The sequence below is a fragment of the Shewanella dokdonensis genome, from assembly GCF_018394335.1.
Classification (GTDB): Bacteria; Pseudomonadota; Gammaproteobacteria; order Enterobacterales; family Shewanellaceae; genus Shewanella; species Shewanella dokdonensis.
Genome location: NZ_CP074572.1, coordinates 1,210,179 through 1,267,849, shown reverse-complemented (window position 1 = coordinate 1,267,849; position 57,671 = coordinate 1,210,179). Strand labels below are relative to the sequence as shown.

Below are 57,671 nucleotides of genomic sequence, written 5' to 3'. Positions count from 1 at the left end.
CTCGATATGACGTTGGCATCCTTAGCACGGCAAATTCGTCTGTATTTTAAAATGCCGGGAACGGTGATCCTGCTGGATCAGGGCAACAATATCTTGTCTCACAGCGATTTTGATACTTCCAGCATCAATCGCGTGTATCACATTAGCCAACGTATTCCGGCCGAGCTGCATTCGTTACCGGAATCTGAGCTGTTTGATGCCCATGAAGGGATGATCCGCAATGGCTATTACATCTACTCGGTAGCACTGCATAATGCGCCGTGGCGTTTGTTATATCTGCAGAATGTGGACGACATGTTCTCAGATTCTTTTGAAAAGCTGAAAGCCACTTTCTTCTTAGTGGTGCTGGCATTGTCGATTCTAGTCACCATAGTGCACTGGCAGACTCGCCGCTCGTTCGTCAGTCCGGCCTCGCGTTTACTCAACCACCTAGAAGCCTGCTCGCAAACGCCACAGGAACCACCTAGCAAGATCAACCATGACTGGTTGCCTTGGTTTCAGTTAGTGAGCCGAATTTTTGATGAAAACCAGCAGTACACCAAGCACTTGGCCGAGCAGAACAAACGCCTAGATAAATTGGTTGCGCGGCGTACTGAGCGTTTGCGGGAAGCGACAGAACGCCGTGAACAGGAGTTTGCCTTATTGCGTTCTTTGTTGGACTCAATTCCAGAAGCCATTGTCTTTAAAGATAAAGAAGGTAAATATCTGGGTTGCAACAAAGCCGCAGAGCGGGTGCTGGGATATACCGAGAGTGAAATGATCGGTTTGTCCGATCGTGACCTGACACCACCAGAGTTATCACAACGTATCCGCCATGAAGATGCCAAGGTCTTGCGGGAACGGACGCCGTTACGTTATCAGGAAAAAGTAGAACTGGCTGGGCGGCCGATACTGCTCGACACCTTGAAGTTACCTTTTTACAACCGCCGTGGTGAGTTGCAAGGGCTGATTGTGGTTTGGCGTGATGTCACCCGTGAATATGAATCTGCTGAGCAGTTACGCTTATCTGAAGAACGTTACCATTTGGCAATGGACGCGGTAGAAGATGGTTTGTGGGACTGGTATCTGGATTCAGAACAGATTATCTGCAACCCATCTTTCTATACGATGTTGGGCTACAAGGCCAACGAGTTCCCGGCATTGGTATCCACCATTGATGAACTGGCACATCCCGATGATCGGCTGCGAGTCCAAGAAACCCGCGCACAGTATTTGCGGCAACCCGTTGGAACCTATGATGTGGAATTCCGCATGCTGGGTAAGGGCGGCAATTATCATTGGGTACAGTCTCGCGGTCAGGTGGTGGAATTCACCAGCAAGGGTGAGCCTAAACGTATGTTGGGAACCAACAAGGACATTACCCGCCATAAGAATACCGAGCTGGCACTGCTGGAAGCCAAAAAGGATGCGGAGCTGGCTAACCTGTATAAGAGTGAGTTCCTGGCCAATATGAGCCACGAGATCCGCACGCCCATGAATGCCATTATCGGTATGTTACAGCTGGCACAACGTACCAATTTGACGCCGCAGCAACAGGATTATTTAGAGAAAGCCGGTTTCTCGGCGCAGTCATTGCTGCGGATCATCAATGATATTCTCGATTTCTCAAAAATTGAGGCCGGTAAGCTGGAGCTGGAAAAAGTATCCTTCCCGCTGGACAAGGTATTGGAGCATGCCTTGGATCTCAATGCGTTGAAGGCTCAAGAAAAGGGCATCGAGCTGCTGCTGTATGCCCCTGTGACCGCCGGGATGATCCTCAAGGGCGATCCGTTGCGTCTTGGCCAGGTACTGGTCAATCTGTTATCGAATGCAGTGAAGTTTACGACCGATGGCGAGATAGAACTTGGCTGCGAAGATGTGGGCGAGCGTGAACATCGGATGACGTTGAAATTCTGGGTGCGGGATACCGGTATTGGCATTGAAAAGACTAAGCAGGAACAACTGTTTGATGCTTTTGCGCAGGCGGATGGTTCCACTACCCGTAAATATGGCGGTACCGGTCTTGGGTTGTCTATCAGTAAACATTTGGTCTCCATGATGGGCGGCGATCTACAAGTGCAAAGTGAACCGGGTGTCGGCAGTATTTTTACCTTCACCGTCAGTTTTGAAATTGCCGAGGAAGCGCCAGTTGAACCGTTAACTGTACCAGAACGCCTCAATAATCTGCGTACCTTAGTGGTGGATGACAATCCTTCTGCACTACAGATTTACGCCTCGCAGTTACGTGATTTTCACTTCGATGTGGAAACTGCCGCCAGTGGCCCTGAAGCGTTGTTTAAGTTAGCGCAGCAACCTTTTGACCTGTTGCTGATCGACTGGAAAATGCCTGACATGGATGGCCGAGAGGTGCTGGTGGCTATGGATGAAATGGTCAGCAGTGGCAAACTCCACAAACGGCCAGTGGTGATCATGATGACCGCTTATGCGGCCGAGCCAATGGCTCAGGAACTCGGTAGTACCAAGGTGTTTGCCTTGCTGCAAAAACCGTTTAAGTCATCGGCGCTGTTCAACGAAATCGTGGCGGCATTTTGCGAAGCACCCGAACACAATGCCGTGCAAGAGCTGTCGGCAACTGAAAATGGTGAACAACGCGGATTGGTGTTGCTGGTGGAGGATAACCTTATCAACCAGCAGGTTGCCTGTGAACTGCTACGCAGTGGTGGTTACGATGTGGATGTGGCAGAAAACGGCAAGGTTGCGCTGGCAATGGTTGCTGAAAAGCACTATGACGCGGTGCTGATGGATATTCAGATGCCGGTCATGGACGGTTTAACCGCTACTCGGGAACTGCGTAAACAGTATTCTATGGCGCAACTGCCCATTATTGCCATGACGGCTCACGCTATGTCTGGCGATAAAGACAAGAGTCTGGACGCAGGCATGAACGCCCATATTACTAAGCCGATTATGCTCAATGAACTGTTCGAGACACTCAGCCACTGGATACACAAAGCTTGAGATAAGCAGATCAATCCCTTAACTTGGATAGCTTGGAAGCTAAACAACAATGGGGGATAGGTGGCATGAGGTTATTTTCGAGATGGCTGGGGTGTCTGTTATTTCTGGTGCCGTTGACCTTATCGGCCGCAGAGGATAGCGCCAGTGTGCTGCGCAACAGCCATAAAGCCGAAGGTTTTATCAACTTCTATTTCGACAATGACAGCGGCCAGCTGTATCTAGAAGCCAATCATCTCAATCGTCCCATGTTGTTGCTGACCAGTTTGCCACAAGGTGCTGGTTCTAATGATATTGGGCTTGACCGCGGGCAATTGGGCAATACCCGGATGGTACAACTGGAGCGGCAAGGGCCTTATGTGCTGCTGAAACAGCTCAATACCCGTTATCGCGCCGACAGTCACAACCCTTTTGAGCAGCGTGCCGTCGCCGATGCCTTTGCTGATTCGGTATTATGGCAAGGAAAACTCTTGCCAGGAAAGCGCCTGCTGGTACCACTCAACGAGCTGTTGCTGACAGATCTGCATGGCATTAGCCAACAGCTAAGCGCCACTGGGCAGGGGCATTACCATCTGGATCAAAGCCGTTCGGTGATCCTGCCTACCTCCGTTAAATCGTTTGAGCGCAACAGCGATGTGGACGTACAGCTGACATTTAGCGCCGATAAAGCCAGGCGCGCAAGTGGCCGATGTGACGCCAGACGGCCAATTCTTGTCGTTGCTGGTGCGTTTCTCTTTTATTGCCTTACCTGAGCCTGGATACCAACCACGAGCCTATACGCCAATGAGTGGTTATCTTGCTGACGAATATCGTGATTATGCCACGCCTATTGATCAGGTGATGACTAAACGACTATTGCTGCGCCATCGTCTGCAAAAAGTGCATCCTGGCCCAGCGCCAAGCGAAGTGGTCAAACCGATTGTGTATTATCTGGATCCTGGTGTGCCGGAACCGATACGTAGTGCCTTATTAGAAGGCGGGCGCTGGTGGCGTCAGGCCTTTGCCGCAGCGGGATTTCTTAATGCTTTCAAGATGGAAATGCTGCCAGATGATGCCGATCCACAGGATATCCGTTACAACGTGGTGCAGTGGGTACACCGTGCTACTCGTGGCTGGTCATATGGCGCGGTGGTGACTGATCCGCGCAGCGGTGAAATCATCAAAGGACAGGTGACCTTAGGCAGTTTGCGGGTGCGGCAGGATTTACTGATTGCCCGTGGGGTAACGGCGGGTTGGCGTGACCGAACTGCGGCAGATAAGGCGTCAATGGCATTGGCATTAGCGCGCATCCGTCAATTGGCGGCGCATGAGATTGGTCATACGCTCGGTCTTAGCCATAATTTTGCGGCGTCTACCAACGATAATGCCTCGGTGATGGATTATCCGCATCCCTATATTCGCTTGCAGGATGGACAGATAGATATCAGCGAGCCTTATCGGGAAGGCATTGGTGAGTGGGATAAGTTTGCCATCGCTTATGGCTACGGTGATTTTGGCGATCAAGCTGCAACCAGAACGGCGTTAGCAGGATTACTGCAACAAGCACAACAACAGGGATTACGCTATATCTCTGAAGCGGATTCGCGTCAGCCTTCAGCGGCTAATGCTTGGGCCAGTTTATGGGATCGCGGCGACGACCCGGTGGCAGAGCTGGAACGGTTGCAACAGGTGCGTAAATTGGCGTTGCAACAATTTTCAGCGGCGGCATTACTCAATGGACAACCGCTAGGAGAACTGGCCGATGCCTTGGTTCCCGTATATCTGCTAAACCGTTATCAGTTCAGGCCGCTGCCAAGTTTATTGGTGGCATTGATTACAATTATCAGGCTGATATGCACGGTGGTAGCTGGCATTTTATGGCACCAGAGATGCAGCTAAGAGCATTGCAAGCACTGTTGGCGGCGCTGGATAGTGACGCGTTATATCTGCCAACCAGTCTGTACGCCAGACTAGTCCCCAAAGCCGAGGATTATCAACGTAGCCGCGAAAGTTTTGTTTCATCGCTCGGGGTTGCCAACGATCCCCAAGCAATGGTTGAAGCACTCAGCCGCCATGTTGTCGGCTTGCTGTTGCAGAGCGAACGGCTTAACCGAATTGCACAACAGGCCAGCCGCGACAATGAACAGTTGTCGCTCAGCAAGTTACTCGATCAGTTAGCGGCTAAAACGCTGCTGGCAGATTTGCCTTCCGGTGATAAAGAAGCGGTGGCCATGCGGGTGAATGCGGTGGTGCTGGACGCAGTGCTGGATGCCTTGGAAAATCCAGCCACCAACCCAGAGGTGAGAGCGCAACTACGGGCCAAACTCGGCTTTTGGCAGCAACAGTTCAGTCGTAAGGAAAAACGGGTGACAGCCCTCGTGGCCGCGCACTATCAGCAGTTACTGCGGGTGCTTGAGCTACAGCAGCAACATCCCGGCACGCGCATGATCTTAACGCCGATAACCATGCCACCAGGTTCGCCCATTTAAATTAACTGCGCCTGGGATTGCGTGGATAAAAGCGTTCCGGGCGCCGTTGCAGGTGCGAGAATTCGCGGGTGTTCTTGTAAGGGAGTTTCATAAAACCCGAGACGCCTTGCCCTTGAATTTTGTCCACATGTAACAGAATACGGTCAAGGCAAGCACGAAACTGTGCTTGCTTACGTGGATTGAGTAGCCGCAGATAACTATGGATTTTTAAGTGAGTAGGCAGCGCTTCGAAAATAATACAGCCGGTGTGATGGATTAAGTTCAGCCGCTCCAGCTCTGCCATAATTTCCGCTGGCAACTCAAGGTTTTCATCTGGATCTTTCCCGTCCTCGAAATAAGAATGCAGGCGCGACTTATCTTCTAGGATGGGAACATCACCAATTTCAAAGGGTAACTGCTGCGCATCGGTGCAGTAAAACGGCGTGGCCGCGGAGCTGCGTTCCAGATGTAAAGTGTCTTTCGCATTGAAAAAGCAGGCTTTAAAGATGCCGATTTTGCTGATCCCTCGTGCCAGCGTCACCATATTGTTCACTGCTTGTAGCAGTGCCGGTTTAAGCGAAGCATCATACAGCGCCAGATTAGAGTCGATATATACGCCTTGTGCGCGCCAGTGAATGGCTAAGCCGCCGACAATTGGATATTGCCCCAAGCGCCCCACGGCGGCAATAAATCCTTTTTCGGTGTCACCCATTCCTGCCAGAAAATTGCGGTAGTATTTTTCTAACTGCACATCACTGGGAAAGGGTTCGGCAGAACCAATATCGCCTTGATGACTGCGTAAAAACGATTTGCGCGAACTATAGCTGACCGTTTCAACATCGCGCGGATGAGACTGTACCCACACCGGGATTTCTGCCAAAGGTTCAGCCGCAGCTACCGGTGGTAGCAGTAGATAATGGCTGTAGCGCATACTGCGCAGGAAATAATCCCCGCTCGCTGACGTAATTGGGGATCTTCACTGAGCATGCCCTCCAGTGTCCGCGCAAGTTCTTTGGGTAATCCCAGACTGGTCGGTGGAATAACCTTAGAACCAAAACGGCTGGCTTGACCGGAGGCTAATGCATACAGGGTGGCGGCGACCCCTTGCTCATCAAAGCGTGGATTAGATAGCGCGCCGTTCAGTTGTTCTTCACCGATGAAATACACATCACCCATTCTGGCGTTGGTATGCTGCTGATCGCAGGACATCAGTTCCATCACATTGGCACTTGCCGGTTGTCCATCAGCTTCTTGCTGCGCAAAGACTGCCGAGCCCCAATCAATCAGCGACAACTTGTCCTGCTGTGCATCGTATACCAGGTTTGAGGGCTTTATATCACCATGAACCAAAGGTCGACCACGTCGCAGATATAGCAGCAGATCGGCCAGTTGCCGGGCAATGCTGATAATTTCGTGTACTGGCAGTGCCCCTATTTGGCGACAACGTTGATCAAGATCCTGACCCGCGGCACGAGCCATCACCATGATGCCTTGGCGTCCAACCCGCTCAAATTTGATCAGTGCGGGAACATTGGGATGATGCACCTGCGACAAAACAAAGGCTTCTTCTTCCAGACGATCCTGTATGTGCTGTGGCAAGGTGATGCGGGAAAATTTGAACACATGTTCTTCACCGAAACGATTGCGTCCCGCAAAAACAAAACCATAGGCGCCTTTACCTATGAGTTCAGGTTCTTCATAGCCGAGTTTTATTAATTGCTGGCGACACAGGCGGATCCAAGCACGGTGTTTGCGGGCGTCATCTGCCCTCAGCAGGTAAACCGATTGCTCTTCTGAAATATAGAAGTGCTGTAATTCTGGTGCTTGCAACGGCCATCTCCCGCAGCGGTAAAACTGGGATTATCCGCCCATTAAAGCAACAGTCAAACCGTCGAACAAGCCTATATAAGCGAGATCTATATCAGATTTGTGTGTTCCTAACGCATCTGATTATCTGACACTTTGACATATATCAACTATAACGGAAACAGCAGGGGGTAACCTTTGTCCTATAGACATCTCTTTGCGGAGGCATTATGCCCGAGCCTGACAAGCGTGAATTGATTGCGCTTTTTGAATACGCCAGACCTAGAGTGATCCAGTCGATGGAACTGCGTCACTGTCCTCATTCCGGTTTTTATAATGCCGTTGATGAACAGTGTATCTTCTGCCATCAGGGGATGGAGTGTATCTGGATGAACCGTAACGACAGTCTAGTGTCATTGGAAGCAAAGTCAGTGGAGGAGCTGAAGCAACAGTTGCTGGTGGCGGTAGACTTTGTGGACGCCACTCTGACACCACATCATCTGTCACGACGTAAGTGTGAATGTGATAATTGCACTTGGTTGCGTAAGGTGGAAGAAACCCTGGCTAAGTTTTGAGGCATTCTGTTGCCACAGGGTTGAATTAGTGGGGATTGCCATAAAGAAGTCCTCTTTATGTCAACGTATTCCAGGATGGGACAAACAGCTAATAAAAAGGCGACCTGATGGTCGCCTTTTTGCATCCTTAACCAGGATTAGAAGTCGTAACGTACACCTACAGAGAATACGTTGTCGTCGTCTAGGTCAATCTTGGCACCGGCTTGTTTATAATCACCTTCATAGTGAGCATAGTGACCATACAGCAGTGTGGTTTTAGCCACTTTATAATCAGCACCCACGATGATGTTAGAAATGCTTACATCACTTACTGCGCGGGTGGCTTCAGTATCTGCCTTCATGTTAACACCAGAGATGTTTTTGAAGTAAGTACCGAAACCGCCATCATCATAGATGTATTCTGCTTTCAGGTTAACACCATTCAGGTTGTAAGAAACGTTAACCAGGTAAGTGTTACCATCGATATCGCTGTTGAGTACATTCTCAGACTGTTGATACAAAGCACCAACCTTGAATTGATCCAGTTTGACCTGACCAACTATACGGTAGGCATCAATACCGTTGATACCTTTATTATACGCTGCAGCAGCATAATAATTTTGTGCTTTAAAGCCTTTATCACCCAAAGTAGCGCTTACGGCATACTGGCTGCTACCATCACCACTAGTGGTGGTTTCGTTGTTGTCATCAAACTGATAGTTAGCATTGATGGTCAACAGATCAGCAATTTTTGGAGAATAGTAGAACACACCGTCTGCTACACGGCTCTGGGCTTGCAGCATACGGTCCATATCCGCGTTGGTGTTACCAAACAGGTCGATGCCACCTTCAGAGTTTTTGAACACGGTATCTTTACGGCCAAATACCAATGTACCGCCAACTGTTTTCACCCCAAAGAAAGTGTTACGAGAATTGAATACTGAGGAACTAGAAGTACCTTTGTTAGAAGTGTTTTCAAAGCCCCATTCAGCGTTGTACACAATTTCTATGCCATCAGCGATTTTTTCTGAACCTTTAACCCCTAACCAAGAGAAGTTATTTTCCAGATAAGTACCGCTTTCACCATAGTGAACTCCGCTGGTATCGCTTTGCAAAGTTGAGCTGTTTTCAGAGCTAGTTAACATCAGGTCGAAACGACCGTAGAAAGATGGACCATCAGCCAGTGCACCGAAAGAGGCGGCTGCCAGAACAGTAGCTACTGACGCAGAGATAAAACTTTTCTTCATGTATGTGCTCCCTAGAACCTAAGTTCTATTCCATTTAATTATGGTTTTGCTTTTCGTGTTCCTGGGCCAATCTCGGGCTTCCTGCTCAAGATAAAGCTGCGCAGATTTTTACAGTTTTAATTTGTTAATATTGTGGTGTTGATCACACTTTATGCCCTGGCACCATGGAACTTTTTCAAAAAAGTGAAAAAAACAACTGTTAGTGCTTAAAAAACAGCAGTGGTTCTTTTTAGCGTAACCTCCTGTGATGCAGGCAAAAACGTATCGGCCTGTCAGTATATCAGCCTGTATCTGTTTTTACCGTTCAACTAAAGGATGAATTAGTAATAGCCGATGTTTGAAAAAGTAAATTTTTTTAATGAATAAAATCTGAGTGTTAACAACAAGCTTGTGATACAGGCGAGACAAAGGCTACAAATTTATGGAACAATTGCAAAACTTAAGTGAGTTAATCTATTTAAAACGCAGTTTTGCTTTCTCAATTGCAAACTGCAGTCTCTGAGTCCAGGAATTTCATCTTGTCAGCAGCAATGATCGAATCAGATGCTTACCAATTACGGTTTGGTGGCATAGCCAGATTATATGGCGTTAAGGCATTACGGCTATTTTCTGAAGCCCATGTGATGATAATTGGTATTGGTGGGGTTGGTACTTGGGTGGCAGAGGCTCTGGCGCGTAGTGGCATAGGTAATATCAGTTTGATGGATCTGGATGATGTCTGTGTGACCAACAGCAATAGGCAGATCCATGCGCTGACCTCGACGGTTGGACAGTCAAAAATTAAAGTGATGGCGGCACGTATTAAGGAAATTAATCCCTTGTGTCAGGTCACCGAAATCGAAGATTTTATCGGTGCAGATAATCTGGCTGAATATCTGCCGCCGCCGGCACGGTGGATTTTGTGGTGGATTGTATTGATGCGGTAAAACCTAAAGCCGCCTTGATTGCTTGGTGTAAGCGCAACAAGATCGCGTTAGTGACCGTTGGTGGCGCTGGCGGACAACTCGATCCGACACTCGTCTCGGTGACTGATCTGGCCAAAACGATTCAGGATCCGTTACTCGCAAAGGTACGAAATCTACTGCGGCGCGAATATAACTTCAGTAAAAATCCGCAACGACGCTTTGGTGTCGAGGCGGTGTTCTCCAGTGAACAGCTAAAATATCCTCAGCCAGATGGCAGTGTTTGTAACACTAAAGAAGGGGTCAGTGGCAGTATGCGGATGGACTGTTCGGCGGGTTTTGGTGCGGTGACATCTGTGACCGGAACTTTTGGTTTTGTTGCGGCCAGTCGGGTATTGCTGAAGTTGGCGCAAAAGGCCTAACCCGGCTAAATCTAAAAATATGATCCAAATCTAATGTAATCAGATTGGTTGTGCTAGAATGCAGCCACTTTATTGCACTAGGGTTACAAAACTATGCAAGAAGCTCTGCTCTCCCGGTTTTTACGTTATGTGCAGTCGGATACTCAATCCGATCCTAACAATTCCACTATTCCCAGTTCTGTTGGTCAGCAAAGATTTGCCAGCGCATTAAAACAGGAATTGACGGAACTTGGCTTTAGTGATGTTTTTCTCAGTGATAGCTGTTGTCTTTATGCTCGTATCCCGGCAACAGTAGCCGATACCCCGGTAATCGGTTTTCTGGCGCACCTTGATACATCGCCAGATTTTAGTGGCACCGAGGTTAAGCCGCAGATTGTCAGTGATTACCAAGGACAGATTATTCCATTAGGTGCCACTGAGCAGTTATCTCCAGAACAATTCCCTGACTTGCTACATTATCTTGGTAAGACGCTGATCACCGCTGATGGCTCAACATTACTTGGTGCCGATGATAAAGCGGGGATCGCGGAAATTGTCACCGCGCTGCATTATTTATTAGAACACCCAGAAATTCCTCACGGGGAAATAGCTTTGTGCTTTACGCCAGATGAAGAGATTGGTCGTGGCGTGCGGGGCTTTGACGTGGCACGCTTTGCTGCACAGTGGGCTTACACTGTAGATGGTGGGGCGGTTGGCGAATTACAATTTGAGAACTTCAATGCAGCGACTGCCGTCATAACCGCCCACGGCAACACTTGCCACCCAGGCAGTGCTTTTGGGGTGATGGTCAATGCTATGACTATGGCCTGTCGCTTCCATGCCAAGATGCCGTTGAACGACACCCCGGAACATAGCTGTGGTTACGAAGGCTTTTTCCATTTGGTATCGATGGAAGGTACTACGGAACGCGCCAAATTGGTTTACCTGATCCGTGATTTCGACAAACAGCAGTTTGAGCAGCGTAAGCAATGGCTGCAAGATTTGGTTGAAAAATACAATGATGAGTTAACCAGTGGTAGCTTGGAAATTGCAATCACTGACAGCTACTTCAACATGAAAGAAGCAGTAATGCCCACACCGCATATTACCGATATTGCTTGTCGTGCCATGGAAATGGCCGGGGTTACGCCGGATATCAAACCTATACGTGGTGGTACGGATGGTGCGCAGTTGTCCTATCGCGGGTTGCCGTGCCCCAATTTATTTGCTGGCGGACATAATTTTCACGGTAAACATGAATTTGTCTGCTTAGAGTCAATGGTGAAGGCGGTAGAGGTCATCATCAATATCGCCAAGCTCACCACTCAGCGATACGATTAGCCACAACCCACCAGCGAGTCTTTTGCAAAAGCCGATGTGATGTCGGCTTTTTCTACCCTAAAAATCTAACAATGGCATTGGATTTGCTTATCCATCGCCACTGTTATGTTTTTGACACTGGGTATCTTCATGAAGCGATTTAGACTGGCATTGCCGAAAAAATCAGTATGGGTAGCCTACTGCTGAGGCTAGCGCTGTGGGGAATGGTGTTGAGCACCTTGCTACTGTTTATGCCATCACCCTTATTGCAGTTGATGAATCTCGATCAATGGGCGATTAATAATCGGCATTACGTCGGTCTAGGACTGTTATGTTCGTTGGCCTATATCGGGGCGCTGGTCGTCAATTTTCTGTTAGATGAAGCTATCAAATATCTGCAAGGCAAACGGGTGGACGATGCGATTGAAGAGAAAGTCCAGCTACTCGACCCGGCCGAACGGGCCTTATTGCGAGAATTTTTTCTGCAAGGCAGTTCAGTGTTAACCATGCCTAAGGATGATTTAGTGGTACAGAGTTTGTTACAAGCGCACATCCTTGCATGTATGGGTAATGAACGTCATTACGCGATCCAAGGGCCGACTGCTGACTTTAAAATCTCAATGAAAGCTCGCAAATATCTCAATCGCAAAATACTCAGATTACCGGCCGGGGAGCTAAGCAAAGAAGATATGCAGCACTTGATTAAAACCCGGCCACAGTTCATCAATAATTTGGCCCAAGTCCGCAAACACGCAGCTTAAGTTATCTCCGCTAAATATAAAAAGGGCAGCTCAATGCTGCCCAAATCACTTCTTTGTGTGTCACATTAGAAGAAATAAACTAAGTCTTGGCAGACTTTACTATCAGTACCCAAGACAGGTAACTGAGCAGTCCAACTGTGCCGAGCAGCACTAGTGTGGACAGTAAACCTAGGGGAGTTGTGAACATTACATCTATATCAAGTAATAGAGTCACCCACTTGCTCCTCTTATCGTAAAGTCAGCTAAAAAATAGCCAATCTGTGTCAACAGCAAACTGATCGTGATCAATAAATCACCGAAAATGTGGTTGTTAGCTGGACAGGCATGCGCAGTATCAGAGTTGGATCATATTTTTGACGATAGCGGTAATGCTCCTTGAATGTCGGTTTTTACGCTAATCGTCAGCAATAAAAATGCTTAGCGTTGTAAAAATAAGCACTCAGACGGCATTTTATAGTAAGAGGCATGAAAGCTCTTGCGATTGTATAAAGCACAGGTATAATGCCGTCCGTACCGCTGCTTACCTGTGTTCGTGGGTAGCATCGATAGCGACAAAGTTGTGCCAGAGTGGTGAAATCGGTAGACACAGGGGATTCAAAATCCCCCGCCCTTAAAAGCGTGACGGTTCGAGTCCGTCCTCTGGTACCATCTCCTAGCGAGATAATAGGCCGACGATAAGTCGGTTTTTTTGTCTCTGTTTCCAGCACTTATCCTTTCCTTGTTCCACAATATTCTGGGTACAACTGTACGCAGCATTCATCTTCCGATGTGCTGGTCGGCTCCAAACTTTGCAAGGGAATTAAGAATCTGCTATGACGTGCTTTTGAGTGTTTTGCTTGTCTAATTGGGTGTCACTTTAATAGTGAAAACGCCCATCTCCCAGTAGCTCAAAAAGTTGGGTTCCCACATCTCATACATGTCACGTCCTGCCCTGATAGGGAAGTACCCATACAAGGTCTGAAAAGCGGAGTAACTGAAGTCAAAATCAATGGCTTTGGTCAGCTCGGCAAAGTACCCGGTTCCCACGTAACAAAACTCCGTGATGTAACAGAGTCGCCAATGATCTCGGTGGTGCTCCAAACGGATCTCCACCGGATGAAATCCCCGTTTTCGGCACTGTAATCCTCATCACGGAAGTTGATGGTGACGCTGTAGCTATCAATATCTTTCACAAGTTCCGCTAACTTGGTGGCAAAGGTATCGGATACGGGTAAAGGGAGGTCGGTATTAATGGTGAGCATCTTCTTGTCCTTCATAAAAGGTAAGGGGAACGCAATGGTTCCCCCTCTCTATGGTCATGGTCTTGGTGTAGCGATGTGAGTTGTTACTTACCGGGCTTGGCAGTCTGTTTCTCGGTGGTGGTTTTATCTGTACTAGATTTCTCGTTAGCAGCCGTTGTGTCAGCGCTAGCCTTTTTGCCAATCTTGGGGGCTGGGGCGAGTAACTGCTCGTCCAGTTCGCCTTTCTCCACCGCATCAATCACTACCTTGATGACTTCCGGTAGCTTGGCCTTGTCACCGACATCAATAGCCGGACAGCCCTTTTGCAGCTCGACAGGTTTGTTGCTAATCCGCACCTCAAAGTAGTAGTGATTGTCGCTGTCATAGAACCATGGACGGACGATATAACGGCGACGGATTTTCTTGCGTTCACCCGTCTCGGCATCCTTTACTGAACGCTCCTTGTAGGCTTCAAACTCCCGCCCTTCAATCATGCACTCGGCCAGTGATAGTTGCTGCTCCAGCTTGTCGAGTAACTTCATACGTTTACCTAATACGGGTGGCTTAGGGGCAATTTCAGGGCGAGCGATAACCTTGAGCGAACTCAATACAGTAGTCATGGTGTGTTTCCTATGGTTGGGTGTTAACGGATAAATCCGATACGGGGTTTCCCTTGCTTACGACTGTTCTCAGCACCGAGTAAAGCGAGGGCTGTAGCGCGGTGGTCGCGCTTAGGTTCAAAGCGTTGGCGTCTTGCCAAGATGGCGAAGTCACCGGGGGTTAATTGGTTTAGGGTGTTTAGGGTGGAAATCTCAATATGGGTCAGACGCTTAATGCCAAAGACCTGCTTATATAGTGCTTGGCGTTGCTCACTAGTGAGATAGTCACACTCCAACTTGAAATCGAAACGGCGCATCACTGCACTATCAATACTGGCAAGGGCATTGGTGGCAGCAAACACGGGCATGGTATTGCACTCAAGCTGAGACAGTAGCTCGTTCACAAGCTGCACTTCATACTGCGCATGAGCGCTCTCGCGCTTGCTGAGCAGACTGTCGACTTCATCGATGAGCATCAGCTTCTGCTGCTTATCTGCTTCTCTGAACAGTCTAGCGACGTTCTGCTCGCTGTCTCCGACATACTTGCTGAGTACATCAGAGCATTTGATGTGCATCAGTTCATAACCGTGCGTTTCCGCTAAGTGATGTACCCATGCCGTCTTACCTGTACCGGGGGGACCACTGAGCATGACCCGAATGGGCATCGCCTGTTCCACGGCATGGTTAATCGAGGCCAGTATCTCGGCGGTTTGTTCGTTACTGGTTGCTTGCTCTTTTACTATTTTGAAGTTCACCAGACTGTCATCAAACACTAACTCGCCCTGGTACTTGGGTAATGGTGCGTCTTCCCCGCAAGCTTCTAAGGTTGCCTCAATCACTTCATCCAGTATGGCCTCGGCCTTGGTGCCTTTAAGCTTCAGTGTCGTTGCCACATGCACGGCATTGCCTACCATGGCCGGAGTGACATTGGGTTTCTCGGCCAGCAATAATCGATACTCATCCGATACCTTGAGCGATGTCAGCAATTGCTGACTCATGGCATAGGCAAAAGACTCTTCCGGTACTGGCACTTCCATGACCAGCTTAAAGCGGCGGATAAAGCTTGGCTCCAGCAACTCCGCATGGTTGGTTATCCAAATAGCGGGTACTGGGTTTTGCTCCAACACCCGCATCAATCCTTCCTTGGTGTAGTGTTCATCGGCCTGTACAAACAGGCTCTCACATTCATCCACCAGTAGCAGACTGCCACTGCTACCCGAGAGTAACCCTTGCAGCAAGTTCAGATACACCAGACGTTGTGAGGCCGGGTTACGAGAATGAAATGCTCCTACCAGTTTGCCTTCTTCCAAGCGCAGACTTTGCACTTCCAGCAAGCTACGCTGAACTGAATTTGCCAAGGTTCGGGCTAACTCGGTTTTCCCGGTTCCCGCTTTGCCATAGAGCAGGATATTGATACCGACAGTTGGCTGTTTGGTAATGGCAGATAGGTAGTTAGCCAGTAAGTCAGTGTTCACATGCCCAAATTGCGACAGGCTAAATTGGGCTTCCCGGCTCTGACAAATGAGCGGAGCCATCAACTGCTCAGCACTGGTAAGCGGCTGTTTCACCAGTATAGGTATCAGCGGTACGGGTAACTTCATCAGATAAGGGGTGACAAATGACACTTCCTCTATTAACTGACAGTTGGCAAGCTTATCCAGTTGCTTAATGATGTCCTCGCTATCAAGACCACTCTTGGCAACCAATACCCGCTCCAGTACGCCCTCGTCATCATCCAGTAGGACATCAGCAATGCCTTTCAGTCCGAGGTTAGCGTTCATCACAATCACGAATGCCACCACGGGTTGCATCTTTATCGGCAGTCCAAACAACTGACACAGGAACTTGGCATTGTGGGTCACGGTGTTGCTCGCAGTCGGTGCTCGGTCTTCGTTAGGAATAAGGGCTAATACGTCATCCAGTGAGTATTGCTTGTGACGCTCAACCTTCTCCCCGGTCATGGATTCCACCATTGAAGAAGAGAATTTTCCTTCTCTGGTAAAGGCAGCACATATCAGTGCTTCACCATAACGAGAGGCTAGATAGTGGCAGTATTGTGCACGCCATAAACGCGATTTGCTGCGTTTCAGCATGACGACCTCCCGCCACGACGTTTAGGCTCAGGAACATAATCCAGCGTCGTCGCCGCTTCCCGCATGAATGCATCACTGCGCTTGTCATAGATGGTGGTGGTACTGATGTCGGCATGCCCTGCCATCTGGCGCACGGTATTGATATCAACGTTCTGCTCCAGTAGTCGGGTAATAAAGGTGCGGCGCAGGTCATGAGGGGAAGCGCCTAACACACCAATCGCTGATAGCTTGTCTTTGACTAACCGATACAAGGTATCACTGCTGACAGGCTCATCCACTGCGAATTGCCCGGTGACAGTACACTTACAAATGAGATACCCGGCTTGGCGGCCACGCAGCTTGAGCCATGTAAGCACATGCTGCTCAACCCAAGGCAGGTAAAAACAGCACCCGGCTCTTGTTACCTTTCCCGGCCACGACTGTGATGGTTGAGGTGCTACTGTCATAGTCAGCCATGGTCAGTGCTGCTAACTCACTGCGTCTAAGCCCAGTGCCTAAGAACAGCGCAAAGATAGCCAGCGTTCGCAGACCATAGAGACCTCTGCGCTTACCCAATAGCTCAAACAACTGTGTCACCTGTGCAGCACTCAGTGGATTACCTTGATGCTCTCCATGCTTCATGTGCGTAATGCTGGCGATATGGGCAACCTGCTGCATATCGGCTTTACCCATCAATGCCGCGACTTTGACAATGCTCTTAATGGCGGTCATGGCGCGATTAATCGAACGTGCCGACCATTGCTCATGAATGAGTAATGCCCGTATCTGCATCGCTTGTTGATAGTCCACGCTGCTTAGGCGCATACCAATCACAGCGTCAGGCCAGTCCATCAGTCGGCCAATGCTGCGCATCTGCGACTCGATAGACCGCTTGCTGTTGGGCGCAAGGCGGCTCAAATACAGCGCATAAGGGGTCGCTGTAGTCATGTAAATAACTCCAGTAAGAAGATGAGTAAATTTGTTGCTAGATGATTGAAATAGAAGGGAATAGCGATACCACGCTATATAGCCATGGTATCACTATTTTGATGGAGTTTCAGCCAATGATTTTGACACGGTTTTAAGGTCGAAGGAAATTAAAGTATTTGCGCAGTATCAAACTCACTAAATATCCAATGTTGATTTGTGTTTCATTTCAAGTTTGCGGATTTTGGATTTCAGTTTGTCATTCTCACTGGTGAGGAACTCGTTTACTTCTTTTAATTCTTTGTTTACCGTACTGCGAATATTTTTTAGTTTTTCGAAGTTGTTAATTTTATTTCTCTTTAGCTCTTCCAGTATGGCGTGAATTATTTTATTTGTTTCGCCTTGATAGCCTTTTTTCATCTGTTAAGTTGTCTTTTGAATATCGTTCACTAGTGGCTGTATCATACCTTTTTAATTCATCCATTAGATCGTACATTTCTTTAGTATTATTTATGCCGTATGAATTAATGTTTTCAATTAATATTTTGAATACTTCGTTATCACTTATTTCCTTTGTTTTCTTTTCCTCTGGTGTGATGCCAATGAGTTTAAGTATATTTTCAAATGTTGAGTCTTTAATATAGAATTTTGTTCTTTCCGCATCTTTTGGAGTCTGTTTTATCTTTTGCGTCCATTTGCGCCAAATGTCTTTTAGCTCATTCTTGTGACTATTAAGTGCGTGTAAGACTGTTGGTTTGCTAATACTATTTTTATGATCTTTTAGTTTTATTAATAGCCCATCTATTTCTTTGTATAATTTATGTTTTTTCCCCATCATTGTTAATAAGTCATTTCCATATATTGTCCACTCTTCGGCGGTTCTATCTTTACGGTGTTTTCCCATATTATGATTTCCTTATGCATTATTTCGTCGGCTGAACTATTTGTCTTTAATCCGATAAATTACCATATGTCCACGTCAAAAATACTAACTGTCCATGCTAAAAAACACTCAATGTCCATGCTTTTTTAATTAGATGTTCATGCCATTTATTTGATATGTCCATCACCAATATTCTGTATGTCCATGATTAAAATATGATTAGGTTCACGCTGTTTAAATGACATGTCCACGCTATATAAATGGCATGTACACGCCGAAAAAATCAGTAACATATTGAAAATTCTCTACATCTAACTAAGGCGTGATGGATTTTCAGTGGTACATAGTCAAAGATGCGCTTTTGCCTAGGATTTATCAATCCTCAACGCAGAAATTGTTTTGTGTTACCTGCAATCGACTTTATGCTTTTAGCACTGCGAGCAGAGCTAACGTGATCGAGTAGAAGATGTACGATTTGCTAAATCGCAGTATCATTGTGATGCGCCGACAGATGCAAAATCTGTGGTATTAGTAGTCGCAGAGAAGTAATATCAAGACAAGGAAATGAGCTTAAATGTCAGATCAATATTCAATTTTATAGGTATTCAAGGATGAGTGATTCTAAGCTATCTAATAATCATTCCAATAGTTCTACTAGTGGTTTAGATGAAACCAACATTTTCGAAGAATTCGTTCCGAGTAAGATTTTTGATATAACAAGAAATAATAAATACCCATTAGTTCAGCCAGAACTCAACCGTAAAATTGCTAAGCTTACTAATCCTAAAACATTAAACTACACAACTAACATCGCAAAAATTATGAGTGTGCTGCGAGATAGAGAAATTGTTGAGTACCAACAAACTCTCATGGAAGCAGCAATCCATAACATCAGCGAAGATACAGTTGATATAGATTTTATACGTATAGGGTTGAATCTTTCCTCTACAGATATATATAAACTACTTGATGGCGAAAATGGCCTAATTCGGGTGAGAACCCAGAATAGGCAAGACCGCCTAATAGTTAAAAATATGAATATTGGTAATAAGAATGTTGGGTATAAGAAAAGTGATAAAAGACCTTATTTTACTCATAGATTCCAGATGTTCGCCGATCTCGACGAATATCGATATCTTGATATTTATATTGCTGATCCAGAATTCGAGAGAAATAAAGGCAGAGATTTAAAATATAACTGTGAAATAGAATATATCCCTACCCGTGTTTCCCGCGAATTAGCATCTTTTATGCTATACCAGCTTCAATCTGTATTAGAAATCCGCCGTTATAAGCAACTCATCGATAATGCTCTACTATTAGAGTTGCATACGGGGTACATCATGTATGGTGTATCCCAGCTCTTCGGCTTCCTGCTAACCAAGAATAACAAGGTTAAGGTCGGCGAAGTTTTCCCAAAAGAAGGGGACATGGCTGCTGAAACGACCTATGTTGGTAGCCGTGCTAGTGATCACCTAATTGGTTATGACAAAGTCCTTAAGGAAAATAAGAAATTTATCGAGGCAGCTGTATTAGGTTGGGATCTTATCGCTAAGAGATTAGACGGCATTGAAGATTGGTTCCCTAATCAGGTTTGTAGTCTCCGCCTTGAATCTCGCCGCAGATTCGAAAAAGACCCCTTCAAATTGGCTGATATCAGTCTTGTTCGCTCGTTATTAGAAGATGTCCGCCTAATACGGCCTAAACGGCTATTCGACCTTGATGATTCTGAGCTTGAGGCGTTGGTCATTGATAAAACAGTGAGGAATTGCAGAAACACGTTAGAGACCTTGAGACTAAAGAACCAAGAGCGCCGTGAACAAGGGAAAAGGGGGCGTTCTTCTCGATTCTTGTTGGGTAAACGGAAGATTGCAGCATCCGTTAGTCGCCGCTCTGAAATGCTACTAGAGGCAATTCGAACCCCAGTTAAAGAGTTGACTGATGTTACCGGAAACTACAGCGCAGCCAAATGTAAGGTGAGTGAACTCCTTCAGTCACGTATTAATAAGATTGCGAGTAAGAGCCATAAGATTTCAGCCATTATTGACGCTGAGGAAAGGGCTATATACGTAGAAGGATGTCCCGGCTCAGGTAAAACATCGTTAGTTGTAAAGCGTGTTGAGCATCTGTTAGCGGAGGGTATTGATGCAAGTGAAATCAGTGTGCTGGCTTTCACTAATGCTGCCGCTAAGGAGTTTGCGGAACGCTTAGATGAGAAGCTCCCTGATAACAACAGCATGTTCATTGGCACCTTTAGTAGTTGGTGCAATAAGCTGCTTAATTTTGAAAAAGATCAAAAGGTTCTCAGTGCTGAAGCAGCGTTAAAGATCATCGAAGACTTGGTACGGTCTAAAAGCAAGATCGTTAAAAGGCTTGATAGTGGGGAAGTTGCTCGCCGATGCCAGCTTATCTTCAACCACCAAGCTAACTTTGATGAGCCTATTCTAGAGCGCAGCATCAAGAAGGTGGCACCGGAACTAGTCGAGTACGCAGAGGATATTTCTGAGCTTCTGGAGCGCTATAAAGATTACAAAGAGGGAAAATTCAGGGACTTTAATGATCTTCTGGTGCAACTACGGCAACGTCTACGAGATGATGATTTCTGCCTGAGGGTGGCAGAACAGACTAAGCACCTGATCATCGATGAAATCCAAGATACCAATGAGATTCAATGGGATATCATAGAGATGCTATATCATCATGGTATTCAATTCTTCTGTGTGGGCGATCCGGCCCAATCCATGTATGGCTTCAGGGGCGCTAAGCATGAGTACCTCGACCAATTCACTAAGACGTTCAACAATCGTAAACGTTTTCAGTTAACTAAGAACTATCGGTCATCAGCTCCATTGGTCAGCTTGGCTAACGAAATTCGGCGTAAGATCAATTCTAAGTACAGTATTTCAGTTTCAGTCAATAAATCGGAAGAGGCTGATATTCCTCGCCTGAAAAACTGCGATAGACTGAAGGAAGCTGCTCAATGGTTGGTGCGAGACATCAAGGCTAGGCAATCAAGTGGTACCCAGTTCATCTTATGCCGTTATAACAAGCAAGTCTTGAGTGTTGAAAAAGCGCTCAAAAAGGCTGATATTGAGTACGGTGACGGTGAATCAATTCAGGTACTTACTTACCATAAGTGTAAAGGGTTAGAAGCCGAACATTGCTACGTGCTTGATCCGCAGTTTAGCAAAAGCAAGTTATCGAGCTACAAAGAAGAGCTGTGCAATGCTTACGTGGCACTCACTAGGGCTGAGAAAACCTTGACCATTCTGGCCTGTACCAGTGGTTCATCCGTGTATGGAAAGGATGATGAGACTGTTAAGCGCTCTGGCCGCAGCATATTCCTCGACCTGCCAGAGGATAAGTTAGAGTACATAGACTAGTAACGATTAGGGAATAATTGTCATGGGAAGACGATACAGACGCAGAAGCCACTCCAGCCAGATAATAGCTGACTCAGTCACTATCGGCAGCCGATTGCCTTGGTACGGTGCTTTCTTGTTTGGCCTAATCTCCTTCCTCATTTTCTACTACGCATTTCCCTACTGGCTTGAATCAAGGCTTAACGCAGCACAAGGCGCTGTTAGCTATCCGGGGCTGGAAGTAATGTATGGGCGAGGTATCCGTCTATTTCACTATCTTGGAATCGCTACCGGCGCTGTGGGGTTGTTTTTCAGTGTGAGGAACTACTTCCTCATGGGAACGATGGATCGTAGGCACAGAGGTATTGTGGCGCTTTTGGCTAGGCTAGTTGGTCGGCACTTGGATTAGGAGGACGGAGATACATGGCAATTTACTGCGATCCTAACTGCTATTCTTGCTGTGACCACTGTACCCACTTCTGTTGCCTTGTTGACAAAGAAGATCTAGATCTGAACATTGAATATGCGGGTGTTTGCACCTTGCATAGTATGCCTATGGATATCGATGAGCTGTGTGGCGACTTCTTTTGTAGGGCGGCGAAAGATAAGGGCATTGGATACTTCGGCATTGTGGGAGAACAAAGTAAAGGGCCTTATGTATTAGATGCCGAATTCTTTGCTGAGCATGAGCTGGAAGGGTGGATATTTAAGGCATAGGAGGCCAAATGGTGTTAATCAGGTGCAGAAAACGTTGTTGAGATATATTGGTTATCAGTGTTGTACTAAATAATCGATTCTAACTTAAATGAAATAAGGAATTTTCATGTTTGTAAAATCTATAGATATTAAGAATTTTAAAGGATTTTTTGGCGAAAATAACATAGAGTTCAATACTCCAGACGGAATTACTGAAGGTAGCGGACTTAATATATTTGTTGGTCAAAATAATGCGGGGAAGTCCACAGTATTTGAAGCGCTCGATTTCATAAAAGATAGCACCAAGAAAGACCCGGAATCATTAATTAACAAATCAGATTTAACAGCAATAATTGATGATTTTTCTGTAGAGGTTACTTATACTGGAAATATTGAGGATTCTGTTAATTCTCATGTTCAACAAAATAAAATTCAATCATTTTTGGGTTCTATATATGTGAACAACGGCAATAATTATTTAAAAGTCAAACGGAGCTGGCAAAGAGATACTCCAGATAATATTAAGAAAATCTACTTTTTTAACAATGAAGAACAAAATTACTATAATCCATCAGGAATAGATGCACCATTCAAAAAATTTTATGACAACAATTTTATTTGGGCTGACACTAATCCAAATGATGAATCAAAATTCGGTGCATCAACAATCTGCGGCTCACTTTTAAAAGAAATAGCTTCTAGTCATACTGATACTCCAGAATACCAAGCGTTTCAAAATAGTTATCATGGACTTTTTAATAATCCAGAATCTGAACTGAGAATCAAAATATCGGAAATAGAGAGATCAGTTCAAGATGTATTTTCAGAACAGTTTGGTGTAGCAAATATCTCGTTTTCATTTGATGAACTGCAAATAGAGAACTTTTTCAAAACGGCAAGCATTATTATTGATGATGGTGTTTCTGTTCCTATGAGTGAAAAAGGACATGGAATGCAACGAGCTGTAGCATTATCATTGCTTCAAGTTTATGCTGATATTACATCTACAGCTGCAAATGCAATAGTTTCAAAGCCATTTTATTTATTTATAGATGAACCAGAAATATGTTTGCACCCTACTGGTCAGAAAAAACTATTGGATGCACTGATGGTTATTTCAAAAACCAAGCAAGTATTTATTACTACACACTCACCTTTTATGCTTTCTACTCCTAAACTAAGAAATACGGGGCTTTTCATTTTTAAGAAAGTAGATAATCGAAATACTATATCTCAAGCTACTACAGAACCAATGTTTCCATGGAGTCCGTCTTGGGGAGAGATTAGCTATAGAGCATATGATTTACCCACAGTTGATTTACATAATGAACTCTATGGTTATTTACAAGAGAGAAATAGCTTGAACCGCATTCAGGATATGGACCAGTGGCTAAATGCTCAGGGTATGTTATCCAACAAGCTTTGGACGCAGGAACGGAATGGGAATCCACATCAGCCAACGCCCGTAACGTTACAGTCATTCATTCGGAACCACATACACCACCCTGAAAATATAACAATGCAAGCTAATAAGTATACAGAGGCTGAGCTGAAGCTCTCCATCGATCAGATGGTCAATCTTATAAACATTTGATAATACTAAAAATATCAATTCCCATAATGTCGGCCTACCTGAGAGCACTTAACTCTTAAGTAGGCTTGATCTATCAGAGGCATATAATTCAACTTCAAATGCAATGTAAACTAACTGTCTATCGGTAAAAGTAGTTCCGTCAACGCCAAAGTCGTTCAGGCTACTGGTTTCCCCAACTCAGTGACTATCGCGCGCCTAGATGACTCTGACGATCGCAGGACGATATTATGCTGAGATCAGTGATGCAATCTGCTCTATCGAGCAGACATAGCATTTCAATGAATGATCGTTGAAGTGTTGTCGTTCTGACTTAAATGCGTATTACGCTTGATCTAGAACTCAAATCTGACTAGTTATGCAGTTTTATGTGCATAACAGCATCTGAACAGCTGTTTGCAGTCGATTACTGCTGAAACAGCTCAAATATGCGCGTAAACACGCGATTTCTGCATGTTAATACATATTAAAATGCAGAAATAGTTACTTGTTCAAAACTCAGTTGTTATGTCGCTTAGATCTGGTTAAAGCATTGGTTGAGATAATGGTGATTCAGAGCTAGGAACCCGCTGTTGGATATGCTTTTTAAGTTATAATTGGTCAGAAATACCCGACCAATTATAACCCTATGTATAATTAGCTCACATCATGTATTTATTTCTTAATCTAAGTGCTTCTAAGTTAACGTATTTAGGGATTTCAATTTTAGACGGGATATTCTTTGAGTAGTATGGGTCATTACTAAGATACTTTGAAAGTGTGATATTTCCATTTTCATAAATTCTAATGTGACCTTTGTCATATAAAATATGAAGATCTGCTCTCAATATTATGCCATTAGAAAAGTGATCAGTGCCATTATTCTTAACTGGGATGATGTGGCATGCTTGTAATGATTCAGGAGTTTTTACTCCGGATAACAAACAAACACCACCCCTTCGAATATGACGTCTTTTCTGAATTTTGACTGACCCACTCTAGATAATATTTCAACTTGCCTTTTTTCTCTAGATGCATCTATAACTTTGGAAGAATTCTCTATGGAAATAATATCATCAATTAGACTATCTTGATCTTGAATCGATAACGTGTTTGAATGATATTCAGGAAGTGCGATTTTTAATAATGAATGAATACTATCTGCTTGTTCCTCATAAAGATAAAACTCTTGTGTAAAATTTTCTTTTTCTTCCTATCATCAGTTGAATCTCTTACTCCGAGATAACCATAATTATGAAGGAAAAGTAAAAATTCTCTCGCAATTCTATGATCATTATCTTTATCTAATGCTTTCCATGATTTACTAAATTTTTCTGGATGCTTTCTGTAGGTTATGATTCCTGTAGAAATATCTTCTGGAACGAATTTGTTTCCAGACATTGGAATCAAAACATTAACTAATTCCTCTGTCGTTATATAACCGTGTTCTTTTTTATTACAATAAAGTAAGTATATTGTTTCTAATATTATTTCAAGAGGTTTTATTTTTAGAGTATGTTTTTCCCAATCACTATAGACAGACTGTTTGTCAATATCTTTGTTAGGGAATTCTACACTTTTTATTACATACGATGAAAACTCATCTCGTGTAATTTTACCAGATGCATAAGCGTTCCCGAATTCTGAAAGCTTGATTCCTCCTTTTGTTGATTTAAGTAGACCTGTTATTTTCCAGTATTGACCAGAATTTCTAAATATATTACGTTTTTTGGTTCTAACTAAATTGGGGATTCTAACGTGTGACAATTCATTTTGAATTTTCATTAGTCCTTCGTGAATTTCCGGATCACTAGGAGATTTTCCTTGGTTTTCATACAATACCTTCAAACATCCATAATATACTTCTGGAATATTGATGTTTTCAGTAGGGGTTAAAGCGCCCCATCTCCATTTATATGTTTCAAATGGCTTTTGTATATTTGTATAATCCATTATTATTCCAACTGTTAGCAAAAGAACAGTTGGAATAATACCATCTTCAAGATGTGGTTGGTAAGAGTTTACTTCTTAGTTGGGAGAGGCTGTATTTTTTCAGCTTGGTTTAGCATTACACCCAAAGCAAAGCCAAGTTTTGGAGGCACAGCATTCGCTATCTGCCGATAGCCTGAGGTTTTCGAACCTACAAAGAAAAAATCATCGGGAAAGGATTGTACTGCAGCTGTTTCTCTTACAGTCATTCTTCTAGTGTTATTTGGGTGATGTAAGACGACAACACCTCCTTTTTCATCTCCTCTACCTGTTACGGTGGGAGCTGGTTTATTAGGGTCAATTACTCTATGTCCTAAATGACCGTTAAATCTCAGCTTGTAACTTGAACAGACATGATTCATCACATTAAGTTCTTCACTAGGTTCTGGGTAATGTGCTAGTGCTTGTCCAACAGTTATCCAATGAGGAAGTTTATCACCATCTTTACTGTGAGTTGTAGGAGGTGGAAAGATCACGTTAGTTGTAATATCTTTACGGACTCCAAAAATTATTACCCTCATGCGGGTTTGTGGTACACCGTAATCTGCACAATTTACTAACTTATAATCTACTGTGTATCCTAGTTCCTCAAAATCAGATACAACTTTTCTTATTACTCCTCCTTTATCTAGAGAAAGTATTCCTTTTACATTTTCTGCAATAAAATATTTTGGTTTTTTATCTCTTATAACTCTAACCATTTCTAAATATAGTTTATTTCTAGGATCATTTGTTTTTCTCGTCATATTTGCAACAGAAAATCCTTGGCATGGGAAGCCTCCAACAACTACATCGCAATTAGGTATTTCATTAGATGGAATAAGAGAAATATCACGTAAAACTACATGTTCTCCAATGTTAAATTTGTATGTTTTAACTGCATCTTCATACAAATCATTTGCCCAAATTATATTGTGTCCAGCTAATTTTAGTCCCAAATCTAATCCACCAGCTCCAGAAAATAATGATACAATATTCAATTTATTCACCAATTTTATTTTTTAAAGCTAAGGCCAGTTGTTCAGCAAATTTCACGGGTACAGCATTTCCAACTTGACGATAACATGATGTTAGGCTTCCAAAAAATTCGAAACTCTTTGGAAATGTCTGAATTGTAGCTGATTCTCTCACTGACATTCTTCGATGATTTTTGGGATGTTGAATGGCGCATACTCCTCCTTTTCCGTTACCTCTAGCTAGTATTGTCGGTGAAGGCTTTTCTGGATCTGTTTTTCTGTGGCCTGTGAAGTTTCTGTTTGTAATTTTATACTTCGAGTAATCATGATTTAGTAACCCATGATCGGCATCGTCAGCATCTGGTATGTCTTCTAAGGCTTTACTTATTGATACCCAAGGAAGCAACTGTTCTTTTTTTGCTTTACTTGGGGATGTGTGAGTCGCTATAGGAAAGTCATAATCTATATTTAGATCTTTTCTTACACCTACAATAATTACCCTTTTTCTTGACTGTGGGACCCCATAATCTGCTACATTAAACAGTTTTTTCTTGACCGAGTATCCTGCTAGTGAAAAATCATTTTCTATTTTTTTAATTGCTTCTCCTTTTGCTAAACTCAATATTCCACTGACATTTTCAGCGAAAAATAATTTTGGCTTTTTATCTTTTACAACACGAAGAAATTCAAGGTACAGTTTATTCCTTTCGTCGTCAGCAAATCGAAGAAGATTTGCCTGAGAAAATCCTTGGCAAGGAAAACCACCAATAATTATATCGGCTTCAGGGATTTCATTTGAATCTATATCCTCAATAGAACCACAAACAATATGTGAACCGATATTGTGTGTATACGTATTGCAAGCATCTTTATCAAAGTCATTTGCCCAGACAATATCAAACCCCGCATTTTTAAATCCGAGGTCTAGTCCTCCAGCGCCTGAAAATAGTGATATTACTTTAGGTTTTTTAATTTTCATCTTGCTTATTACTATTCTTAAATAAATAAAACGTGATTGCTTGTCTTACTAACCAAGCAATCGACACATCATTCTTTTCAGAAAGTTGTACTAATTCCTTATGTTGCTCTAGGGATAAGGATATAGATATTCTTGAGTCACACTTTCTTTTCATGCGTTATTCCATATTTGAAATTATACTTTCGAGCTGCACATTTCAGCTACTCACTGAGCTCCATTACGCTCCAGTAACGTACACTTTTTTTATAGATTTTCATCACCATTTTTCACCACTTATCACCAGAACTCGTCGAGATGAGTCAAATTTCACCATATTGTGATAGCTTTATTCTTACATCGTTGTCTTTTGGGCTGTATCGGGGGAAATATGTCAATGTAAAATTTTGATTTTTTAGTGAAGATAAGTATTGATTGAACAATTTATCTACTTGATAGGAATCTAAAAATTTTTGATTCTTTTTCAGCGGAGAAGACAATATTGCTATCTTGGTGGGTGAAAACCTCGGGGTCAGCTTCGGTTCCTTCATTTTCAGCAGTCATAATGACGTACCGCTCTTGTTCGTATTCTCTGTCCGCTGGTGATTTGTAGTCCACCCACAGTATCAAGTATTGGTCACCATCCTTGAACCAAAAGCTGGGACAAACGTCATTATGCCAGCTCCTATCATTGAGCATCGGGAACTGGCTTAGGTCAAGCCCAAGTTAAAGTGTTTTCAAAATTCTTGTTGGTAAAGTGCCATATGATGCTTACTTGGCTTGCTCTATGTCTCTAATAAACTCATTTGAAAGAATGTTTTTCGGGCTGAAGATTTCCGCGATAGACAAATAGAGTTCATCTTTGTATATGTCGTACAACACGCTGTCATGGGGTACGTAGGGTTGATAATGGTGGTCACCTAAGTCAATGTCCCACTGTGCATCATTGATGATGAAACTATCGTCATAGTTGACGGTAAAACTCATTTGTAAGATGGCTTGCTTGGTGAGGTCAACCATTTTAGTGTCGTCATTGTGTGTAACTAACCTATATACCTTACCTTCCTGTTGCTTGAAGGTGTTCAGTTTCATTTGGCAGTGATAGGTGACTGTCCGAGTGCCATTCTTAGCTTCGTGCGATTCCCATTTGATTGTGGCGCAAGGTGACCAATTATCAAAGGCTTGACCGATAGAGGTTTGTTCATACCCTTCCAAGTAACTGTCCTTGATGGTACTGGCGGTATCAGACTCATCAGATAAGTTGATGAGGAAGGCAAGCCCAAAAAAGCGACTAACGCAAGTATATACACCGACAAAACGCCCCACCATTTATCCATCCACTTGGGCAGCCAAGGCCACAGCGTTTCTTTGAAGCGGTAGTAGCGGTAATAGTCGTAGTTGACCTGCATGGCGAATGTTACGGTGTTGATAGCAACTATCAATCTATCGATGAATGCAGAGTCAGAAAACAACGCCCAAATCATGCCAATCGCAATGTTGACAATGGCTAATGCTAAGGTCAGATACAGTCCCTTTTTGAACATGCCCTTAGCGAAGTAATACAACGGACCAAAGAGTGCTCCCAAGAAATTAAACCGTAGTTTTCTTCGTTCCATCAGCGACCTCTGTCGTAATGCGTCAGAGCGTATAGCTTGCCGATACCCGACTTTATCCACACCAAGCTCATCAAAGCTGTTGAATATCATCTGCCACCCTTTACTTAGTGAAGAGTAGTCCTGGTGGGCAGTACGGGGTTTTGCATTATCGGAAGGGAGGATGTGTGGCGTTTTCAATGACTGGTTTCGCGTTCCCGTTGCGGGCTTGGCCTGTTGAACACGCTCTGGCGCTGACGGTTTTGCTGCTGGCTTTGTTTCAGGCAGTGCGGCTTCTTTTAGATAGGTGATTATCCCCACAGACAACAGCTTGGCATGAATAGCAGAGGCTTCACTGGCATTCAGGTGCTTTTTAATGCACAGCTCTTTGCCTGAGAGCAGCAAGTAAGCTTTGTCCTCGGGGAGCTTGAGATATCGCGCTAAGGCAATCGCAAGCTTTTGTGGTTCCTTGCCTTCAATGACTTCACCTTTAAAGATGATGTTAAACGTACCCATTAACTTCCTTCCTAGAGTTTCAGGACGAGCGCAGTGAGGGCATCTATTGGGATACCCTTGAACTCGTCGATTAAATGAGGACTATACTCCACAAAATGCGGATTATAATCCGTGGATAGTTCACAGGCAAATTCTCATAGTGACCCCTTGAATAGCAGGAGTCCTATGAACAACTTGGCCGTGAAAGTGGGTCTGTCTGTGCGGCAGATGCGCAAGCAGAAAGAACTCTCTCAGGACGAACTAGCCCTCAGAGCAGAGATTGACCGAAGCTATGTCGGTCGTATTGAACGTGCAGAGGCGAATATCACTCTGGATATGCTGTACAAAATTGCCGAGGTACTCGGCTGTGAAGCGATTGAGTTATTGCCTACCCGAGAAGAGTTGGACAACTAGATACACCCTAATTGCCGATAGCGTACCTGCCACTCTTTAAGCGTGTCAGCGAGATGCTGTTTGTGTTTATCACTCACCTTGGCTTTGGCCCGTTTTATAGTGGCTTTTCCAAGGTCAACGCCAGAGAGTTCTTTACTGAACATCTTCGGAATAACATGGCTGTAGTGCTGCTCAATCATGGCGATACTGGTGCCACATTGCTTTGCCAACACTTCCATGTTCACGCCCGCCAGTAACTGCCATGTGATGTAGGTATGGCGCAATGAGTAGAGCGTTCTCACTCCATGTGGAGACTCTTTTAAACCTGCTTCGGTCAGCGCCTTATCAAACGCTTTGCTGAGTTCCTTGGTATCACTGCCATCGGCCAACCGAAACAGTTTGTCATTTCGTTTGCGATTGGGGAACCGTTCTCTCAGCGTCTGAATACTGGAAAAGATTTCATCACGACAAACCACTTCCCGAGTACCCGTGTGTTTAACGGTTTTCCCTTTCCTGACGGTGATATAGAAAATGATATTGTGCTCATTAGTGTCGATTTGGATATCACCCCACGTTAAGCTTTCCATCTCGGTGCCGGGACGAATACCGGTATTGACCGCGAATTCCATATAATCCATTAACAGTTCACGGATTTGTCGGGTTTTTCTTTACGGCTGTTTTGTTCCAACTTCCACACCATATCAAAGGCTTTGTCGTATTCTTCTGGTGAGAAATGCGCTCGTCGTTGTGACTCAACACCTTTGGTTGATAGGGAAGGGACTTGGGCAGCCAGCATCCACTTACGTTCCACGGCTTCCTTGAACACTAACTGCATGGCAGCGTTATGGTTCAGTAGTGTCGACTTGGCAGGGTTACGACCGAGTTGCTCTGTTCGCCATATGTCGAATGCTCGCAGTTTCTCAACATCAATCGAGGTGATGTAAGTCCGGTCAAAAAAGGGAATATGGTACTTACGTAACACCTGAATGTAGGTCGTGTACTTTTCGACATCCTTACCATTGTCGATTGCCGCTTGCATGGTACTGATAGCCTTCTCTGCCACATCCCGGAAACGCTTGGAGCCCACCAGTAGGTTACGGTCGGCCATGAACTCGAATTCCATCTGGAGTCGATAAGCCATGGCAATAGCCTTCTTTTTCCTTTTGTTTGGTGGCTTTGGCAACCCATTTGCCTGCGACCTTAATCCGGGCATACCAACGTTCACTATTGTCCTGTTTGTAGACATACAATTCGTCAGTGATATCATGTCTTTCGAGCTGTTTACTCATGGTCTGCGTCTGATGTGAGTCATGCAAAGAATTTGCAAAGTGTTTATATGATGATGTAACTAGCTGAAAAATAATAGTGGTTTTAGACGCTACTTATTCAAAATCCCCCGCCCTTAAAAGCGTGACGGTTCGAGTCCGTCCTCTGGTACCATCTCCTAGCGAGATAACAGGCCGACGATAAGTCGGTTTTTTTGTGCCTGTTCCTAAGCGTTTTTCCAATTCTTACCGTGTACCCCCTCGGGGTTGTTCTCTTAATTAAGGCAGTAAATCGCTGCATTTCATCTGAATAAAGTGTGTTACAGCCACAGAGTTAACACATCGCTATTTTTAGTAACTCTCCAGTACTGGCATTAGATAATAAGTACGCCATTCATGGTTAAACATTGGCAGAAGAGCAACTGCGCATAAATAATATAGCCATAAAAATTAATCACGTATTACTAAGCTGTTGTGCAAAGGCAGAGATGTCAGAAACTGCGGAGTTAAATCCGTGGGGAAAATACCTTTTATAAGGTAAATAAAAATGTATTTAAGTTAACAATTAAATTACATTGGTACTGGTTAGCCGTTTTATGGCACTAACAGATCAATGTGCACCCGCACAATACCAAAGGTCTACACGACATTGGAGGTTATATGGATAAGTTAGCGTACCTACATAAGTATGCGAAACCACTCTCTTCATCGCTCCTATTAGCTCTCTTCTTGTTAATCACCCCAGTGCAAGCCGAAGAAAAAACAACCATGTCAGCAAAAGTGAGTATTGAGGATGTGGCATGGATCGCCGGACACTGGAAGAGTGCAGGCGAGGGGGTTGTTGCAGAGGAAACTTGGCTACCACCGTTAGGTGGCTCGATGACCGGCACCTTTCGAGAAGTGAAAAACGGGGAAGTTGAATTTTATGAGTTTATGACTATTTCAGAGCAGGGCGATAGTCTGTCATTAAAGATTAAACACTTTAATCCAGATCTTACAGGTTGGGAGGAAAAGGATAAATCCGTAGTGTTCTCGCTGGTCACGTTAGATGAAAATACCGCGCGCTTTGATGGGCTTGTGTTTGAAAAGATTGGTGCAGATGGACTACGGATATCGGTCAATGTCCGTGGTGATGATGGTAAGGTAGAAAAGCTTGTATTTGATTTCACCAAGTCTAGTGAATTCACCCGCTAATGTATGGTGTATCCGCTGCGGTAATGTCAATTTGTGGCGGATACACCATACCCTACATAGTGGTAAAAAAACCAGAATTACAGGAGCCGTTTTCACGTCTATCCTTATTGGCGTGAATGGACTTCCGCGCTATTGCGTGTATGACCACACCACATTCATATCTCTGGATCGCAGTCGCCCCCGTCTGAGATAACTCGCCGGCGTTCCTGTCGTGTTGCTCGCAATTTCCCCATAAGGGGAATGTTACCAAGCGATATTTTTAGTAGGATGACGACCAGCAACTAATACATATGGGTAAATTGGACGTAAATGAGTATTTCAGAAGCAGTTTCTCAACAGTGGCAAAAAGCTGAGTTAGCGGAATTAATTCAGAAACGTTTATGCTCAGTACCTGAGGTACAACAATTGTTAGTGGGCGCTACGTCGTTACAAACCGTGTGTAATCTCGCGGTGACCTTGGCTTTTACTGAGCAGCTATGGACAAAGGACGATTGGGATGACAACCAGCTGGTCGGGGTGTTTTTCTGTGCGTTCCGATTGCTATTTGTAAAGGCAACACAACAACAGTTAACGCAAGCAGAAGATCTGATTATCAGTTTTAGTCGTCGGCTGGCGACTTGGCTAGCGGGTGATAGTCTTGATGCGTTAGCCTACAAGCAAGTAACGCTTATGCAGCACTCAGCTGCGCAATTGAATGAATCGCGTCGTCAACAACGGCATGCAAATCGTAATATGCGTTGAGCATGTGATATCGACGTTCCCATAAAGGGAGAATATAAGATTTTGACGCTATAGTTACCTAATATGATTTTAAGCCTAATATTTTAGATTAATAATCAATTAGCTAATTACTAATATTCCGATTATGGCAAAATAATACCGCCACCTCTAAAAATTACCTTGATAGAATCAATGATCTCTTGAGATGACACCTTGTGGTTAGTAATTACTTGACGGTAAATATAACCGTCTACATAGTTAACTGCCATCTTTGCAATGAATTTACAATCTCCGATCTTTGCTTCTTGCCACTCAGATTCTGGGATAGAGGCAATGGAATCGGCCACGACTCTTCTTATTATTTCTAATTGTTTATATTCATCAAGAAGTAGCTTGCTTAATAATTTAACGTCATCGCACTTAACAATGATTTTTTAAATCTAAGTATATCGTCTGAATGTTCGAATATTTTAAAAAGTCAGACCATACACTTAGAATAGAACTAATATTGTTAGTTTTTTTCAAGTTTTGAATAAATAACTCTCTTTCAAGTAGAGTAAGATATCTATCCCGGATGGCAAACAAAACCTCAGTTTTGTTTTTAAAATGCCAATAGAATGCGCCTTTAGTCACGCCTGCTGCGGTGGCAATGTCTTCTAACGTCGCCTTAGAGACGCCTCGTTCACTAAATAATACTACTGCTGAGGTTAGCAAGGCATTTTTAGTTTTTTCAGCTTCAGCTTTGGTACGCCGTACCATCTCGCATCCTAATATTAGTAAATCACAGAATGCGAATGATAACAGATATTGATTATGTCCTCAAATTGCTTTATGTGCTTTTGTAATCACATTAAACAGCTAAAGCTAAAATTAAAGTCACTAAAATTAAAATGGCTAAAGTTAAAATTACTAATTTTTAAAAATTAGCCGATATTAATCTCATGTTAACTATATATTTTGCACTTCCTCACATTCACTTACATACCTAATGGTAGGTATATAAAGATCAAATTACCATCAGTAATGCGAAAGCACTCGTAAGAGTGGTAATCAACAATAAAAGGCAAAAAAATGCTTACCTTCAATGCACGATTGTTAATAGCAGCACTGATGACGTTTTGCTGTATCCCTTTATCGGGACAAGCCACTCCTTGGAGTGGTCTTGGGCAAGATGCCGTTATGAAAACGCTGACTGATAAATTTAATCAGGGTAATTACTCCACTAAAGGCGCAGACACGTGTCTTATGTGCCACAGAAAAAATGCCAAGGTCATGGAGATATTTAAGGGGGTCCATGGTGCAACTTCTGGCAAAAGCCCAATGGCTGGACTGCAGTGTGAGGCCTGTCATGGTCCAATGGGCAAGCACAACCTAGGTGGTAAGGAGCCAATGATCGACTTTGGCCCCGAGGCATCGACAACCGCAGAGGCACAGAACAGTGTTTGTCTCAGTTGTCATCAGGATGCCAAGCGTAAGAGTTGGCACTCTTCAGCACATAATCTTGAAAATATGAGCTGTACCAGCTGCCATCAGATACACGTAGCCAAAGATCCTATCTTGGAACCACAAGGAGAAAATGCTGTTTGTACTAAGTGTCATACGCAACAAAAGATGGAAATCAACCAACGTTCCAGCCATCCGCTGAAGTCAAATGAGATGAAGTGCAGTGATTGTCATAATCCTCACGGCTCTCAAACCGATGCAGATTTAAACCGAAACAATCTAAACGAGACTTGTTACAGCTGCCATGCCGAAAAGCGCGGGCCCAAACTGTGGGAACACGCACCTGTGACCGACAACTGCGACAACTGCCACTCTCCTCACGGCAGTATGAACGATAACTTGCTCAAAGTTCGTGCACCACTGCTTTGTCAGCAATGCCATAGCGGCAATGTTCATGCCTCCCGTCCTTATGGCGCTGAGGGCAACTCGGCTTTTACTGCCGGCGCAAGTTGCTTGAATTGCCACACTCAAGTGCACGGGTCTAATCATCCACAAGGGAAAGCGCTACAGCGCTAGGGGAGAGACTCATGAAACTCAATCTCATCACTTTGGCTATTGTGTTCGCCACAACCCCAGTAATGGCGGCAGATTTTAGTTTAACTAAAGCCAATACCAGCAAGGTTAACGTTAATACCTGGAAATGTAAGGGGTGTACAGATCCGTCAATGCTAAGCGGCGATGTTGCGGTTGGCATAGGTTACAGCAATATTGATGACGTTCATGCGGCAAACGTATTAGGACAGGAAGATACCGGGACTTTTGCGGCGGTTAATGGGCGGCTTTCCGTTAATAGCAACAGTGGCTGGCGAGTTGAAACTAACGCTAATAACCTTGGAATGAAAAATGGAGATGCAGGCATTAAGGTTACCAAAGACGACCTTAAACTGTATGCCAACTACGATCAGTTAAATTATCTCAAAAGTGATAAGACGTTAACTCCGTATTATTTCAGCCAAGATCAACTTATCTCTGCTACGCCTTATTCACCGGTTCTCGGTGTGGAACGCAACCGCTTCACCTTGGGTGCCGATGCCCAAACGGATATGTTGGGTTTGGCGTTAAATGGCGATCTGTCATTTCGCAGTGAAGAGAAATTGGGGCACAAACGTGTGTCTGTCGCCACACCTAGCCCGATTAATCTTGCCCAACCAATCGACAGCCGTACCAATGAGTTACTGGCATCATCAAGCTTGAGTGGGGATAACTGGTTAGCCGCTATCTCTTACCTCGGCAGTGTTTATAACAATCATGCCCAGGAAATTTACCACGAGACATACGGCAGTTTGTTGGCTCCAGATCCAGATAATGAAGCGCATCAACTCACTCTGTCAGGGAATATTCGTGGGCAACAGAGTGTGTTTGACGCGAGAGTCTCTGCCGGCCGTATGATCCAGGACAGTTCTCTCGTTAATGCTCAGATAAGTCCTATCCAGAGTTGGGATGGGCAGATCAACACCTTAGATGTCGACGCCAACTATATGCTAATGGCGAGCGATCGCCTGCGCATTCAGTTAGCGGGTCGTTACAGCGATCGGGATAACAAGAGTTCAAGTTTTGAATTCCCTCAGTACGACTTCAATGCAAAGACCGGTATTCTGTTCAACAATTTGGCATTAGACACTAAATCCACTCGCGGTAGTGCAAAATTCCAATATCGCCTTGCTAAAGATTATCGCATCGATGCGGGTTACCAATTTGACCGCAAAGAACGTAATTATAGCGATCGCGAAACCACGGATGAGCACCAACTGTGGGCCAAAGTAAAAATGACGGGGCTGGAGCTTTGGAAGATAGAGCTCAAGGGCGGCGTGAGTCGTCGTGATGGTAGCCGCTATCTGGCTAACGAATTCACCAACGTAGAAGAAAATCCGTTACTGCGTAAATACTACTTGGCCGACCGGGATCGTGTTGAAGCTGAGATGCGGTTATTCCATCAGCCGTTACCTTCGCTTTCTGTGGTCATGAACTTAAGGTTCGCCAATGACGATTACACCAATACCAAGATTGGTCTGACGGATGACCGTAACTATAGCTATCAGCTCAGCGTTAACTATTTAGTTAACAAGCAACTCTCTCTCTATAGCTTTGTAAGTCAAGAATGGATTGATGCCAATCAGTCCGGTGCCCAATGGAAAGCTGAAATCAACGACCGCTTTGTCTCTTTAGGTGGTGGCTTTGAGTACCAGGGGCTGCTACAGAACAAGCTTATCTTGGGGGCGATTATCTGTTTGCCAACAGTAATAGCGACTCAGATAACGCAGCCATAACCGACCAACAGGGCGACGACTACCAATATAACCACTCCGTAGGGGTATACGCGAAGTATCGGTTGAGCGATGCCAGCCAACTGCGTGTGGACTACCGCTATGAGCGTTATTACGACACTGACTACGCCAATGTCGCAGTGGATGCTGTAAATGGCCTAATCACCTTAGGTGAACTAGACCATAACTACAACGCCCATCAGCTAATGCTGAGCTATTCCATCTCCTTATGAACAGACTAGTGGAAGGGATGAACTCCTTCCCGAAAAATAAAAGAGGTAACTTATGGAAAGACGTGAATTTTTGAAAGCCAGCGCAGCGCTCGGCTGTGCGGCAACATTATCCGCTTGTGATTCAAGCTCAAGTGATGCCACACCAACACCTCCAGTCAAAGAACTCACTGAAGAAAAACTGAACTGGTCAGCATGTTGTGTGGACTGCGGTTCACACTGTCCGGTGCGGGTGTTTTCCAGAGATGGCGTGATCACCCGAATTGAGTCCAATTTCACCACCGACGATGTTTATGGTAACCATAACGTACGCACCGCTTGCGCGGTCGTTCATTACGTAAAAGAGTGTATGCCCCAGAACGGCTTAAATATCCAATGAAACGCGTGGGGCCTCGTGGCAGCGGTCAATTCGAGCGTATTAGCTGGGATGAAGCCTTAGACACAGTGGCCGAGCAGTTAAAACGTATCACCAGCCAATATGGTAATGAAGCTATTTATGCCTTAGGTGGTCCAGGGGCCATGTACAGCTTCTCCAACCGCGGCTGCTTGAACCGGTTACTGAATCTATCCGGTGGTTATCTCGGCGACTATGGCAACTTCAGTTTTGCCCAATATATCAAAGCCTGTAAATATACTTATGGCGCAGAGATAGACTATCTCTTTGGCTCATCTGTGGCTGAAATGGCTAATTCAGACCTGGTGTTAATGATTGGGCACAACCCGTCAGAATTGGGTATGAGTGGCTCTGGTCAAGGCTATGACTTTGTCAGACAGAAACAAAAAAATAACTTCAAAACCATTATCATCGACCCACGTTATACCGAATCTAGCCTAGGCAAAGAAGATCAATGGATCCCTATTCACCCAGGGACAGATGCCGCCTTAGTGGAAGCCATTGCCTATGTGTTGATCACCGAAAATCGCGTTAACCAAGCCTTCCTCAATGAATATTGCGTTGGCTACGACGAAAACACCATGCCCGATGGCGTGCCATATAGCGAAAGCTACAAGGCGTACATTCTCGACAATCCAGTCGCTGGCGATCTTACCCCCGGCGCCAACGCGAAAACGCCCGCTTGGGCGGCGCCAATTACCGGTATTCCAGAAAGCACTATCTGGGATCTGGCACACGATCTGGCAAATGCTCAAGCGCCCTTTGTACAGGTGGCTATGTCTATTGGCCGTCACTCCGCTGGCGAAAACAACGTGCGTACCGCGTTCATGCTGCCAATTCTACTGGGACAACTCGGACTGCCCGGCACTAACCATGGCGGTATTCCGATGTCAGCATCAATGAATGTCTTCAGCATGGAAAACCATGCCGAAGCGGGTGATGACGCCAACGCAGTGAAGAAACGCATCTCATTCTTCAAGTTCATCGAAGCGGTAGAAAACGGCAAAGATCTCACAGTGTTGAAAGATGGGGTGATTCTGCCTGACGAAGAGCTAGACGAAAATGGCGATGGCAAACTCGGCACCGACATTAAAGCCATTATTGCCTATGCCACTAACCGCCTGATTAACCAAAATGCAGACGTTAACTACTCAAGACAAGTGTTGGCCGACGACAGTAAATGCGAGTTCATTGTAGTGATTGATAACGTGATGAATGCCAGCGCCGAATTTGCTGACATCATCCTGCCCGATGTGACCTACGTTGAAACCGAAGATCTCGTTAACCAAGGTGCCGTGGCGGGTGATACCGCAACACTGGTACAGATGAGCACCTCGGTTGGGCCGATGTTTGAGAGCAAACCTCTGTACGAAATGTGCGTAGGCATAGCAAAACGTCTTGGTATTGAAGCGGAATTTACTAAAGGTAAATCTCATAAGCAGTGGTTAGATGAAGCTTATGCCGCCACACAGGCGATGAATCCAGGACTACCCGATAAAGACGTGATGTTAAAGCAAGGTATCTACCGTAAGTACCTGCCTAATGGCGCATATCTGTCCAACAAAGCGTTCCGTGCAGATCCCGTAGCCAACCCATTGCCAACACCGTCAGGCAAGATCGAAATCTACTCTGAGCGTCTTGCTTATCTGGCTAAACACTGGGAATTACCCGAAGGTGATGTTATTTCGGCTTTGCCAAAATATGTTGCTGCCTGGGATGGCTTTGAAGATGAAGCAACCCGTCATGACTACCCACTGCAACTCGGTGGCTACCACACCAAAGGCCGTGTGCACTCAAGCTATCACAATGTGCCTTGGCTAAGAGAAGCAGTGCAAGATGCGGTATGGATGAACCCGATTGATGCGGATCAGCGAGGCTTGAAAACGGGTGATCAAGTGAAAGTGTTCAACAGTCGCGGCACCATTGAAATCCCGGTCAAGGTGACACCACGGGTCATGCCAGGTGTGGCAGCTCTGGGCGAAGGTGCATGGCTCAAAATGGAAAATGGCATCGATAAAGGCGGCAATATCAATGTGTTGACTTCGCACCGTCCAACCCCTCTATCAAAGGGCAATGGTCAGCATAGCATTCGTGTCGAAATTCAAAGAGCCTAACGGAGTATAGATAATGACAAATAAAATTCAGTATGGGTTCTATTTTGATGCAACCCGTTGTACCGGCTGTAAAACCTGCCAGGTTTCTTGTAAAGATCGCAAAGATCTGCCTGTGGGCATCAACTGGCGTCGAGTGTATGAGTATGCGGGTGGACAATGGAACCAAAATGGCGATGGCACTGTAAGCCAAGATGTATTCGCCTATTACACATCGATCGGATGTAACCATTGTTCTGAACCCGCGTGTACTAAAGCTTGCCCCACCGGGGCCATGCATAAGCGACGCGAAGATGGCTTGGTGCTTATCGATGCCGAAATCTGTATTGGTTGTGGTAGCTGTGCTAGAGCATGTCCTTATGACGCACCACAAATCGATAACGATAAAGGCATCATGACCAAGTGTGATGGATGCTATGAACGCTTAGCCGAAGGGTTATTGCCTACTTGCGTAGAGTCCTGTCCACAGCGTGCGTTGGACTTTGGCGTTATCGATGAACTGCGAGCCAAATATCCAGACGCTATTGAGCCGAACATCGCGCCGTTACCATCAACAGAAATCACCCATCCGAATCTGATTATCAAGCCTAATCGCAATGCGAAACCCACTGGCGATAAGAGTGGTCAGATCCTGAACTGGGCGGAAGTGTAGTCCCTGCTATGGCCGACACAAGGTAAAAGTTGTGTCGGCCATATTTACTATTGTTTGAGAAGCTTATGACAAACTCAAAATTAGCGCGTATCAGCGAACTCCGCGCCATAGCGAGAATATTACATAACGTTTTTTTTTATGAGCCAACGACTGAAAATTTACATCTGCTAGAACAGATCATTATTACCGATGAATGGCCTCAATTAGCAAACAGCGAAGAGGCACAGCAAGGGCTGACATTGCTGCGAGCCTGGGCTACTTCTCCAGAGTCTCAAAAGGCATTAAAGCTGGAATTTGGCCGACTTTTTTACGGGCCACACGCCCCTACATCCGCACCATGGGGATCTGTTTATACCGATGAGCAGCATCTGCTTAATGGCGTAACAACCCAGGCATTAATGCGCTTTTTTACAGCCACAGGGATCAGTTTTCAGCTAGACAGCAATCAACCATTGGATCATGTCGGATTAATTTTTGCGGCATTAGATGTTTTGCTGGAAAGAATGGAACAAGATGAGACAAATACCCTAGTGAAACATCAGTTGATCGAACTGCTAGAGGTGCATCTGCAACCTTGGGTATCTTTATTTTTAGATTCGGTTATTGAGCACTCAAATACCGATTTATACAAAGGCTTTGCTTATATTTCAAAATCTTATATCGAAACGCTTAACTCTTTTTTAGCAGTCGCCTAAGCAAATGATTTTATTCTGTTGATCATGTATTAAATGGCTGCATTTAGTGCAGATGTTGCCATTTATCAGCATATGAGGCTAATCATTTCTATCAAGGAATCATCGTTCCTTAAATGATGCGCATATCACGACTAATGGAAAGCATTACCCGGCGTTTATCTGATAAGTTAACCGCCATTTGGCTGATGCGCGGCTGCCTTGAGATGAGCAATCTGTACCGTTTGTTATAGCGAGGCGAGCCATGATAGAAATCTTGCCTACCGCGGATAAATTGCGATGAATCTCCCCTTATCATGGTTAACCGCCGGTTCCTTGGTGACGTTGTTGCATGTATTCGTAAAGTTGATTTGCATCAGTGGATGGGCTGTTTTTCAAGGCATTAAAAACACTGCGTTGATCCGCGGGCATTTTATGCTGACCAAGCTTCTCTTTGGCGTGAATGTTATCAACGACGACCTGAAAGCCCACCACCGCCTTTAATAATTTATCCACATAAACAGCAGGCAGCAGCTGCGTATCATTGAGAATTTCAGCTTCATATTTATGGATTAGTTGATGAATGACTTCCAAAGTCTCCTTGTCTCCCAGCGTCTGGAATACGCCATAACATTGAACGGCAGCATAGTTCCACGTTGGAACCGCCGGGTTGGAAACATACCATTTAGGCGAGATGTATGAATGCGGTCCGTTGAACACCACCGAAACCCGTTTTCCACTTAATGCCTGCCATTGTGGATTTGCCCGCGACATATGCCCGAAAATTTTAGTATTTTCACCTTTAGATTCATACAGTAAGGGTAGATGGGTGACTTCTAAGTCGGGCGAAATTAACATGCCAAAACCGTAGGCATCAATGAGTGACGCGATAGCTTGTGGATCGGTTAATGCCATCGTTTGAGGTACATACATGCGTCTTACTACCTTCTGTTTATCCGCTTTAGCGCGAGCGCTTGAAATTCATCGCATAGCAAATACCGCGATAATGTTTTATAGCGCAACATTGACTGCAATTGCTACTCATAAAAACCGTATGAAATAACGCCGATTTAGTGTCAGAGCAAAACCGAGAAAATTTATCAATGATACTCGTCGCTCAAACACTCATGTTCTAGGCGCTATCTTGCCTTATCAGCCGTTTATTGGCTGAGCCAAAGATGTGTTTCCGCTTATGCCACTTTGAGGTACGGCAATTGATTGAGTGTGCATCTCCAGTTATTATGCAGTTTATGTAGTGATCAATACAATATGGAGTGAATATGAGTGAACTTGCTGGAAAATGTGCGCTGGTTACCGGAGCATCTCGTGGGATTGGTGCGGCAATTGCCATTACACTGGCGGAACGTGGCGCAGACGTGGTGATCACTTATCAGCACTCGGCAGCGGCAGCGAAAACCGTTGTTGGTACCATCGAAGCGCTGGGGCGGCGTGCCTTTGCGATCCAAGCTGACAGTGGCGATGCTATTGCAGTGGCTGCATCGGTTGATAAGGCGGCAACTTTGCTGGGCGGGCTGGATATTCTGGTGAACAATGCGGGTATCGGTCCATCAGGAATGCTGGTCGATATGCCTCTTGAGCAGATTAATGCGCTGCTGGATGTGAATATCCGTGGGGTGATTGTTGCATCTAAAGCCGCTATTCCACATTTGACTAACGGTGGTCGCATCATCTCCATCGGTTCTAGTGCCGCTGAGCGTGTTTCTGTTCCTGGCATGTCGGTTTATGCGGCCACCAAATCTGCGTTGTTAGCACTGACTCGTGGCTTGGCTCGCGAACTAGGGCCGCGTGGCATTACCGTAAATATTGTACATCCTGGCTCTACCGATACTGATCTGAACCCTGCTGAGGGGATTTTGCTGATGTGCAACGTGCACTGACTGCCCTCGGGCGTTTTGGTAAACCTGAAGATGTTGCTGCCGCAGTGGCCTTCCTCGCCAGCCCTGAAGCTGGGCAGATCACTGGAACCGGAATTGTGGTCGATGGTGGTGCCAACGCCTAACAATATGACGGGCGCGACTGCTGAGTTCTCTGATGATGGCGAAAACTGACTCTATTAGCTGCTACGGAACTTGCTCGGCACCAAGATGGCGACAGAGAATGTTTCCATGGTGCGTGTTCGTTCATCACTATGAGCCTTGCGTTGTCTGTGCCGCGATACAATTTTCGATGGCGAATGGAGGATAATGATCCTCAGGTGTTGATGATGTATCAGAACATGGGGCGCGTTGGCTAGCGGTAATAGCGTGCCAGCCAAACATTATCAGTGAGCCAAAATAAAGGCCAGTCAGTGAGTTGCTGACTGGCCTTGTTGTTAAGCCGCTACATCTTAATCCCGTTGCAATTTACTGCGATACAGCAGCAAGTAAATCGCAGGCAGCACAAACAGTGACAGGATGGGGGCGGTGATCATGCCGCCCACCATAGGTGCAGCAATCTTTTGCATCACTTCGTTACCTGAGCCGGCACCCCACATGATGGGCAGTAACCCAAAGAAGATGGTGGCAACTGTCATCGCTTTGGGACGAATACGCATGACTGCTCCTTCCATCAGGGCGGCTTTCAGGTCGCTAACGCTGTGGTACATATTGTGCTCTTGCCGATGTTTGATGGCGTTGTTGAGATAGACCAACATCACCACCCCAAACTCTGCGGCCACCCCTGCTAGTGCAATCATCCCCACCGCGACCGCGGCGGAGAAGTTGTATCCCAAGCCATACAGCACCCAGGTACTGCCCACCAGCGCAAAGGGCAGTGACAACATGATAATGGCCGCCTGTTGCGCCGACCCAAAGGTCATCATCAACAGAATGAAGATCACGGCTAACGCCATGGGCACCACTTGTTCCAGTTTGGCGGTGACGCGCTGCATATATTCATATTGGCCCGCAAAGCTATAGCTATAGCGCGGTGGCAGTTTGACATTGGCGGCGAGGATGGGTTTGACGGTATCAATATACTCACCAATGGAGGTGCCTTTGATATCGACAAACACCCACGAGATCAAGCGGCCATTCTCGCTTTTCAGTGAGGGCGCACCATCGGTGATCTCAATATCCGCCAGATTGCGCAGCGGCAGATAGTGACCCGATTTGGTGACGACCGGTAAATTCCGTAGCTTTTCAATGTTGTCACGGATATCGCGGGGATAACGCAGGTTGATGGGGTAACGCTCTGCCCCTTGCACGGATTCACCCACATCGGCCCCACCAATGGCGTAACGCACCACATCCTGGATGTCGCTGAGGGTCATGCCGTAGCGGGAAGCCACTTCCAGGTTCGGCGTGATATCGATGTAACGGCCGCCCCCACACGTTCGGCATAGGCGGAGCGGGTATGGGGTTGTTGCATCAAAATCGCTTCAATCTGCGCCCCAATACTTTGCAGCTCGTTAATGTCTGAACCGGTGATCTTAATCCCCACTGGGGTCTTGATCCCGGTTGACAGCATGTCGATACGGGTCTTGATCGGTTGCACCCAAGCGTTGGTGAGCCCCGGGATTTTCACTGTCTTTTGCAGCTGGTCAATCACATCTTCCAGTTTTATCCCCGGCCGCCATTCGTCCTTCGGTTTGAGCATGATGGTGGTTTCCAACATGGTCAGCGGTGCCGGGTCGGTGGCGGTTTCGGCGCGGCCGACTTTACCAAAGACCCGTTTGACTTCGGGAACGGTTTTGATCAACCGGTCGGTTTGCTGCAACAGCTCTGAGGCCTTGCCGGCACTGATCCCCGGTAAGGTGGTGGGCATGTACAGCAGATCGCCTTCTTCCAGATCGGGCATAAACTCGCTCCCCATGCGGGTCGCCGGATACCAAGCGCTGATGAGGGTCACAATGGCTAACACTAAGGTCAGTTTGGGAAACCGCAGCACTAACGACAGGAGCGGTTTGTAGCCGGCGATCAGCACGCGACTGATGGGGTTACTGGTCTCAGAGGGGATTTTGCCCCGAATAAACAGCCCCATCAGAATAGGCACTAAAGTGACTGACAAAATCGCCGCCGCGCCCATGGCAAAGGTTTTGGTGTAGGCCAACGGGGTAAACAAGCGGCCTTCTTGGTCTTCCAACGCAAACACCGGTACAAAGCTGAGGGTGATGATCAGCAGCGAGAAGAACAGCGCCGGGCCCACCTCTTTGGAGGATTCGGCCACAATGTGCCAGTGCTCGGTGATATTGGGGCGTCGGTCATGCTCATGTTGAAAATGCTCCAGATGCTTGTGCATGTTTTCAATCATCACAATCGCGCCGTCCACCACCGCACCGATGGCGATGGCAATGCCCCCAGACTCATGATGTTGGCATTGACACCCATGTGATTCATGACGATAAACGCCATCAGAATTGACATCGGCAAGGTGATCACCGCCACCAAGGTGGAGCGGGCGTGCATCAAAAACAGGAGGCAGACAATGCTGACTACCACCATCTCTTCAAGCACCTTATGCACCAGGTTTTCGACAGAGTTCTCAATCAGGGTCGAACGGTCATAGGTGGGGACGATTTCTACGCCCTTTGGCAGACCGGCTTTTAACTGCTCTAGTTTGGCTTTCACGGCTTTGATGGTGGAGAGGGCGTTTTCGCCATAACGCATGACGATAATGCCGCCCACGGTTTCGCCTTCGCCATTAAGCTCCACAATGCCGCGCCGGGCCGCCGGGCCTTTGCGGATGGTGGCCACATCGCGCAACAGCAGCGGGGTGCCGGAGGGGCTGGCGATGCCTAATGGAATTTCACCAAAGTCTTTCAGGGTTTGCCGATAGCCTTTGGCGCGCACCATGTATTCGGCTTCGGCCATTTCCACAACCGAGCCGCCCACTTCGCTGTTGGCCTTGGTAATCGCGGCTTTCACGCTGGCAATGTCCAGTTTGTAGATGGCCAGTTTATCCGGGTCGAGCACGATTTGGTAAGTTTGCTCCATGCCGCCCACGGTGGCGACTTCAGACACCCCCGGCACACTCTGCAATTCCAGTTTTAAGTACCAGTCTTGCAGACTCTTCAATTGTGACAAATCGAGGTTGCCGCTTTTGTCCACCAAGGCGTATTCAAATACCCAACCCACACCGGACGCGTCAGGCCCTAATGATGGCTGTACGCCCTCTGGCGGCGGCTGCCAAGCTGGCTCAGGTATTCCAGTACCCGAGACCGGGCCCAGTAGATATCGGTGCCATCTTCGAAAATCACATACACGTAAGAGTCACCGAACATCGAGAAACCGCGGACGGTTTTGGCTCCCGGTACGGCGAGCATGGCGGTGGAGAGCGGATAGGTGATTTGATCTTCCACCAATTTAGGGGCTTGGCCGGGATATGCGGTTTTAATAATCACCTGCACATCGGACAGATCTGGCAGGGCATCCAGCGGGGTTTGTTTCATGGCATGAATGCCCACCGCCATCACTATCACGGCCAGCACCAGCACCATCACGCGTTGGCGAATGGAGGCATCAATGATGGTCTTCAGCATTGTGTGCCTCCTGATGCTGATTGCTAAGACGCATTAAGCTGCCCTTGAGACTGGCTTCGGAATCCAGCAGGAATTGGCCGGAAAGCACCACGCTCTCGCCGTCATTGAGGCCACTTAAGATTTGCACCATGCCGCGGCTCATCATGCCCACATCCACCCGCCGAGCGGTAAAGCTGTGGTCGGGGGCTTGCACGATGACCCGGTTTTCTTTGCCGGTTTGGATCAACGCTTCTTGTGGGATAACCAAGGCATTTTCATTGGCACCGCCAAACAAGGAGACTTTGGCGAGCGTGTTAGGCCGCAGATGTTCCCCGTTATTGGGTAACACCACCCGCACGCGCAAGCTGCGAGTGACCGGGTCTAGTTCCGGATAGATATAATCGATTTTGCCCTGCAAGGCCTTGATGCCCATAGCAGGAATACTGACATCCGCCGGTTGTCCTACCGCCAGCCAGCTTTGTTCATTTTCAAAGACATCGGCGATGACCCATACCTTATCCAAATCGACCATGGACAAGATTTCGGTAGCGGGTTGCAGGTACATACCATCCCGGATATCCAGGTTTTTCACAAAGCCGCTGCTTTCAGCATAAAAAGGCACCCGATACTGGGTCTTGCCGGATTTCGCCAACTGTTGGATTTGCCCTTGGGTTAACCCCAGCAGTTCCAGACGTAAGCCCGCTTTGCGCAGCAACTCCTGATAACGTTCACTGTTGCCCGAGCGTTTGAGGGTGTCTTGGGCCAGCAGATAGTCATCCTGGGCATTCACCAACTCAGGCGAATAGATTTCATATAACAGCTGCCCTTTCTTGATTTCATCCCCAGACGACTGCACCGTGAGCTTCTCTATCCAGCCGCTCACCCGCGAGTGAATATGGGTGATTTGACTCTCGTCATAGCCGACTTCACCCACGGTATTGACCGAGCGCCACATGGTTTGCCGTGACGCCTTGGCGACCTTGAGCGCCAACGCTTGCTGTATCTGCCCTGAGACCTCGACCTTGACGGTATCTTGCTGACCGCCCATCTCCACCTTTTGCAGGGTCATACCACAGATAGGGCAAGTGCCGGGCGCATCCATCACAATCTGTGGGTGCATCGGGCAAACATATTTGATAGTGCCGCCATGTGAGCCTTGGGCCGTGTCGACCTGACTGAAGACTTTTTGGGTATTACTTGCCTGCTGAGCCGTCATCGGCTTATCCCCAGGCATGACCATGGCAGGTTGAGAGGCCGCGCCCGTAGGCGCGGTTATCTTAGGCTCAGCGGGTGACTGCTTAGGCTCAGTGGCGTCATCCTTGACCAGAAACATGCCGCAGATAGGGCAGCGACCCGGTTTGTCGCTGCGCTCTTGCGGATGCATCGGGCAATAATATGCGCCCTGAGCGGCAGCACTGGTTTGCTGCGCCGATTGTGGATGTTCATTGGTCAGCGCCTGCGCCTGTAAGCTCCATTGCGAGCCGGTTGCCAATACCAGACTCAGGACACAGGCCAACTGACGACGTTTGTGGTTATTGCTCATATGCCTCATCTCCACCCGCTGGCCGATTAGTGCTGGTGCATGTTCATATTTGACATGTCGTGCATGTCATGTTGAGTTTTATTGGTGTTTGTTGCTGGCTTACCTTGCATTGGCATGTTTTTCATGGTGTTTTTCCCTTGATTATCGGCAGGCACCATTTTCATGCCACATATAGGGCAGCTATCGCCTTTATGGCCAGTTTCTTCTGGGTGCATCGGGCAGTGATAAACCTCGGTTGCCGCCTGCTTATGTTGCTGGGTGGCGGGTTCGGCGGCATAGCTATAACCTGTTAAGCCTAAACCAAGGAAAGCAATAAAAAGCAATGTTGTTAATGATTTCATATCTGACTCCAATTACAGGTGAGCTTTCAATGATTGAGAGATCACCTAAAAATAATTAAAAAACCGTTTAGTTAAGTTCCGAGAATGAATTTGATACTCCGAGCTATTTAGTCGGTGATAAATTCAGTCGCGTCTTCATTGAAAGTGAGGCAGCGGCGTAGTGACGGCAGTCTCAGACACCTAACTGTCGGCCAGGAAACCGACAGCTAGTTTTATGTCTGTCACAAATGTCACCAGTCAATAGTCCCTATTGCAGAATCCCTTGCAGTCAGCGCGATGATGGTGGGTCGTGTCGGGAAGCACGTTTGCAACATGTTGCCCATCTTCGCATCAGGAGACTATTGGCTGTTAAGCGTGGCAAGTGGTGATATCAACACAACACCGAGCCTCAATAACTCCATTAGCGTTTCGCTGATAACAGATCCGCAATGACATCTGCCGCCAGGCTGTAAAGCAAGTCGGCGACTGTTGTCTTTATTGGTGTAGATATCCAAGTAAGGATGTTTCAGGTAGGTTTGTGCATCCGCGACATCATCCAGTGTTGGGGTAGTCAAGGCAACGTCCTTAGTGTCTACAGAGAACTGCAAATAAAGCGGCTGAGACTTAACCCAAGTGGCAGAGTCTTCGGCGGTGACACCTGAAAACAGGTCACGGTACTGTACCACCAGGACATGTGAGCCTTGGTTCAGTTGCAGTGTGTTATTGCTCTGGTCGCCAGAATGGCCATCCACACTCAGTATTTGCAGGTCATCAGGTACAAAGACTTGTGCTGCTTGAGTGAGTGGTGCCACAAACAGAGTAGACAAAGATAAGGCAGATGCAGCAATAGTTGCTAAAGTAGTTTTTGAGAACATAACCGTACTCCTAGAATTCTATAAACAATAGTTAGTTAGGCTTAAGCCTTTTAAAACAAGATGTTAAAAAGAATTATAGGAAATTAGGCGGTGGAGTCTGGACGCCAATAACAGCGGTTTGCACACTCCAGCTAGGACAAGAAATTTCTTGTGTCAGCATGGGTTGTGGTTGTGAAAAGGTGAGGGGAACGATGGCCGATGCCAAATTGGTGCAGTGATTGGCACAATTACCCATCTGACCACAGTTATCAGCGGCAGAATTGCAATATTTACAATCCATCTTACCCTGACAACAAGTCATGGTGGCATGCGATTCTGTGGTTTGGCTGTTGGCAAACATTTGCTGTGACATTGGCATAGCAGAAACCAGTCTTGGCGCTAGCGCCTGACTGATTAGCATCATTGCCAATGTTGTTATTAACAGCAAATTTCGCATCACAGAAATTTCGTCCTGTAGTTAAATTACAACGTGATGATGGCGCAATGTTATATAAGGTGCAAGCGATAAATCTTTAAATATTTTTGTTTATGATCAAGATCAATGATCAGTCGGTCTTACGGAACTTTATTCCGACGGTTGATGATGACGCAGCGCTTGTGCCGCCTGCGCCAGTAAAGCTTGTTGCAGTGCCACTGGGCCAAGTATTTGCACCTTAGTACCTAACGACAAGAGCCATGCCGCGAGTGAATGCCAATCATGACAATGCAGCTCAAGATGGCTGTGTTGCTCGCTAGAAGTGATAACCCTCAAACCGAGCCACCACTCGCGTTTAGCCTTATCAAGCAAGGTATTATCCAGCAGAATTTCTCCCTGCAATGTAGGTGACGGCATCTGTTTGGCAATATAGCGTTCCAGCGAAAAACTGGGCCGCGCTATAAACGTGGTGGTGGTCAGTTCCAGTGCTTTCATCCGGTCGACGCGAAAATCGCGGAATGCTTGGCGCGTGCGACACCAAGCGATGAGGTGCCAGCGTTGCAGATAAAACACCAATCCGTGAGCTTCCACTTCGCGGTGCTGGTAAGCTGTATCCAGATAGCGGCAATAGTCAAAGGTCAGGACCTGTTGCTGCACAATGGCTTGTTGCAGTAGCGATAGCTCCTCTTCACCACTGTTTGTGGCCGTAACTACCATGGTTTGGGGCAGCATATCCAAATAAGGTTGATTAACCCCAGAACTGACCGCGCGAATTTTGGCCAGCGCTGATTGCAGATGGCGTTGGGTCGTTTTGCCGCTGTGATGGGTCAATAACAAACCACCGGTTAGCAGCGCGCCAGCTTCTTCTGGACTGAAATTCACTGGCGGTAGATGGTAATCTGCCAGCAAGCGATAGCCTCGCCCGGCACTCATACTGACGGGTACCCCCGCATCGCCCAAGGCCGCTAGATCGCGATATACGGTACGCTCACTGAGACTAAAGTGCTCAGCCAACTGGCGAGCACTGCTGTAACGCCGCCCTTGAAGATAGAGGATCATGGCCAGCAAACGATCAACGCGGTTCACCCTGTTACCTCCAAGTTCGTTGTCTCACACTGTAGGCAGTGTACCACCGTCAATTACATAATCGACGCCGTGAATGGCGGCGGCTTCTGGCGAGGCTAAAAAGCCCACCAATGCGGCAACCTCTTCTGGGCGATTGGGACGGCCTAGGTCAATGCCACCAAGGCTGTCCATCAACTGTTGCCGAGTTTGTTCGAGAGTATTCCCGGCGTGGGCAGCTAAGCGTGCGACCAGCGCCTCTGCGGCCTGGGTGGCCGTATAACCAGGGCTGACGGCGTTAACCCGGATGCCCAACGGCCCCAGTTGTCGCGACAGTCCTTTGCTGTAATTGGTCAGTGCCGCTTTGGCGGCGGCATAAGCCAAGGTGGATTCATGTAATGGCATTTTGCTCTGAATCGAAGATACATGAATAATGGCTCCCTGTTGTCTTGGCAACAACAACGGCAGTAATAGCCGATCAAGACGTACCGCACTGAGCAGGTTCAAATTAAGCTCCTGTTGCCAGAGTGCATCGGTTAGGGCTAACACTCCGCCGCCGGGTGAGGTAGAACCACCCACAACATGCACTATCACCTCCAGTGAGTCCCAATGTGCCATCAGCGAATCAGCGACTTGCTGACATCCTTCAGTTGTTGCCAAATCTGCTGCAATAAAGTGCTGGCAATTATGTTGCGCAGGAATATGGCGGGCAACGCCAATGACCGCGGCATTACGCTGCGCAAAATAGTCCGCGATTGCTTGGCCAATCCCTTGTCCGGCACCTGTTACTAATACCCGCGTCTGTGTGTGAGTCATTAGCGGAACTCCATTTGAGTGATTAACTGCTGCGCTAGCGTAAATACTATGGTTAGCGTGAGTGGACTAGCACTGAACTCACCAGTCACGACGGTATCCACATACCACAGAGTTTGCTGTTGCCGCCAAGATATGCCGTGGCAGCGGTGCTGATAGCGTGCGATGCTTGCCTGTTGCCAGGCTTGGACGTTAGCTATGCCCTGGTGGGTTTCGCCTTCATCTTGTACTTGAATATCGGCGGCCATACATGTGTTGAATAACGACATATCCCGCTGATTTACCGCCTTAAAATACTGCTGAATCACCCTCGGTAGTGCGACCATACTGAGTCCTCCTATAGCGTTGATGGCAGCAGTTTACGGGGCGGCACTGACAACCCTATGTCAGTGCTTGAACAGCAGACATGATGTGATGGCGCATCATGTCTGTCTCAACTTCGAGATACGCCTGTTGGGCAGGACTAACCGGCACTAAGGTTGTTGCCAAAAAATGGCGCATGGTTTTCACCGAAGTCGTCTTGAATGGTGGGGCATTGTTACATGGATTGTGTGACATCACTCAGCGAGCGCTCAAGTGCAGGGGAAAGTGAAACTGTTGGCATCTGAGCCAATGCTTGACTCAGATGCTTCACTATTGGGATACCGCTTACCAGCGGAGCTCTGCCCCGATACCAATCACTCGTGGTGCGCCGGATATGGCATCGACATCATCACGCAGATATTGCACATAATCCTGATCGAACAAGTTGTTGGCAAACAGGTAGGTGCTCCAGTCGCCATTATCATAAGCGAGGCGTGTATTCACCAGCGTGCGTGATGACACCCGAGTGCGATCGAGTGCCATATCGGTATACACCTTGCTGCGGTAGTTGGCATTGAGGTTCCAACTGAGATGGTCGGTGAAATACACATTTACCCCGGCCGCGACAGTATGGTTGGGGGCGTAACTAAACTCCTCACCGGCATAACTGGTTGTTGTACCATTCATCACAGAGTCAAATTGGTCGAATTTGGTTCTCGAATAACTGTATGACAAGTACCCGTCGATATCTGCTGTTAGCTGTTGTTTGAAGGACATTTCTATCCCATACAGGTGCGCCTTTCCGGCATTGACCGTGTTGTAATCGTAACTGTTAAGACCAAAATTAGCCGTGACCTGTTTGTCCTTCCAGTTGACGTAATACAGGTTAGCGTTAAACACTCCATCAATAGACGGCAGAGATTGGCGCCAAGCCAGCTCATAGTTATCTGTATATTCAGGATCATAGGCGACGACGCTACTGCGGGCGATATTGAGACTGCTACCGCCTGAGCGGTAGGCCCGCTGGTAAGTGGCGGTAATGGACGTATCATCGTCAATATTGAAGCGGGCACCAATCTTGGGCAAGAAGGTATCTGTGGTCGTTGTTGTTTCCGGACTGCTGCCACTGGCTTGTGCTACTAAGCCCAATACGGCGCTGTTGATGCCACCTACTAATTGATACAACAGGCTGCCATCTGCACCAAATAGGGTCGGGTCGGGCAAAACCCCGGCAAAGCGGGAATCTGTATCCGAACTGAAACGGTATTGTTGGTGATCATAACGAAAGCCCGCTTGCAGACTCCAGCGACTATTCAAGCGATACTCCATATCAGCGAACAACGCTTGGTTTTCTGACGTGCTGTCATTAAGCGACAGATAGTCGACCGGAATTTGTGGCAAGGCGGCACCATAAAGTGTGGCGACTGTGCTGGCTGAACCGCTATCGAGACCGTATCCCTGTAACAATGTGGCGATAGTGGTTACCGGGGTATCCAGATTACTCAGTGTGCTGAGCAGGCTATGGTTATCATGTTTCGCGGCATAGAGCCCCAGCAGACCACTCAGGGCTTCGCCTTGATAATTGGCCCGTAGTTCTTGGGTGAAGACTTTGTAGTTGTTCGTCTGTGTCCCATAGTTACTGTCTGCTGCACGTAAGTCGACGTCATAGACACGATCCACATCAGATTTGCTGTAGGAGGTGACAGAAGAGAACTGCCAGTAGTCGTTTAACTGATAATTCACATTTAACGAGGCCAGATCTGTCACGGCATCGGAGCGATTTTCGCGGTTTGAGGTATTCACTCTGCCGGGAAGATCCAGTTGATTATAGGTAAACATATACGGGCCATCGCGATTATCCCGGGTATAACTGAGCAGTACCTTCAAGCCATCAACCGCTTTGGGTGTCCACAGCAGTTTACCTCTTAGCATCAGCGAATTGAGTTCATCTTCGGTGCCGCCTCGGGTGATGTTGTCGGTGAACCCTTCAAACAGGCGCTTGTCTGCGGCAAAACGGAATGCCAGTTCATCGTCAATCAGTGGCCCGCCAACGGCAATGGACATGCGTTTATCATCGGGATTGGACCATTGCAGCCGCGCTCGACCGCTCCAGTCCATAGTTGGATCTTCGGTTTTGATCACTACCGCGCCCGCTAGGGCATTTTCTCCCTGAATGGTGGATTGCGGCCCTCGTAGCACTTCTACCTGGGCTACGTCCCAGAGGTCGCTGGGGCCGGTATCACTGATCTGACTGGGCAGTGGCACATCATCCATGTAAATGGAGGCCAACGGGTTATCGGCACCCGATTCGCTGCTGATGCCGCGGATGGTAAAACCGCGGTTGCCGTACATCTGGGAAATATTAGGGGTTTTATTGAGAATGTCGTATAGCGACTGGATATTCTCCTGCTCCAGTTTCAGCGCGGTAGTGACATCCACGCTGGCTGCGGTATCTTGCATGGAACGGCGGTTTTTCTCCCCCATGACAGTAATTTTTTCGATATTGCCACTCTCATCGGCCAATGCCGCTTGGCTCGTGACCAAGGCGCTTAATATGGCGAGTGACAGCATGGTTTTAGTGCCAGACAGATATCCCATCGTTCCCCCTAAATTAATTTCTATCGTTAAAAAACAAAGTGTTGGAAATATTTTTTGTATTCAGTAGACAAAAACTGGCCGCCGCGATGACAAATGTCATCGCGTTTGGTGTGGTTGGAAATTAGCGTCGCTAGTGCGCGAGCCACTCAGTGGGGAGTGGCCAGGATGTCACTAAGATCTTGCCTTGCCAGGTTTCCAGCGTTAGCCACAAACGTGCACCATCATCGATGTGGTCGCTAGCAAGTGCATGCACATGCTGGCCGTAGCGCGAGCCATGCAGGATCCCCAGTTCGCCCTGCTGCATTTGAGACAAGGGCAACGCGGTGGTGCCTATGTTCATGTAGCCTTGGCGAATGTGGGCAAGATCGCCTTGTTTAAAGGTCACCATAAAATCTTTGATGTACTCACCATCGTGTTGATAGGGCTGAGCATCATCCAGTGGCGTGGGGATAACGCTGAACTCCCCGACAGTTGCTGCTGCCATCGCCGCGGGGAAACTGGGATGCAGGGAGCGGTAAAGGAAGTAGACTGGCAGTAATAATACAAGGCCGCTTAGCTTGAATTTGTTGCGGTTCCAGAAATTAGCGTTGAGTCTAGCCATTAGCAATGCTCCTCGACTTTCTTCCAGGACGTTTCTGCTGTGGTCGCCTTAGCCCTCACCAGACGTTGGCTCCAGATGATAAAACCAGTGATGGACATCCCAGTCAGCAAACTGCCAAACACAAACCAGACGAGTTTGCTCCAAAGTCCACCAAAAGTGCCGTAGTGCAGGGGATCGACAATATGCGTGATGGTTTGTAGCGTATTCATATCGGTCGGAGAGGAAGCCTGCATAATCTGCCCCTGCCAAGGATTGACCGCAACTTGATAGGAATAATCATCGAAAAAGATTTCGCCACCACTGCCATACAGGTGATAGTTATCGCGGTTGTGTTCCGGAAGTCCAATGTAGCTGGGGTTGAAATTAGGGTAGCGCTGCTTGGCTAAGTGCAGCGCCTGTTGCAGCGATACCGGAAACGCTGATGGCTCTGTGGTCGGCAGCAACTGTCCTGAAATTGTGGGCGCGTGCGGCTCCATTTCAATCCCCATGTGGTAAGTAATGCCCTGAATCAGATACCAAAAGCCGGTTAAGCTGATGATCAATATAAACCAGATTGACCAGACGCCAGCCAAACGGTGCAGGTCAGCCAACAGGGTTTTCTTGCCCTGTTTGGTCCGAATTCTCGGCGCAGAGAAGGCTTTCCAGAACTGCTTGTAAATCATCAATCCACTGATCAGCGAGCCCAACAGCACCAGACTCATGGCACTGACCAGGTAGTAACCTATGCTATAACCATGTTGCCAAGGAAATAGCAGCCAGCCATGTAGCGTGCGCATGAAACCGACAAAGGTCAGACCGGCGTTGACCTCTTGGATCTTACCGCTGTATTGATTCACATAAGCGATTGCCATCGGTTTATCATGGTCGCTGAATATCACAGCATTGATCAGATAAGCGTCCATCACCATGACTTGCGCTACCTCGGCGCCGGGATAAGCCTTTTCTACCACGGCGATAAGTTCTGCCGGGGTTTTAGCCGGTAAATTATCAGGATTACTCGCTCTGGCATTCGGGTTAACTAGCCAAGTGATTTCATGGCTGACAACCGCAATCGTGCCAGTGAGGCAGATAAAACAGAACAGTACCCAGATGGGGAGTGCACACCAACCGTGGAAAGAGAACCAGAATCTGTTTGAAAGCTTGTACATGCCATAACCCATTTACATAAGCAGATTTGCGAATATTATAGATATTGAGAATCATTATCAATATTGTAATTGAGCAGCAGTATGGTTTTTATTGAGGTTGGCGGGCAAGGTCACAAATCACGGCAGTTTGCGACCGAAACCATGACCCAATAAGCACTACTGCGGGGTTTTTGGGCGAATTGCGGCACGCTTATATTTTGGACACTGTTGGGGATATCAAGCGGGAGCACAAAACGAGGGAATCTCTGGTATAACGGCCTTTTCTACCCCGTACATAGGAGGTACCCTCATTCACATATGCTGATGACTACTTTGTTAGCGTTGGGTAGGGAATGAACTCCTTGTCATCACCAGGGATCAACGGCAATGTCATCTCCCGCCATTGCTGTTTGGCTTGTTCGATTCGTTCTTGACGACTAGATACAAAATTCCAATCGATATAGCGATGGCCGAGCGGGTCACCACCAATAATGGCAATTTGGCTATCTCGAGTGGCGGTTAGCCGCAGATTGGGGGTGGCATCAAGGACGGCCATATCGTGTTCGGCAATCACAGTGTCTTTGAGCGACACTTCACCATTGACCACATATAAACCCCGCTCGCTGGCTTCTGGCAGTGGCAGCGATTGCCCCTGTTGTAGTTGGGCTTCTACATACAAAGTGCTGCTGAAGGTTTTGACGGGCGAGGTAACCCCATAAGCGCTGCCAATCATCACCCGTAGCGGCACGCCATCCAGTACCCGTTGTGGTAAGGTGGCCGCAGGATAGTGATAGAAGGCTGGGGCGGTTTCTTCATCCTGCTCAGGCAATGCCAGCCACAGTTGTAAGCCATTCAATTGATGGGCGCTATTGTGAACCTCAGCCCTTTCCCGCTCGGAATGTACCATGCCACTGCCTGTCACCATCAAATTGATATCTCCTGGGCGTATTGCTTGCACACTACCAATGGAATCCCGGTGCAGGATCTCGCCATGAAACAGGTAAGTGACGGTCGCGATATTGATATGAGGATGAGGTCTGACATTTATGCCTGTTCCCGCAGCAAAGGTTGCTGGCCCCATATGATCGAAAAATATCCAAGGGCCAACCTGACGTACCTGCTGATTAGGCAGTGCCCGGCGGACACTGAAACCGCCGAGATCTTTGTCTTTCGGATGGATAATTTGCTGCACAGCGCCACATCCCTTATGGATGTCACATTGGCTGGCGGTGGTTTGCTGCAGATTGCTCATTTTACACTCCCTGTCGGTTGGATCAGTGTCGGCGGGTGCCTGAGTACCCCTCATATTAGCATCAAATGAATTTCTGTCAGTAAAGCTCAGTTTTGACTGTCAGGGTAATCTGCAATTGCCGAGCGACTCACTGCGATCGTAGCCGAGTAACTGCCTATGTCATCAACTGTTCAGCAGCGTCCTTAACAGTGATGCTCT

At 46.6% G+C, this 57,671-nt stretch carries 43 protein-coding genes, 1 tRNA gene and 7 pseudogenes (1 of these 51 only partly in view); 21 read left to right on the top strand and 30 right to left on the bottom strand.

Annotated features, from left to right (window positions below; translation table 11 throughout):
• Positions 1 to 2,958, top strand: the 3' portion of a protein-coding gene (locus tag KHX94_RS06090) for a response regulator (RefSeq protein ID WP_213682761.1). The gene continues 735 nt to the left of window position 1, outside the view; 2,958 of the gene's 3,693 nt are visible here — the last part of the coding sequence; its start codon lies off the left edge, out of view; its stop codon occupies positions 2,956 to 2,958.
• Between the two features lie 65 nt (positions 2,959 to 3,023).
• Positions 3,024 to 5,423 (top strand): annotated as a pseudogene (locus KHX94_RS06085) (zinc-dependent metalloprotease).
• Position 5,424: 1 nt separating this feature from the next.
• Here KHX94_RS06085 and KHX94_RS06080 read toward each other — a convergent pair.
• Positions 5,425 to 7,232 (bottom strand): annotated as a pseudogene (locus KHX94_RS06080) (protein kinase domain-containing protein).
• A gap of 206 nt (positions 7,233 to 7,438) precedes the next feature.
• Between KHX94_RS06080 and KHX94_RS06075 the strand changes: the two are divergent.
• Positions 7,439 to 7,783 (top strand): hypothetical protein, encoded by a 345-nt coding sequence (locus KHX94_RS06075; protein ID WP_213682760.1) that lies wholly within the window; start codon positions 7,439 to 7,441, stop codon positions 7,781 to 7,783.
• A gap of 137 nt (positions 7,784 to 7,920) precedes the next feature.
• Here the strand turns inward: KHX94_RS06075 and KHX94_RS06070 are convergent, their stop codons facing one another.
• Positions 7,921 to 9,009 carry a porin gene (locus KHX94_RS06070; RefSeq protein WP_213682759.1) on the bottom strand — a complete coding sequence of 363 codons (1,089 nt, stop codon included), beginning with the start codon at positions 9,007 to 9,009 and terminating at the stop codon, positions 7,921 to 7,923.
• A 530-nt stretch (positions 9,010 to 9,539) separates the two neighbouring features.
• On the opposite strand from KHX94_RS06070, the pseudogene tcdA reads away from it, so the two are divergent.
• The 4 genes and pseudogenes from tcdA (at position 9,540) to KHX94_RS06050 (ending at position 13,041) form a co-directional block, all read left to right on the top strand.
• A pseudogene (gene tcdA, locus KHX94_RS06065) lies at positions 9,540 to 10,333 on the top strand (tRNA cyclic N6-threonylcarbamoyladenosine(37) synthase TcdA).
• 93 nt (positions 10,334 to 10,426) lie between these two features.
• On the top strand, positions 10,427 to 11,653 hold the full coding sequence (gene pepT, locus KHX94_RS06060; protein ID WP_213682758.1) for a peptidase T: 1,227 nt from the start codon (positions 10,427 to 10,429) through the stop codon (positions 11,651 to 11,653).
• A gap of 167 nt (positions 11,654 to 11,820) precedes the next feature.
• Positions 11,821 to 12,393, top strand: a complete 573-nt coding sequence (locus tag KHX94_RS06055) for a superinfection exclusion B family protein (RefSeq protein ID WP_213682757.1) — start codon at positions 11,821 to 11,823, stop codon at positions 12,391 to 12,393.
• 561 nt (positions 12,394 to 12,954) lie between these two features.
• A tRNA-Leu gene (locus KHX94_RS06050) sits at positions 12,955 to 13,041 on the top strand.
• Positions 13,042 to 13,233: 192 nt separating this feature from the next.
• On the opposite strand, the gene KHX94_RS21425 is transcribed toward KHX94_RS06050, so the two are convergent.
• The 6 genes and pseudogenes from KHX94_RS21425 to KHX94_RS06020 form a co-directional block, all read right to left on the bottom strand.
• Complete coding sequence (locus tag KHX94_RS21425) at positions 13,234 to 13,485, bottom strand: DUF2787 family protein (RefSeq protein ID WP_342345813.1); 252 nt, start codon at positions 13,483 to 13,485, stop codon at positions 13,234 to 13,236.
• Positions 13,486 to 13,717: 232 nt separating this feature from the next.
• The gene (locus tag KHX94_RS06040; RefSeq protein WP_213682756.1) at positions 13,718 to 14,233 is read right to left on the bottom strand and encodes a hypothetical protein; all 516 of its coding nucleotides are present in this window, start codon (positions 14,231 to 14,233) and stop codon (positions 13,718 to 13,720) included.
• Positions 14,234 to 14,256: 23 nt separating this feature from the next.
• Complete coding sequence (locus KHX94_RS06035; protein ID WP_213682755.1) at positions 14,257 to 16,305, bottom strand: AAA family ATPase; 2,049 nt, start codon at positions 16,303 to 16,305, stop codon at positions 14,257 to 14,259.
• A pseudogene (locus KHX94_RS06030) lies at positions 16,299 to 17,232 on the bottom strand (tyrosine-type recombinase/integrase). Before KHX94_RS06030 ends, KHX94_RS06035 begins: the two are co-directional and overlap by 7 nt.
• 177 nt (positions 17,233 to 17,409) lie before the next feature.
• Positions 17,410 to 17,631: a hypothetical protein gene (locus KHX94_RS06025; protein ID WP_213682754.1), complete on the bottom strand. Its 222-nt coding sequence runs from the start codon at positions 17,629 to 17,631 to the stop codon at positions 17,410 to 17,412.
• Positions 17,600 to 18,115, bottom strand: coding sequence for a hypothetical protein (locus tag KHX94_RS06020; RefSeq protein ID WP_213682753.1), 516 nt, complete (start codon positions 18,113 to 18,115; stop codon positions 17,600 to 17,602). The genes KHX94_RS06025 and KHX94_RS06020 overlap by 32 nt, the downstream gene beginning before the upstream one ends.
• 590 nt (positions 18,116 to 18,705) lie before the next feature.
• On the opposite strand from KHX94_RS06020, the gene KHX94_RS06015 reads away from it, so the two are divergent.
• From KHX94_RS06015 to KHX94_RS06005, 3 genes are all read left to right on the top strand, one after another.
• Positions 18,706 to 21,477: a DEAD/DEAH box helicase gene (locus tag KHX94_RS06015; protein ID WP_213682752.1), complete on the top strand. Its 2,772-nt coding sequence runs from the start codon at positions 18,706 to 18,708 to the stop codon at positions 21,475 to 21,477.
• Positions 21,478 to 21,879: 402 nt separating this feature from the next.
• Positions 21,880 to 22,173, top strand: a complete 294-nt coding sequence (locus tag KHX94_RS06010) for a hypothetical protein (RefSeq protein WP_213682751.1) — start codon at positions 21,880 to 21,882, stop codon at positions 22,171 to 22,173.
• Between the two features lie 106 nt (positions 22,174 to 22,279).
• Positions 22,280 to 23,746: an ATP-dependent nuclease gene (locus KHX94_RS06005; protein WP_213682750.1), complete on the top strand. Its 1,467-nt coding sequence runs from the start codon at positions 22,280 to 22,282 to the stop codon at positions 23,744 to 23,746.
• 638 nt (positions 23,747 to 24,384) lie between these two features.
• Here the strand turns inward: KHX94_RS06005 and KHX94_RS21755 are convergent.
• The 7 genes from KHX94_RS21755 to KHX94_RS05970 all read right to left on the bottom strand — a co-directional run bounded on the left by KHX94_RS21755 (position 24,385) and on the right by KHX94_RS05970 (position 29,730).
• Positions 24,385 to 24,666, bottom strand: a complete 282-nt coding sequence (locus tag KHX94_RS21755) for an HNH endonuclease signature motif containing protein (protein WP_213682749.1) — start codon at positions 24,664 to 24,666, stop codon at positions 24,385 to 24,387.
• 196 nt (positions 24,667 to 24,862) lie between these two features.
• A complete protein-coding gene (locus KHX94_RS05995; RefSeq protein WP_213682748.1) occupies positions 24,863 to 25,675 on the bottom strand; it encodes a hypothetical protein in 813 nt (270 codons plus the stop codon).
• Between the two features lie 68 nt (positions 25,676 to 25,743).
• Complete coding sequence (locus KHX94_RS05990; protein WP_212595380.1) at positions 25,744 to 26,691, bottom strand: DNA cytosine methyltransferase; 948 nt, start codon at positions 26,689 to 26,691, stop codon at positions 25,744 to 25,746.
• A gap of 1 nt (position 26,692) precedes the next feature.
• Positions 26,693 to 27,646, bottom strand: coding sequence for a DNA cytosine methyltransferase (locus KHX94_RS05985; RefSeq protein WP_212595381.1), 954 nt, complete (start codon positions 27,644 to 27,646; stop codon positions 26,693 to 26,695).
• The gene (locus KHX94_RS21750) at positions 27,636 to 27,800 is read right to left on the bottom strand and encodes a ribbon-helix-helix domain-containing protein (protein ID WP_212595382.1); all 165 of its coding nucleotides are present in this window, start codon (positions 27,798 to 27,800) and stop codon (positions 27,636 to 27,638) included. Before KHX94_RS21750 ends, KHX94_RS05985 begins: the two co-directional genes overlap by 11 nt.
• 593 nt (positions 27,801 to 28,393) lie before the next feature.
• Positions 28,394 to 28,714 carry a hypothetical protein gene (locus tag KHX94_RS05975; protein WP_213682747.1) on the bottom strand — a complete coding sequence of 107 codons (321 nt, stop codon included), beginning with the start codon at positions 28,712 to 28,714 and terminating at the stop codon, positions 28,394 to 28,396.
• Positions 28,711 to 29,730 (bottom strand): DUF2628 domain-containing protein, encoded by a 1,020-nt coding sequence (locus KHX94_RS05970; protein ID WP_213682746.1) that lies wholly within the window; start codon positions 29,728 to 29,730, stop codon positions 28,711 to 28,713. Before KHX94_RS05970 ends, KHX94_RS05975 begins: the two co-directional genes overlap by 4 nt.
• A 165-nt stretch (positions 29,731 to 29,895) precedes the next feature.
• On the opposite strand from KHX94_RS05970, the gene KHX94_RS05965 reads away from it, so the two are divergent.
• Entirely contained in the window at positions 29,896 to 30,123 is a 228-nt protein-coding gene (locus tag KHX94_RS05965; protein WP_213682745.1) for a helix-turn-helix domain-containing protein, read from the top strand.
• On the opposite strand, the pseudogene KHX94_RS21745 reads toward KHX94_RS05965, so the two are convergent.
• Positions 30,120 to 31,391 (bottom strand): annotated as a pseudogene (locus tag KHX94_RS21745) (tyrosine-type recombinase/integrase). The gene KHX94_RS05965 and the pseudogene KHX94_RS21745 overlap by 4 nt on opposite strands.
• Before the next feature lie 636 nt (positions 31,392 to 32,027).
• Here KHX94_RS21745 and KHX94_RS05955 point away from each other — a divergent pair.
• Both KHX94_RS05955 and KHX94_RS05950 read left to right on the top strand, forming a co-directional pair.
• Positions 32,028 to 32,561: a DUF6265 family protein gene (locus KHX94_RS05955; RefSeq protein WP_213682744.1), complete on the top strand. Its 534-nt coding sequence runs from the start codon at positions 32,028 to 32,030 to the stop codon at positions 32,559 to 32,561.
• 309 nt (positions 32,562 to 32,870) lie between these two features.
• Positions 32,871 to 33,302 (top strand): hypothetical protein, encoded by a 432-nt coding sequence (locus tag KHX94_RS05950; RefSeq protein WP_213682743.1) that lies wholly within the window; start codon positions 32,871 to 32,873, stop codon positions 33,300 to 33,302.
• A 122-nt stretch (positions 33,303 to 33,424) separates the two neighbouring features.
• Here the strand turns inward: KHX94_RS05950 and KHX94_RS05945 are convergent, their stop codons facing one another.
• Both KHX94_RS05945 and KHX94_RS21025 read right to left on the bottom strand, forming a co-directional pair.
• Positions 33,425 to 33,628, bottom strand: a complete 204-nt coding sequence (locus KHX94_RS05945) for a hypothetical protein (protein ID WP_213682742.1) — start codon at positions 33,626 to 33,628, stop codon at positions 33,425 to 33,427.
• A 73-nt stretch (positions 33,629 to 33,701) separates the two neighbouring features.
• Positions 33,702 to 34,040 (bottom strand): TetR family transcriptional regulator, encoded by a 339-nt coding sequence (locus KHX94_RS21025; RefSeq protein ID WP_213682741.1) that lies wholly within the window; start codon positions 34,038 to 34,040, stop codon positions 33,702 to 33,704.
• Positions 34,041 to 34,352: 312 nt separating this feature from the next.
• Here KHX94_RS21025 and KHX94_RS05935 point away from each other — a divergent pair, with 312 nt between their 5' ends.
• The 6 genes and pseudogenes from KHX94_RS05935 (at position 34,353) to KHX94_RS05910 (ending at position 41,130) form a co-directional block, all read left to right on the top strand.
• The gene (locus KHX94_RS05935) at positions 34,353 to 35,300 is read left to right on the top strand and encodes a DmsE family decaheme c-type cytochrome (RefSeq protein ID WP_213682740.1); all 948 of its coding nucleotides are present in this window, start codon (positions 34,353 to 34,355) and stop codon (positions 35,298 to 35,300) included.
• 11 nt (positions 35,301 to 35,311) lie between these two features.
• Positions 35,312 to 37,281, top strand: a pseudogene (locus KHX94_RS05930) (MtrB/PioB family decaheme-associated outer membrane protein).
• 52 nt (positions 37,282 to 37,333) lie between these two features.
• A complete protein-coding gene (locus KHX94_RS20260; RefSeq protein ID WP_244859353.1) occupies positions 37,334 to 37,657 on the top strand; it encodes a twin-arginine translocation signal domain-containing protein in 324 nt (107 codons plus the stop codon).
• On the top strand, positions 37,654 to 39,786 hold the full coding sequence (locus KHX94_RS05920; RefSeq protein WP_244859352.1) for a DMSO/selenate family reductase complex A subunit: 2,133 nt from the start codon (positions 37,654 to 37,656) through the stop codon (positions 39,784 to 39,786). The genes KHX94_RS20260 and KHX94_RS05920 overlap by 4 nt, the downstream gene beginning before the upstream one ends.
• A 13-nt stretch (positions 39,787 to 39,799) precedes the next feature.
• Positions 39,800 to 40,435: a DMSO/selenate family reductase complex B subunit gene (locus tag KHX94_RS05915; RefSeq protein WP_213682738.1), complete on the top strand. Its 636-nt coding sequence runs from the start codon at positions 39,800 to 39,802 to the stop codon at positions 40,433 to 40,435.
• 50 nt (positions 40,436 to 40,485) lie between these two features.
• A complete protein-coding gene (locus tag KHX94_RS05910; protein ID WP_213682737.1) occupies positions 40,486 to 41,130 on the top strand; it encodes a TorD/DmsD family molecular chaperone in 645 nt (214 codons plus the stop codon).
• A 297-nt stretch (positions 41,131 to 41,427) separates the two neighbouring features.
• Here the strand turns inward: KHX94_RS05910 and KHX94_RS05905 are convergent, their stop codons facing one another.
• The gene (locus KHX94_RS05905) at positions 41,428 to 42,039 is read right to left on the bottom strand and encodes an FMN-binding negative transcriptional regulator (protein ID WP_213682736.1); all 612 of its coding nucleotides are present in this window, start codon (positions 42,037 to 42,039) and stop codon (positions 41,428 to 41,430) included.
• Positions 42,040 to 42,386: 347 nt separating this feature from the next.
• Here KHX94_RS05905 and KHX94_RS05900 point away from each other — a divergent pair, with 347 nt between their 5' ends.
• Complete coding sequence (locus KHX94_RS05900; RefSeq protein WP_213682735.1) at positions 42,387 to 43,004, top strand: SDR family NAD(P)-dependent oxidoreductase; 618 nt, start codon at positions 42,387 to 42,389, stop codon at positions 43,002 to 43,004.
• Complete coding sequence (locus KHX94_RS21020; protein WP_213682734.1) at positions 42,989 to 43,126, top strand: SDR family oxidoreductase; 138 nt, start codon at positions 42,989 to 42,991, stop codon at positions 43,124 to 43,126. Before KHX94_RS05900 ends, KHX94_RS21020 begins: the two co-directional genes overlap by 16 nt.
• A gap of 327 nt (positions 43,127 to 43,453) precedes the next feature.
• On the opposite strand, the pseudogene KHX94_RS05890 reads toward KHX94_RS21020, so the two are convergent.
• From KHX94_RS05890 to KHX94_RS05840, 11 genes and pseudogenes are all read right to left on the bottom strand, one after another.
• Positions 43,454 to 46,585, bottom strand: a pseudogene (locus tag KHX94_RS05890) (efflux RND transporter permease subunit).
• Complete coding sequence (locus tag KHX94_RS05885) at positions 46,566 to 48,116, bottom strand: efflux RND transporter periplasmic adaptor subunit (protein WP_425314043.1); 1,551 nt, start codon at positions 48,114 to 48,116, stop codon at positions 46,566 to 46,568. The pseudogene KHX94_RS05890 and the gene KHX94_RS05885 overlap by 20 nt, the downstream one beginning before the upstream one ends.
• A gap of 17 nt (positions 48,117 to 48,133) precedes the next feature.
• Positions 48,134 to 48,448, bottom strand: a complete 315-nt coding sequence (locus KHX94_RS20255) for a heavy metal-binding domain-containing protein (protein WP_244859351.1) — start codon at positions 48,446 to 48,448, stop codon at positions 48,134 to 48,136.
• A gap of 338 nt (positions 48,449 to 48,786) precedes the next feature.
• Positions 48,787 to 49,302, bottom strand: coding sequence for a DUF2057 family protein (locus KHX94_RS05875; RefSeq protein WP_213682732.1), 516 nt, complete (start codon positions 49,300 to 49,302; stop codon positions 48,787 to 48,789).
• 565 nt (positions 49,303 to 49,867) lie between these two features.
• Entirely contained in the window at positions 49,868 to 50,803 is a 936-nt protein-coding gene (locus KHX94_RS05870; protein ID WP_213682731.1) for a helix-turn-helix transcriptional regulator, read from the bottom strand.
• Positions 50,804 to 50,827: 24 nt separating this feature from the next.
• Positions 50,828 to 51,595, bottom strand: a complete 768-nt coding sequence (locus tag KHX94_RS05865; protein ID WP_213682730.1) for an SDR family oxidoreductase — start codon at positions 51,593 to 51,595, stop codon at positions 50,828 to 50,830.
• Entirely contained in the window at positions 51,595 to 51,918 is a 324-nt protein-coding gene (locus tag KHX94_RS05860) for a nuclear transport factor 2 family protein (RefSeq protein ID WP_213682729.1), read from the bottom strand. The genes KHX94_RS05865 and KHX94_RS05860 overlap by 1 nt, the downstream gene beginning before the upstream one ends.
• A gap of 322 nt (positions 51,919 to 52,240) precedes the next feature.
• Positions 52,241 to 54,493: a TonB-dependent receptor gene (locus tag KHX94_RS05855; protein ID WP_244859350.1), complete on the bottom strand. Its 2,253-nt coding sequence runs from the start codon at positions 54,491 to 54,493 to the stop codon at positions 52,241 to 52,243.
• Positions 54,494 to 54,623: 130 nt separating this feature from the next.
• A complete protein-coding gene (locus KHX94_RS05850; RefSeq protein ID WP_213682728.1) occupies positions 54,624 to 55,094 on the bottom strand; it encodes a hypothetical protein in 471 nt (156 codons plus the stop codon).
• The gene (locus KHX94_RS05845) at positions 55,094 to 56,242 is read right to left on the bottom strand and encodes a PepSY-associated TM helix domain-containing protein (protein WP_213682727.1); all 1,149 of its coding nucleotides are present in this window, start codon (positions 56,240 to 56,242) and stop codon (positions 55,094 to 55,096) included. Before KHX94_RS05845 ends, KHX94_RS05850 begins: the two co-directional genes overlap by 1 nt.
• 307 nt (positions 56,243 to 56,549) lie before the next feature.
• Positions 56,550 to 57,473 carry a pirin family protein gene (locus KHX94_RS05840; protein ID WP_213682726.1) on the bottom strand — a complete coding sequence of 308 codons (924 nt, stop codon included), beginning with the start codon at positions 57,471 to 57,473 and terminating at the stop codon, positions 56,550 to 56,552.
• Positions 57,474 to 57,671 lie beyond the last annotated feature (198 nt).

Excerpts from the sequence above, each read along its gene's own strand:
- KHX94_RS05855 (WP_244859350.1), bottom strand. The coding sequence starts at position 54,493 with ATGGGATATCTGTCTGGCACTAAAACCATGCTGTCACTCGCCATATTA.
- KHX94_RS05860 (WP_213682729.1), bottom strand. The coding sequence starts at position 51,918 with ATGGTCGCACTACCGAGGGTGATTCAGCAGTATTTTAAGGCGGTAAAT.
- KHX94_RS05875 (WP_213682732.1), bottom strand. The coding sequence starts at position 49,302 with ATGTTCTCAAAAACTACTTTAGCAACTATTGCTGCATCTGCCTTATCT.
- KHX94_RS05920 (WP_244859352.1), top strand. The coding sequence starts at position 37,654 with ATGAAACGCGTGGGGCCTCGTGGCAGCGGTCAATTCGAGCGTATTAGC.
- KHX94_RS05955 (WP_213682744.1), top strand. The coding sequence starts at position 32,028 with ATGGATAAGTTAGCGTACCTACATAAGTATGCGAAACCACTCTCTTCA.
- KHX94_RS21750 (WP_212595382.1), bottom strand. The coding sequence starts at position 27,800 with ATGAAAAGAAAGTGTGACTCAAGAATATCTATATCCTTATCCCTAGAG.
- KHX94_RS06055 (WP_213682757.1), top strand. The coding sequence starts at position 11,821 with ATGGGTAGCCTACTGCTGAGGCTAGCGCTGTGGGGAATGGTGTTGAGC.
- KHX94_RS05935 (WP_213682740.1), top strand. The coding sequence starts at position 34,353 with ATGCTTACCTTCAATGCACGATTGTTAATAGCAGCACTGATGACGTTT.
- KHX94_RS05985 (WP_212595381.1), bottom strand. The coding sequence starts at position 27,646 with ATGAAAATTAAAAAACCTAAAGTAATATCACTATTTTCAGGCGCTGGA.
- KHX94_RS05865 (WP_213682730.1), bottom strand. The coding sequence starts at position 51,595 with ATGACTCACACACAGACGCGGGTATTAGTAACAGGTGCCGGACAAGGG.
- KHX94_RS06020 (WP_213682753.1), bottom strand. The coding sequence starts at position 18,115 with ATGGGAAAACACCGTAAAGATAGAACCGCCGAAGAGTGGACAATATAT.
- KHX94_RS05840 (WP_213682726.1), bottom strand. The coding sequence starts at position 57,473 with ATGAGCAATCTGCAGCAAACCACCGCCAGCCAATGTGACATCCATAAG.
- KHX94_RS05885 (WP_425314043.1), bottom strand. The coding sequence starts at position 48,116 with ATGAGGCATATGAGCAATAACCACAAACGTCGTCAGTTGGCCTGTGTC.
- KHX94_RS05900 (WP_213682735.1), top strand. The coding sequence starts at position 42,387 with ATGAGTGAACTTGCTGGAAAATGTGCGCTGGTTACCGGAGCATCTCGT.
- KHX94_RS06040 (WP_213682756.1), bottom strand. The coding sequence starts at position 14,233 with ATGACTACTGTATTGAGTTCGCTCAAGGTTATCGCTCGCCCTGAAATT.
- KHX94_RS06025 (WP_213682754.1), bottom strand. The coding sequence starts at position 17,631 with ATGAAAAAAGGCTATCAAGGCGAAACAAATAAAATAATTCACGCCATA.
- KHX94_RS05970 (WP_213682746.1), bottom strand. The coding sequence starts at position 29,730 with ATGGGTACGTTTAACATCATCTTTAAAGGTGAAGTCATTGAAGGCAAG.
- KHX94_RS20255 (WP_244859351.1), bottom strand. The coding sequence starts at position 48,448 with ATGAAATCATTAACAACATTGCTTTTTATTGCTTTCCTTGGTTTAGGC.
- KHX94_RS21025 (WP_213682741.1), bottom strand. The coding sequence starts at position 34,040 with ATGGTACGGCGTACCAAAGCTGAAGCTGAAAAAACTAAAAATGCCTTG.
- KHX94_RS05950 (WP_213682743.1), top strand. The coding sequence starts at position 32,871 with ATGAGTATTTCAGAAGCAGTTTCTCAACAGTGGCAAAAAGCTGAGTTA.
- KHX94_RS05995 (WP_213682748.1), bottom strand. The coding sequence starts at position 25,675 with ATGGATTATACAAATATACAAAAGCCATTTGAAACATATAAATGGAGA.
- pepT (WP_213682758.1), top strand. The coding sequence starts at position 10,427 with ATGCAAGAAGCTCTGCTCTCCCGGTTTTTACGTTATGTGCAGTCGGAT.
- KHX94_RS06075 (WP_213682760.1), top strand. The coding sequence starts at position 7,439 with ATGCCCGAGCCTGACAAGCGTGAATTGATTGCGCTTTTTGAATACGCC.
- KHX94_RS05845 (WP_213682727.1), bottom strand. The coding sequence starts at position 56,242 with ATGTACAAGCTTTCAAACAGATTCTGGTTCTCTTTCCACGGTTGGTGT.
- KHX94_RS20260 (WP_244859353.1), top strand. The coding sequence starts at position 37,334 with ATGGAAAGACGTGAATTTTTGAAAGCCAGCGCAGCGCTCGGCTGTGCG.
- KHX94_RS05975 (WP_213682747.1), bottom strand. The coding sequence starts at position 28,714 with ATGAAACTGAACACCTTCAAGCAACAGGAAGGTAAGGTATATAGGTTA.
- KHX94_RS06035 (WP_213682755.1), bottom strand. The coding sequence starts at position 16,305 with ATGCTGAAACGCAGCAAATCGCGTTTATGGCGTGCACAATACTGCCAC.
- KHX94_RS06015 (WP_213682752.1), top strand. The coding sequence starts at position 18,706 with ATGAGTGATTCTAAGCTATCTAATAATCATTCCAATAGTTCTACTAGT.
- KHX94_RS06010 (WP_213682751.1), top strand. The coding sequence starts at position 21,880 with ATGGCAATTTACTGCGATCCTAACTGCTATTCTTGCTGTGACCACTGT.
- KHX94_RS05905 (WP_213682736.1), bottom strand. The coding sequence starts at position 42,039 with ATGTATGTACCTCAAACGATGGCATTAACCGATCCACAAGCTATCGCG.
- KHX94_RS05915 (WP_213682738.1), top strand. The coding sequence starts at position 39,800 with ATGACAAATAAAATTCAGTATGGGTTCTATTTTGATGCAACCCGTTGT.
- KHX94_RS05965 (WP_213682745.1), top strand. The coding sequence starts at position 29,896 with ATGAACAACTTGGCCGTGAAAGTGGGTCTGTCTGTGCGGCAGATGCGC.
- KHX94_RS06005 (WP_213682750.1), top strand. The coding sequence starts at position 22,280 with ATGTTTGTAAAATCTATAGATATTAAGAATTTTAAAGGATTTTTTGGC.
- KHX94_RS05850 (WP_213682728.1), bottom strand. The coding sequence starts at position 55,094 with ATGGCTAGACTCAACGCTAATTTCTGGAACCGCAACAAATTCAAGCTA.
- KHX94_RS06070 (WP_213682759.1), bottom strand. The coding sequence starts at position 9,009 with ATGAAGAAAAGTTTTATCTCTGCGTCAGTAGCTACTGTTCTGGCAGCC.